Origin of the sequence: Pelotomaculum propionicicum, from assembly GCF_048984525.1 — a bacterium.
Taxonomy (GTDB): domain Bacteria; phylum Bacillota; class Desulfotomaculia; order Desulfotomaculales; family Pelotomaculaceae; genus Syntrophopropionicum; species Syntrophopropionicum propionicicum_A.
This window is the reverse complement of the sequence record NZ_JBMGJC010000013.1, coordinates 1-57,671: the sequence shown is the minus strand read 5'-3', so window position 1 is coordinate 57,671 and position 57,671 is coordinate 1. Positions and strand designations below refer to the sequence as shown.

The 57,671-nt window shown below is 50.0% G+C and carries 45 protein-coding genes (1 of these 45 running past the window's edge); 13 read left to right on the top strand and 32 right to left on the bottom strand.

Features of this window, described 5'->3' with window-relative positions; translation table 11 throughout:
* The 12 genes from ACOBQJ_RS14130 to ACOBQJ_RS14075 all read right to left on the bottom strand — a co-directional run.
* A protein-coding gene (locus ACOBQJ_RS14130; protein WP_421072414.1) for a DUF354 domain-containing protein crosses the window boundary here: on the bottom strand, positions 1-865 show its 5' portion. It extends 227 nt beyond the left edge of the window; the window shows 865 of its 1,092 coding nt (coding positions 1-865); the start codon lies at positions 863-865; its stop codon lies beyond the left edge, outside the window.
* Between the two features lie 86 nt (positions 866-951).
* The gene (locus ACOBQJ_RS14125; RefSeq protein WP_421072413.1) at positions 952-1,977 is read right to left on the bottom strand and encodes a lipid II:glycine glycyltransferase FemX; all 1,026 of its coding nucleotides are present in this window, start codon (positions 1,975-1,977) and stop codon (positions 952-954) included.
* The gene (locus tag ACOBQJ_RS14120; RefSeq protein ID WP_421072412.1) at positions 1,974-2,720 is read right to left on the bottom strand and encodes a hypothetical protein; all 747 of its coding nucleotides are present in this window, start codon (positions 2,718-2,720) and stop codon (positions 1,974-1,976) included. Before ACOBQJ_RS14120 ends, ACOBQJ_RS14125 begins: the two co-directional genes overlap by 4 nt.
* 41 nt (positions 2,721-2,761) lie before the next feature.
* Positions 2,762-3,004, bottom strand: coding sequence for a hypothetical protein (locus tag ACOBQJ_RS14115; RefSeq protein ID WP_421072411.1), 243 nt, complete (start codon positions 3,002-3,004; stop codon positions 2,762-2,764).
* Between the two features lie 132 nt (positions 3,005-3,136).
* Positions 3,137-3,940, bottom strand: a complete 804-nt coding sequence (locus tag ACOBQJ_RS14110) for a DUF1616 domain-containing protein (RefSeq protein WP_421072410.1) — start codon at positions 3,938-3,940, stop codon at positions 3,137-3,139.
* Positions 3,941-4,001: 61 nt separating this feature from the next.
* Complete coding sequence (locus ACOBQJ_RS14105; protein WP_421072409.1) at positions 4,002-4,943, bottom strand: glycosyltransferase family 2 protein; 942 nt, start codon at positions 4,941-4,943, stop codon at positions 4,002-4,004.
* Between the two features lie 14 nt (positions 4,944-4,957).
* Positions 4,958-6,064, bottom strand: a complete 1,107-nt coding sequence (locus ACOBQJ_RS14100) for a DegT/DnrJ/EryC1/StrS family aminotransferase (protein WP_421072408.1) — start codon at positions 6,062-6,064, stop codon at positions 4,958-4,960.
* A complete protein-coding gene (locus ACOBQJ_RS14095) occupies positions 6,045-6,818 on the bottom strand; it encodes an acyltransferase (RefSeq protein WP_421072407.1) in 774 nt (257 codons plus the stop codon). Before ACOBQJ_RS14095 ends, ACOBQJ_RS14100 begins: the two co-directional genes overlap by 20 nt.
* Position 6,819: 1 nt before the next feature.
* Entirely contained in the window at positions 6,820-7,839 is a 1,020-nt protein-coding gene (locus ACOBQJ_RS14090; RefSeq protein WP_421072449.1) for a Gfo/Idh/MocA family protein, read from the bottom strand.
* A gap of 49 nt (positions 7,840-7,888) precedes the next feature.
* Positions 7,889-9,229 carry a nucleotide sugar dehydrogenase gene (locus ACOBQJ_RS14085; RefSeq protein WP_421072406.1) on the bottom strand — a complete coding sequence of 447 codons (1,341 nt, stop codon included), beginning with the start codon at positions 9,227-9,229 and terminating at the stop codon, positions 7,889-7,891.
* Positions 9,230-9,233: 4 nt separating this feature from the next.
* Entirely contained in the window at positions 9,234-10,484 is a 1,251-nt protein-coding gene (locus ACOBQJ_RS14080) for an NAD(P)/FAD-dependent oxidoreductase (protein WP_421072405.1), read from the bottom strand.
* A 280-nt stretch (positions 10,485-10,764) separates the two neighbouring features.
* Positions 10,765-11,919 carry a right-handed parallel beta-helix repeat-containing protein gene (locus ACOBQJ_RS14075; protein WP_421072404.1) on the bottom strand — a complete coding sequence of 385 codons (1,155 nt, stop codon included), beginning with the start codon at positions 11,917-11,919 and terminating at the stop codon, positions 10,765-10,767.
* Positions 11,920-12,177: 258 nt separating this feature from the next.
* Between ACOBQJ_RS14075 and ACOBQJ_RS14070 the strand changes: the two genes are divergently transcribed.
* From ACOBQJ_RS14070 to ACOBQJ_RS14050, 5 genes are all read left to right on the top strand, one after another.
* Positions 12,178-13,002, top strand: a complete 825-nt coding sequence (locus ACOBQJ_RS14070; protein WP_421072403.1) for a YveK family protein — start codon at positions 12,178-12,180, stop codon at positions 13,000-13,002.
* Positions 13,003-13,075: 73 nt separating this feature from the next.
* Entirely contained in the window at positions 13,076-14,365 is a 1,290-nt protein-coding gene (locus ACOBQJ_RS14065) for an oligosaccharide flippase family protein (RefSeq protein ID WP_421072402.1), read from the top strand.
* Between the two features lie 50 nt (positions 14,366-14,415).
* On the top strand, positions 14,416-15,522 hold the full coding sequence (locus ACOBQJ_RS14060; protein WP_421072401.1) for a glycosyltransferase: 1,107 nt from the start codon (positions 14,416-14,418) through the stop codon (positions 15,520-15,522).
* Positions 15,523-15,525: 3 nt separating this feature from the next.
* Positions 15,526-16,725, top strand: coding sequence for an O-antigen ligase family protein (locus ACOBQJ_RS14055; RefSeq protein ID WP_421072400.1), 1,200 nt, complete (start codon positions 15,526-15,528; stop codon positions 16,723-16,725).
* A gap of 4 nt (positions 16,726-16,729) precedes the next feature.
* Positions 16,730-17,854: a glycosyltransferase gene (locus ACOBQJ_RS14050; RefSeq protein ID WP_421072399.1), complete on the top strand. Its 1,125-nt coding sequence runs from the start codon at positions 16,730-16,732 to the stop codon at positions 17,852-17,854.
* A 107-nt stretch (positions 17,855-17,961) separates the two neighbouring features.
* Here ACOBQJ_RS14050 and ACOBQJ_RS14045 read toward each other — a convergent pair whose 3' ends face one another.
* Positions 17,962-19,605, bottom strand: coding sequence for a hypothetical protein (locus tag ACOBQJ_RS14045; protein WP_421072398.1), 1,644 nt, complete (start codon positions 19,603-19,605; stop codon positions 17,962-17,964).
* 376 nt (positions 19,606-19,981) lie between these two features.
* Between ACOBQJ_RS14045 and ACOBQJ_RS14040 the strand changes: the two genes are divergently transcribed.
* A complete protein-coding gene (locus ACOBQJ_RS14040; protein WP_421072397.1) occupies positions 19,982-22,486 on the top strand; it encodes a right-handed parallel beta-helix repeat-containing protein in 2,505 nt (834 codons plus the stop codon).
* A gap of 149 nt (positions 22,487-22,635) precedes the next feature.
* Here the strand turns inward: ACOBQJ_RS14040 and ACOBQJ_RS14035 are convergent, their stop codons facing one another.
* From ACOBQJ_RS14035 to ACOBQJ_RS14025, 3 genes are read right to left on the bottom strand one after another with little or no spacing between them, the layout of a single operon-like run.
* Positions 22,636-23,220: an ECF transporter S component gene (locus tag ACOBQJ_RS14035; protein WP_421072396.1), complete on the bottom strand. Its 585-nt coding sequence runs from the start codon at positions 23,218-23,220 to the stop codon at positions 22,636-22,638.
* Positions 23,221-23,259: 39 nt separating this feature from the next.
* Complete coding sequence (locus tag ACOBQJ_RS14030) at positions 23,260-23,889, bottom strand: response regulator (protein WP_421072395.1); 630 nt, start codon at positions 23,887-23,889, stop codon at positions 23,260-23,262.
* A 3-nt stretch (positions 23,890-23,892) separates the two neighbouring features.
* Complete coding sequence (locus ACOBQJ_RS14025) at positions 23,893-25,161, bottom strand: sensor histidine kinase (RefSeq protein ID WP_421072394.1); 1,269 nt, start codon at positions 25,159-25,161, stop codon at positions 23,893-23,895.
* A 422-nt stretch (positions 25,162-25,583) separates the two neighbouring features.
* Between ACOBQJ_RS14025 and ACOBQJ_RS14020 the strand changes: the two genes are divergently transcribed.
* Positions 25,584-26,387 carry a flavodoxin family protein gene (locus ACOBQJ_RS14020; RefSeq protein ID WP_421072393.1) on the top strand — a complete coding sequence of 268 codons (804 nt, stop codon included), beginning with the start codon at positions 25,584-25,586 and terminating at the stop codon, positions 26,385-26,387.
* Between the two features lie 486 nt (positions 26,388-26,873).
* On the opposite strand, the gene ACOBQJ_RS14015 is transcribed toward ACOBQJ_RS14020, so the two are convergent.
* From ACOBQJ_RS14015 to ACOBQJ_RS13980, 8 genes are all read right to left on the bottom strand, one after another.
* Positions 26,874-28,034: a DUF7005 family protein gene (locus ACOBQJ_RS14015; RefSeq protein ID WP_421072392.1), complete on the bottom strand. Its 1,161-nt coding sequence runs from the start codon at positions 28,032-28,034 to the stop codon at positions 26,874-26,876.
* A 33-nt stretch (positions 28,035-28,067) separates the two neighbouring features.
* A complete protein-coding gene (locus tag ACOBQJ_RS14010; protein WP_421072391.1) occupies positions 28,068-29,423 on the bottom strand; it encodes a radical SAM protein in 1,356 nt (451 codons plus the stop codon).
* A gap of 16 nt (positions 29,424-29,439) precedes the next feature.
* The gene (gene lanM / locus ACOBQJ_RS14005; RefSeq protein ID WP_421072390.1) at positions 29,440-31,191 is read right to left on the bottom strand and encodes a type 2 lanthipeptide synthetase LanM; all 1,752 of its coding nucleotides are present in this window, start codon (positions 31,189-31,191) and stop codon (positions 29,440-29,442) included.
* A 72-nt stretch (positions 31,192-31,263) separates the two neighbouring features.
* Positions 31,264-31,530 (bottom strand): NHLP leader peptide family RiPP precursor, encoded by a 267-nt coding sequence (locus ACOBQJ_RS14000; RefSeq protein WP_421072389.1) that lies wholly within the window; start codon positions 31,528-31,530, stop codon positions 31,264-31,266.
* A 92-nt stretch (positions 31,531-31,622) separates the two neighbouring features.
* Positions 31,623-34,331, bottom strand: coding sequence for an NHLP bacteriocin export ABC transporter permease/ATPase subunit (locus ACOBQJ_RS13995; protein WP_421072388.1), 2,709 nt, complete (start codon positions 34,329-34,331; stop codon positions 31,623-31,625).
* A 112-nt stretch (positions 34,332-34,443) separates the two neighbouring features.
* Positions 34,444-36,609, bottom strand: a complete 2,166-nt coding sequence (locus ACOBQJ_RS13990) for an NHLP family bacteriocin export ABC transporter peptidase/permease/ATPase subunit (RefSeq protein ID WP_421072387.1) — start codon at positions 36,607-36,609, stop codon at positions 34,444-34,446.
* Positions 36,610-36,636: 27 nt separating this feature from the next.
* Positions 36,637-38,025 (bottom strand): NHLP bacteriocin system secretion protein, encoded by a 1,389-nt coding sequence (locus tag ACOBQJ_RS13985; RefSeq protein ID WP_421072386.1) that lies wholly within the window; start codon positions 38,023-38,025, stop codon positions 36,637-36,639.
* A gap of 94 nt (positions 38,026-38,119) precedes the next feature.
* The gene (locus ACOBQJ_RS13980; RefSeq protein ID WP_421072385.1) at positions 38,120-39,250 is read right to left on the bottom strand and encodes an ABC transporter substrate-binding protein; all 1,131 of its coding nucleotides are present in this window, start codon (positions 39,248-39,250) and stop codon (positions 38,120-38,122) included.
* Between the two features lie 386 nt (positions 39,251-39,636).
* Between ACOBQJ_RS13980 and carB the strand changes: the two genes are divergently transcribed.
* Positions 39,637-42,867, top strand: coding sequence for a carbamoyl-phosphate synthase large subunit (gene carB, locus ACOBQJ_RS13975; RefSeq protein WP_421072384.1), 3,231 nt, complete (start codon positions 39,637-39,639; stop codon positions 42,865-42,867).
* Positions 42,868-43,175: 308 nt separating this feature from the next.
* Here carB and ACOBQJ_RS13970 read toward each other — a convergent pair whose 3' ends face one another.
* From ACOBQJ_RS13970 to ACOBQJ_RS13945, 6 genes are all read right to left on the bottom strand, one after another.
* Positions 43,176-44,225, bottom strand: a complete 1,050-nt coding sequence (locus tag ACOBQJ_RS13970) for a two-component system sensor histidine kinase NtrB (protein ID WP_421072383.1) — start codon at positions 44,223-44,225, stop codon at positions 43,176-43,178.
* A gap of 51 nt (positions 44,226-44,276) precedes the next feature.
* Positions 44,277-44,561 carry a hypothetical protein gene (locus ACOBQJ_RS13965; protein ID WP_421072382.1) on the bottom strand — a complete coding sequence of 95 codons (285 nt, stop codon included), beginning with the start codon at positions 44,559-44,561 and terminating at the stop codon, positions 44,277-44,279.
* Entirely contained in the window at positions 44,545-45,561 is a 1,017-nt protein-coding gene (locus tag ACOBQJ_RS13960) for a V4R domain-containing protein (protein WP_421072381.1), read from the bottom strand. The genes ACOBQJ_RS13965 and ACOBQJ_RS13960 overlap by 17 nt, the downstream gene beginning before the upstream one ends.
* Positions 45,558-46,277 (bottom strand): RAD55 family ATPase, encoded by a 720-nt coding sequence (locus tag ACOBQJ_RS13955; RefSeq protein ID WP_421072380.1) that lies wholly within the window; start codon positions 46,275-46,277, stop codon positions 45,558-45,560. Before ACOBQJ_RS13955 ends, ACOBQJ_RS13960 begins: the two co-directional genes overlap by 4 nt.
* A gap of 4 nt (positions 46,278-46,281) precedes the next feature.
* Entirely contained in the window at positions 46,282-47,667 is a 1,386-nt protein-coding gene (locus tag ACOBQJ_RS13950; RefSeq protein WP_421072379.1) for an ATPase domain-containing protein, read from the bottom strand.
* 387 nt (positions 47,668-48,054) lie between these two features.
* On the bottom strand, positions 48,055-49,638 hold the full coding sequence (locus tag ACOBQJ_RS13945; RefSeq protein ID WP_421072378.1) for a stalk domain-containing protein: 1,584 nt from the start codon (positions 49,636-49,638) through the stop codon (positions 48,055-48,057).
* 277 nt (positions 49,639-49,915) lie between these two features.
* Between ACOBQJ_RS13945 and ACOBQJ_RS13940 the strand changes: the two genes are divergently transcribed.
* Positions 49,916-50,470 carry a LemA family protein gene (locus ACOBQJ_RS13940; RefSeq protein WP_421072377.1) on the top strand — a complete coding sequence of 185 codons (555 nt, stop codon included), beginning with the start codon at positions 49,916-49,918 and terminating at the stop codon, positions 50,468-50,470.
* The gene (locus tag ACOBQJ_RS13935; protein WP_421072376.1) at positions 50,470-52,209 is read left to right on the top strand and encodes a DUF2207 domain-containing protein; all 1,740 of its coding nucleotides are present in this window, start codon (positions 50,470-50,472) and stop codon (positions 52,207-52,209) included. The genes ACOBQJ_RS13940 and ACOBQJ_RS13935 overlap by 1 nt, the downstream gene beginning before the upstream one ends.
* A 178-nt stretch (positions 52,210-52,387) precedes the next feature.
* Here ACOBQJ_RS13935 and ACOBQJ_RS13930 read toward each other — a convergent pair whose 3' ends face one another.
* Positions 52,388-53,281 carry a prenyltransferase gene (locus ACOBQJ_RS13930; protein ID WP_421072375.1) on the bottom strand — a complete coding sequence of 298 codons (894 nt, stop codon included), beginning with the start codon at positions 53,279-53,281 and terminating at the stop codon, positions 52,388-52,390.
* 179 nt (positions 53,282-53,460) lie between these two features.
* Between ACOBQJ_RS13930 and ACOBQJ_RS13925 the strand changes: the two genes are divergently transcribed.
* The gene (locus tag ACOBQJ_RS13925; RefSeq protein WP_421072374.1) at positions 53,461-54,642 is read left to right on the top strand and encodes an MFS transporter; all 1,182 of its coding nucleotides are present in this window, start codon (positions 53,461-53,463) and stop codon (positions 54,640-54,642) included.
* Between the two features lie 216 nt (positions 54,643-54,858).
* Positions 54,859-56,154: a glutamate-5-semialdehyde dehydrogenase gene (locus ACOBQJ_RS13920; RefSeq protein WP_421072373.1), complete on the top strand. Its 1,296-nt coding sequence runs from the start codon at positions 54,859-54,861 to the stop codon at positions 56,152-56,154.
* A 41-nt stretch (positions 56,155-56,195) separates the two neighbouring features.
* Here ACOBQJ_RS13920 and ACOBQJ_RS13915 read toward each other — a convergent pair whose 3' ends face one another.
* Positions 56,196-56,510: a demethoxyubiquinone hydroxylase family protein gene (locus ACOBQJ_RS13915; protein ID WP_421072372.1), complete on the bottom strand. Its 315-nt coding sequence runs from the start codon at positions 56,508-56,510 to the stop codon at positions 56,196-56,198.
* 251 nt (positions 56,511-56,761) lie between these two features.
* Between ACOBQJ_RS13915 and ACOBQJ_RS13910 the strand changes: the two genes are divergently transcribed.
* Positions 56,762-57,472, top strand: a complete 711-nt coding sequence (locus ACOBQJ_RS13910) for a type 1 glutamine amidotransferase (protein ID WP_421072371.1) — start codon at positions 56,762-56,764, stop codon at positions 57,470-57,472.
* The last annotated feature ends 199 nt before the right edge of the window (positions 57,473-57,671 follow it).

The window sequence follows — 57,671 nt, the reverse complement described above, 5'->3', positions numbered from 1 at the left end:
TTAGCCCGCACACCTCGTCAAATCCGTACTCCCTGCCATTGCTTTTGATTTTTTCAAATTGCAGCGACGGCACCCCCAGTGTCGCAGCTTCCACAGCACTGGTGGAGCCGTCTCCAATGAACATTTTAGAGTAATGGATAAGGTCATGGTATTTGACAGGATTTAAATTGTATTGATATTTCTTTAAAGCCGGCTCCAGGTCAGCCTCAGAAGAAATGAAAACAGTACCCGCTTTTTCGAGTTTGGTTATTAACGCCATAACGCAGTCCCTGCTAAGGTTCTTGCTCCTGCTGTCGTGAGTTGCGTTAAAAGCCGCCAGCCTGAGTACAAAAATATTATCTTCCTCGCTGAGCCCGGCTTCCTTTATCACCGAGGGATCAGGCTCAAAATAGTCCGGGTGCAGGTATGCCAGTTCATGGCACCCGTTGTACCGTACTTGTTTTCTGCCGAGTTTCCCTTTAAAAGAGACCGGGGTAAAAATAACGTCGGCAAAAGGAGCGTATAAAAAAATCTGTTCCGTCGAGTGTTCCGTATCTTCAAAAATGACACAGGGTTTCCCTAATAATTTTGCCGCATGGGCGGCCCTGATGGATCCCATGCCAATAAATAGATCAGCCCTGAAACTTTTTGCGGCTTTATACATCTTTAGATCTAATAAAGGGAGAGCTGCCATTTTGCTTATTAACGAAGAGCCGTAACTGCCCAGCCGGTCGTATTTGAAGCCGTAATTATCAAGCAGCTGCAGGGCAACATCCTTTTCACTGGCGGTAATCAGCAGTTCATGACCCTTGCTTTTCATCTGCCGGATAAAATTTTTAAATAAGTGCACATGGGCAGGATGATTGATATCAACGACAACTTTCACTTTTGGCCCTCCCTATGGTTGAAGCGGCATATTTTTTCAAAAAGCCGGCATGATGGGATATTTGACTCGTCACTCATGGCCGGGTATCAGCCAAAGTGTTGAAATATAATATCGCTCAGCTTTTTATAAATACATATCGGCATGGTGTTAATGGCTCTGGCAGCCAGCCTGAGTTTAAAATCGCTGCGGTCATGGCCGATGGATTGGGGACTTCCCGGATAGCAGCTGTAATACAATTTCTTTTCTGCCGCACCCCACCTTTTTTTGAACTCGATCAGCCCCGCGTTCTCAGAATCTGCCCGCCCAAAATCAAAAATCAGGTATCCGGCACGGCAAAAATCCTCAATACATTTCCATATAAAAGAGTAATATGGATAATATTTTAAATTTTCCGGGCTGGAAGCTCCGTAAGCATAGAGAGCGGTATCCTTATAGCAGAGCATTATGCCTCCGCCGATAATCTTCCCATCGTGTTTGGTGATGTACAGACGGACATAATCTTTTAGAATATCAAATAAATTGGCAAAGAAGCTCCATGGGTGGCATGGAACACCGATACCTCTTTTATTTATGCAGTTCAATTCATAGAATCTTTTTAGATCCTCTGTTTTTTTTGTCGCCTCGGCAGACACCCCCATGTTAGCCGCTTTTTTTATGTTGCGTTTAGCGTTGCTGTTTAATTTTTTCCATATCTTTTCAGGTTCCGGCGATAATTCCAACAGGTAAGTGTGAAATTTGTTTTCTGTAGTAAAACCGCTTGCGGCTGCTGCGCTTCTGATTTCCAGGTAATCCAGACATAAGTGTTTGTAAAGAGACAGCGCCTCGTCCATGACGGTGTCAAAAGCGCTGTCGTCGCCGATAAAGCCGCATAGATGCGAAAATGGGACAGAACACAACCTGCTGCCGGTGATTTTGCTTTTTATACTGAAAAGAGGCAGCATGGCTGTTACTCTCCCTGTTTCGTTCAACGTAAATAAATAGTGAGGTTTATAGGTAAAAGTTTTTTCCAAAAACAGTTTCCATTCGGGAGTGTGGTAAATCGTGGCAGCCCCACAGTTATTAAGAAAATCATTCCATTGGTTTTCTTCAACTGCGCTTACGACCTGTATCATTTCCTCACCATCCCCAAAAATATCTTGCCGATGTTGTATACAGAGTCCCTGGCATAATTCAGCAGCCAATCGATATTATTAATGGCCCACCGCTCCGGGTGCGCATTAATGTATAATGTGGAAGGCCTGCCGCTTCTCATTAACTGAATAAGGTCGTCAGTGCCGTTGATAAAATAACCTGTGTTCCCGCTGTTCATAAAATCTCTGATGTTATTCTTTGAGTTCCAGCCGCGGCCGGTATCAGTAAAATAGTGCACATCTTTATTAAAAGATAAATAGCCTTCACCAATAATGCCGAAATCCCTGAAATCGGATGCTTTCCATATATCGCGGTTGTCATGCCGGGATAACGCGCGGCCATGCATGCAAATGGTTTTCACTTCGCATTTTTTTCTCATTTCCTCTAATTCATCAAAAAATAAAATTATCGCTTTTTCTTGATCTCCGTTAGTTTTACTCAGAGTCTCGTAATGATATCCGATTTCATGTCCCAGACTGGATATACTTTGAATTAATCCTGGCTTGAACGTATACGGGTACCTGAAATAGTAGGTCGAATTAATGCCCAAATCATTCTCTAATTCAGCTATTTTTAAAGCGCTGTTAACTTTTCTGTCAACGTCATGCCTTAAAATAACTGTTTTATTATTTATGGCCTTATTATTTGTTAAATAAGAATAAACAGATAGGGGAGTGTAGCCGCTCTCCAACATGACCAGACATAAATCTTTGTACTTAGCCAATGTAAAATCAAGCATAAGATGTCACCTTTAATGTTGAATTATCATAAGTTTGAAATAATCAACTTGACCCTGGTTAATACAATCAGGCCAAACAAAAAAAGCAGGGGTAAAATAACTTTTTTTAAAATGCGATCTACGTTATGTAACTGCTTGATCTGCTCAGGATCGCCGGCTGATTGCAGCTTTACAACGGTTAACTCCCTGCCGGCCAGCGCGGCAATCAATACCAGGGCGATAATCAGTCCGAGGACCGCCGCAATTTTACTGCCCGTTAAGGAAACCATTATTGTATTAAAATTAAGCGTCAGAATCACCTGTCACCCTTTCAAAAGGAATGGGGACACACCATAGCGGAACGGGGACACACCTCTATTCGGAGCCTGAATTATTCGCTGAGGAATGTCCCCAATACGGGGTTAAGGTTTTACGTCTACCCATAAGTGAATGGACCTGTATGGTACGCTTTCCCCGTCTTTTGTTAAGAGAAATTCAACCATCATTTTATTTTTTGGCTTCCCGGCGGATATTCCGATATTACCTTCCCATGTTTGGCCGTGTTCCAGTTCAATCGGGCCAATATCCTTCTTTTTAGAGCCGTCCAGGCGCAGCTCCACATTATATGTCACTCGGCGCTGCTCGTGGTTGACCACTCCCAGGAAAACCTGTTTGGTTTCATTTGTTTTCAGTTCCCCGGGGTAGTCTCCGATTTTGCCTGCGGCGCCAAGTACATAGAACTCTGTATATATTTCACCGGTCCTTTGATTGGCAGAGGTAAGGCCCAAAGTGCCCAGGCCAATAAATATAATGCCTGCCAGTGTCACCAGGAGGACCCTGTCATTCCTGGGCATCTCCAGCCACCCGGGTTTTGAAAAGCGCCACGAAAGTGTATAGCGCTCCCCATGAGGAAGTCTCTTTCGCCTGCTTAAGCTGATCATTGACATGACAGACGTAAAAAGGAGCACAATGATCAGTACCGGGTAGAGACTTATTCCCCAGGGGGTGTGGTTCAAGATTAGGCCCAGCAGAGGCACCACCGCGATGCTGAGCCCGAAACTCAGCACTATTCTCTCAATTCCGCCCATGTCCTTTTTGCCCGGTAAGAGCGCCGTTGTAAGCGTGTAGCCGGGAAAAAAGAGGATAAAAGGCAGTGCCAGGACGGCTCGCAGCGGGCTTGCCGCTCCAAGGCTGATTAATATAGCTAAAAAAACTGATATGCCCAATATAACCTGAAACTCGTTATTCAGCTTGAACGGCCGCCCCCGCAACAACTAACACATCCTTTTATCCGTAATTATCAAAGGACCTGGCACGTGAAGCCTTAAGCCGGATAAACGCGTCTGACACTATTGACAGGAAAACCAGCAGGACGCCTGCCAGAGATAAAATAAACCCTGTTTTTACGTATGACTGCGCCAATACACTTGCCAACAGGGTCAACATGCCGGCGGACAGAAATATGAAACCGGAAAGATAGCAAACACCCGGTAATTTTGGCCGCGGGTAAATATATTGATGCATGATCCGCCAAAGAAAATTCCTGAACAGCAAAAACGATACTTTCCTCATATAGCTCCCGTAGCGGATCTTTGATTTTTCTTCGCCATAGCGGGCGGGGATTTGCACGTCCAGAACGCGCAAACCAAGGACATTCAGCTTTGTCAGCAGGTCATTGCAGTATCCGTAACCACGGTAAATTCTCTCCAGATCAAGCCTGCTTAAAGCTTCCCCGGAAATTGCGGTATATCCGTTCTGCGGGTCCTGGACCGTCCAGCAGCCGGACGAAATTCGTGTCAGCTGCGTAAGCAGTAAATTTCCAAATTTTCTCCACCGGCTCATCCCTTCCGCAAGGCCTCTCCTTGACAGGCGGTCGCCTTTGCTGTAGTCCGCTTTCCCCTCGGCAATGGGGTCTAATAGTTTGGGTAATTCCCCGGGGTCCATCTGATCGTCCCCCGCCATGACCGCTACAATATCCAAACGGTCCTGCAAAGCGCGCCGGTATCCTGTGACAATGGCCGCGCCTACTCCAAGGTTTTTTTTGTGCCTTTGGATTACCACGCGGAAGTCTCGTCCTGAGCGGACAACGCTGATTGTTTTATCTGTCGAGCAGTCATCGACAACGTATATTTTATCAACATATGCCGGCATGTTATCAAGGACTCTGCTGATAAGGACCTCTTCATTATAAGCGGGGACCACCACACCGATTGTTTTGCCGCGGTACATAATTCCACCCTCGTTTATATCCGAATACTCATTAATGCTTCTGCCAGGCTCTTTACAACAAAGCCTAACTGGTTATCTGACATCTCCGGATATAGCGGCAGGGCAAAAGTCTCCCTGGAAACCGTCTCAACTACCGGCAATGCTTGAGTGCCGGTATGTCTGTAAGCATCCTGAAGGTGCAGGGGAACCGGGTAATATATTCCACAATCGACGCCCGCTTTTTTAAGCGCCGCGATTATTTCATTCCTTGCTTTATGGCGGACAATATAAAGGTGATAGATATGCTTCGCGCCTGCCAGTTCCACCGGCGTTTTGACATCCAGCTCCGTTAACAATTCGTTGTAATGGTGGGCTTTCTTTCTCCGCGCCTCATTCCACTGGTCCAGGTATTTGAGTTTTACCCGCAGAATTGCCGCTTGCATTTCATCCAGCCTGCTGTTGTACCCGACAATTTCATTGAAATACTTTTTTCGGCTTCCATGCGCTCTTAACACCTTGACCCGCTCGGCAAATTCCTGATCATTGGTTGTAATCATGCCGCCGTCCCCGTAACAGCTGAGGTTCTTGGTGGGGAAGAAGCTAAAACAGCCCGCGTGCCCCACAGACCCGGCTTTGCGTCCCTTGATAGACGCGCCGATGGCCTGGCAGGCATCCTCGATCACAACCAGGTTGCGGCGCTCCGAGATTTCCATGATTTCGTCCATCAAGGCAGCCTGGCCGAAAAGGTGTACAGGCAGGATCGCCCTGGTGCGGCCGGTTATTTTTTCTTTAATCCGTGCCGTGTCCATATTGTACGTGTGTTCGTCGATATCGACAAAGACCGGAATGGCGCCAAGTCTCGACACCGCCTCGGCCGTGGCGAAAAAACTGTATGAAGTGGTAATTACCTCGTCTCCCGGCCCAATGCCGTAAGCGTCAAGACTAAGGATCAGGGCGTCCGTCCCGCTGGCGACGCCGACCGCGTATTTTGTGCCGCAGTAAGCCGCTATTTCTTCCTCCAGCGCTTTTACGTTCGGACCCTGGATATATTGGCCGCTTTCCAGGACTCCCCGGATAGCAGCGTTGATTTCTTCTCTTATAGATTCATACTGAGATTTCAGGTCAACGAGAGGGATCCTCATCTTTATCCTCCTGGCAGTATTTATTTAAAAGTTCCCTTACCGGTACTGGCTTAAATTCTCTCGCGGGCATGCCTTTGTACATTCTTCCCGGCAATGTGTCTCTTGTCACCACCGAACCCGCCGCGATATAACTTTCTTGCGCGACCTTAACACCGGGCAGTAGAATAGACCCGCCCCCGACCCTGGCGCATTTCTGGACAGTGGCGCCCCTGATGTGTTGAAACCGCTCCTCGGTACGCCCCATGAAATTGTCATTAGTTGTCGTTACCATGGGGGCGATAAAGCACTGCTCGTCAATAGCTGTGTACGCGGTTATGTATGCTCCGCTCTGGATCTTCGTTTTGCCGCCGATGTTAACTGCATTCTCGACTATAACGCCAGTGCCGATGATCGCTTCATCCCCTATTGAACAGCCTTCACGCAGGACAGCCGTATCACCTACCAGGCAGCAGGAACCTATCACCGAGCCCGCGTACAGGACCGCTCCCGCTCCCACGGTGGTCCCCGCGCCAATTTTAAGGGGCGGGAGGTTTTGTGACACCTTAACCGTGCTGGTTTTTGCGGGGCGGGGAGGGCGGCCGATGACAGCATTAGATTCGATGTAAACTTTATCACCGATAATAGTGCCCTTGTAGACGGTAACGTTATTGCCGATGGTTACGTCCGTGCCGATAATTACACCGTCACCAATAACCGTGTTGGAGCCTATGCTGACGTCAATGCCGATCTCCGCGGTACGGCTGATATTGTTCATTCTACGCGCCTCCTTGCATTGTCACCTTAACAGGTCTGCGGCTGGTGACCGAATCATAAATCGCCGAGATCAGCCGCAGTGACTTGAGCGCCTCGCGGCCTGAAACCAGTGGTTCACGCTTGCACAGCACAGCGTCCGCAAAGTCATGGAGGATATCCTTGTGGCCTCCTGTATTGCCTGTTTGATTTAGTCTATTAGCCTGGTTAAACGCCTCTTCGCTGGAAAGAGAGGAAAACGACCACTCCATGACCTGCGACATCGTCCTGCCGCCAAGCACGGCTGTTCCCTCGGTACCGAAAAAGGAGAGGCTTTCTTCCAGGTTTTCAGGGTAGACAGTCACGGCTGCTTCAATAATTCCCAGCGCGCCGTTACTGAACTTTAAAACACATGAGCACACGTCTTCACATTCAATTTGGTGCATTCTTGACGCTCCGTAGGCAAACACTTCGCTGACAGGGCCCGCCAGCCAGTTCAGCAGGTCAATCAGGTGGACGGCCTGGTTATAAAGGATACCGCCGTCAAACGCGCGGGTTCCCCGCCAGGGCTCCGACCGGTAGTATTCCGGCCGGCGGTTCCACCTTAAGGTTGCGTTGGCGTGGGTAATCTTGCCGAACAAACCTTTATCAACCGCATTTCTTAAAGCCTGAACGATGGGTTTCATCCTGTTCGGATGGACTACCCCCAGCCTGACGCCTTTTTGGCGGCAGGCCTCGGCCAGCCTGACACCGTCTGCCAACCTGAGTACAAAGGGCTTTTCTATTAATACATGCTTTCCCGCGGCTGCCGCTTTTTCACCCATGGAGGCGTGCAGGCCGCTGGGGGAGCAGACGATTACAGCGTCAATATTTTTATCTTGCAGCATCTCAGCATAGTCACTGTAGGCTGCAGCGCCGAACTGCCCTGCCAGAGATTCGGCGCGTTCCCGCCTGATATCGCAAACGGCGGCCAGCCTGGCGATATCCATTCCCTTTAGAGCTGCCGCATGTTTTTTTGATATATGCCCGCAGCCCGCGATAGCCATCTTTATCACGCTAACATCCCCATCACAGCAAAAATCCTGATTGGCATTTTTAAATGAGAACAACTTTTTTCTGGCCTGTTTTGATTTTTTTGGTGGCGTTCTTCGTGTCAATCACCAGGTTTGCGCAGGACACTACTTTTTCATAGTCAACGTTGGTATGGTCCGCCAGGATTAACACACAGTCGCAGGATGACAGTTCACCCGTGTCCAGTTCCACTCTTTCGTAAGGGTAGCCGTACAGGGCTTCTACGTAGGGGTCAAAGAAGACAACATTGGCTCCATAATCCTGCAGCTCCCTCATGATAGTGAGCGCGGGAGACTCCCTGTAGTCACTCACGTCTTTCTTGTAAGCGACTCCCAAGACTAAAATCCTGGCGTTTTTCATTGACTTTTCCTTACTGTTTAAAGCTCTAATGACCTTATTAACGACGTAGTAAGAGGCCTGTATATTTATCTCTCCCGCAAGCTCAATAAACCGTGTCGGGAAGTCGTACTGCCGGGCTTTCCATCCCAGGTAGAAAGGGTCTACCGGTATGCAGTGCCCGCCGACGCCAGGCCCGGGGTAAAAGGTTTGTATGCCGAAAGGTTTTGTTCCAGCCGCGTCAACGACTTCCCAAACATTAATGTCCATTTTATCGCACAGCATCATCAGCTCGTTGACCAGCGCGATATTGACAGCCCGGTATGTATTTTCAAATACCTTGGTCATTTCAGCCACAGCCGGTGAAGATACCGGGACAACATTTACAATGGTCTGGGAGTAGAAATACTTGGCAACGTCCAGGCAGGCGGGCGTTACCCCGCCGACTACTTTTGATGTGTTGCTGGTTGTATAACGCTTGTTGCCGGGGTCTACACGCTCAGGTGAATAAACCAGAAAAAAGTCCTTTCCCGCTTTTAAACCGGTGGATTCCATCAGGGGCAGGACCACTTCCTCGGTAGTCCCGGGGTAGGTTGTGCTTTCCAATATTATGACCTTGCCGGGTTCCAGCCGCTTCATGATTTCCGTGGCGGCATCTTCTATACTGGAAATGTCAGGCTCCCTGTGTTTGTTTAACGGGGTTGGCACGCAAATTATAATGATGTCCTGATCCTTAATCTGATTGTAGTCGCAGGTGGCCTTGAGACTACCGCTCCTGACCAGCTGCAGCAAATCCCCGTCACTGACATCATGGTTGTAATTTAAACCTTCATTTATCTGTTTTACCTTGACGGCGTCCTGATCTATGCCGAGAACAGGGAAACCGACCTTTCCTTTTTCAACGGCCAGCGGCAGGCCGACATAACCCAGACCGATTACACAAACTCTGGCAGCCCTGGTCTTAATAGCTTTTTTCAGGTTATCAACCCAGAAATTATCCGCGCTATCACGGTTAACATAAACAGTCATTTTTTTATACCTCTTGTTCCAGATCCGCGCAATTCAGATTCATGCTGCTTTTTAAGGCGCTGCCCCAGTTCAATACGCCCAGCATCCCCTTTAAAAATTTCGTTTTCCAGGGGCCGGCGCCGGAGAGACTGCGGGACAGCCAGGATGGAAAGTCTATGTCCCCCTGTTCCAGAATTGTCTTTTGCCAGAATGGTTTATTTAAAAAGCGCAAGATAGTATCTATTTCATGATCATCCAGGTTTGAATAATTCAGGCGGTGGCTGATGCCGCTGCGGATTTCGCCGCCAAATTCCCTGTGCCAAAGTTCCTGGTACCGGGCAAGTCTGGCCTGTGACAAATCGTCCTCATCAAGCGCCTGGACCGCCACGGCCGCACACATTTGCGCTCCCCGCAAGCCCAGGTAAATGCCTCCGCCTGAAATGGGCTTGGTCTGACATGCCGCGTCTCCCACCAGCATAGCGTGATCAGAATAAATTTTCGGCATCAACCCCATTGGGACGGTGCCGCCTGTATACCTGACAATTCTTATTCCTCTAAAATGGTCCGGGAACCGGTTAATTAATTCATTCAAACAATACCGGGGAGAACATGCCTCCCTGATAAAAGCGTACCCCGCGCCAATCCGGCACCTCTTATGGTCCAGCGGGATGATCCAGCCAAACCAGCCAGGCGAGAACTCACGCCCCAGGAAAATGTCCGCCAAACCAGTGCATGTGCGGTTTAATTCTGAATCCGCGGCGCAGATGACTGCTTTATAGGCTCCCGGCTGCAGGTTAAGCCACCTGGCCGCCCGTGATTTAGCCCCGTCGGCGCCTACAACTAAACGCGTCGAGAAGGAGATGTCTTTTTGCTTTTTGCAGCCGCATGAAACCAGGTAACCTCCGGGAGTTTGTTCTAACTCCCTTACCCTGGTCCCGGTCAGCAAAAAAGCTCCTTCAGCCTGTGCCTGCTCCGCCAGTTCCCGGTCGAACATAGATCTATCCACGGCTGCCGCCCATGTACGGCCGCCGGCTAATTCCAGGCATGCCCCCAGGGGTGAGTAAACGCGGGCTCCTTTTAGTTCATTAATTAATATTTTTGAGGATACGCCGGACAATTCAATGGCGCGCCTGGAAAGCAGCCCCGCGCACTGTACGGGTTCCCCCACCAAATCATGTTCTTCTAAAATTAAAACCCTGAAGCCGTGAGCGGCGATATGCTTTGCCGCAAAACAGCCGGCCGGGCCGCCGCCAATTACTATTACATCAAAGTCCATGCAAAATTCCCTTTAAATATTTAATTATTTTCCTCGGGAAGGAAATGTTGTAATAACGTTCTTTTGCAGTATATGAATGGTAATTATATATGGTTACCGGCGCCAATCTTGTCTATCGCTGCGAGGCCGGCCGAGTGCCTGTTAATATTTTTAAATTGAATGGTATGAAATACTTGTACTTGTATCATGGCTGTAATAAAAAACAGACCCCCGAACTAACGGGGTCTGTTAGAAAACATCATGCTCTTTTAATGATTTTCACTTTTGATTATAGATCAAGCTACAGGCGGTTGTGTGAAACGCTGTTTCCCTGGATGATGTTGCCGGAGGATGATTCCGCCTCTGAGATTCCCTGCAGGTTATTCTTGACAGCAGTGTTGCCGGTGACGATATTTTCCCGGGCGTTAAACAGGTAAATCCCGGCCAGCCCGTTACCTTCGCAGCGGTTATTGGCGAAGATGTTGCCCCGCACCTGCAGAGTAGAGTCTCCTAAACCTTGGAGGAAGATGCCGTTTTTCTTGTTTGATACGCACTGGTTTCCAGTGACATGGATCCTCTCAGCTCCATATCTGATTCCCGCAGACAGGTGAACGCCGTTCTCAGAATTTGCTCTTAATATGTTTCCCTGCAGGATAAGGTTAGACACTTCCAGCAACCTGATGCCGCTGAGACCATTTTCATAGGCGGTGCACCCGACAATGCTGTTGTAGTCGTTCGCTCCGCTGTCGCCGGTGCCGCCGGACACCTGGAAGCCAGATCCCGAGTTGCCGTAAGCGGTACAGCGGATAACGAGCACATCCCTGACCATGTGCCCCTGATTTGCCTCAAGGTCAAGGCCGCACTGGGGATCGGTGCCCGCGGTGCCGCTGAAAACACAGTCCATGATCAGGGCGCCCCGGCAGGCTACCACGGACAGGCCCTGCCTCCGGTTGCCTTCACAAATACAATTGATTATTTGGATGTCCTGAGAGTAAGGGTTTATATCTGAAGAACTTATGTAAATGCCGTCTCCCCAGCAATCTCTGATGGTCATACCCTTGATTGTAATATTCCTGCACCCGGAGATGCTGACGCCCATACCCCACTCGCCGCTGGATCCGGTGTGGCTGTGGCGGTCACCCAGGATAGTGCCCCCTTCGATAAAAATACCCTCTTTGTCCTGCAGCCTGAAAACCTGGTAGCTTTCGGCCTCGCTGCTGATTACTTTTAAAAAGGCGTTAGGAGACAAATGGATTTCTTGACCGCTGCACGGGCTTAAACCGAATTGCGCGTTAATGAGATAAGTGCCGTCAGGTACCCATATGTTTCCCCCTGTATCCAGTGCCGCCTGAATAGCCGCGGTGTCATCGCCCTGCCCGTCGCCCGACGCATTGTACGGAGATTCCTTTACGGAAACCCAGCTCTCGCCCGGGGGGGGATCGCCCTTGTTAAGCAATATTAATTCCGCCTCACGTTTGTCCCAGAGGTACCAGCCGCCCAGGATTCCCGATAGGAAAAAGATAACCGCTGCGGCTAAAATGGTCCTTCTTTTTTTCAGAACAAATACACATCCCTTCTCATAAACTGGTTGTATTGAAGAAGCAAAATATGGGTGGACAAAAAAATATTTCCATATTGTTAGAATATTAAACAGGCATTACTAATATATGTTTTTATACAAAAATATTTCCATTTTTAAGGAGGCGATCGATAAGTGCAGAGGGATTATGAAGAGGCTGACCTGAAAGTGTTTGGGAAGTTATTAAAAAAACGGCTGTGGCTGATTGTCCTGGTGACGCTGCTTTGTGTGGGGGCTGCCGGTGTTGTCAGCTATATACTTTTGCCGCCTGTTTACGAGGCCGGGACGGTCGTGCTGCTAACCCAGGTAACCGATAAAACACCGGTAGTCACCCAGAAAGATGACCTTAATACCATCACCAACACCATACCGCGCATACCCGTCCTGACCATGAGCTCTTATTTATTGCAGATAAAAAGCGATGCCCTGATGAGCCGGGTTATAGCAAAGCTTAACCTGGAGGAAGAGGGCTACACCCCCCGCGGGCTGGCCGGGCAGGTAAGGGCCCGGGCAGATGAGGGCGCCAACTTGATTGAAATCACCGTCAGTAGCAGGGACCCGGTCCGGGCGGCGGAAATCGCCAATACCTTATGCCTGGAGTTTGTCCTTTATATGAATGAAAAGAACCGGGAGTTGATGGACCAGTCCATCGCATACCTGCGGAACCAGAGGGCGTATGTCGCAAAGGACCTGGCCGGGGCCTCGATGGAATCCGAAAAAGTCAGGCTTAATGATACCCTGGTCTACCTGGACAGCAGAATTGCCAAAACCCAGGTTGCCAGGTCCATCGACCTGGGCAGCACCAACCTGGTGGTAATATCCGCGGCCAGTATACCGGAAGTCCCGGTTAGGCCGCGCAGGGAGATGAACATGGCGGTAGCCCTGGTCCTGGGACTGTTTGTGTCAATAATACTGGCTGTAAATATTCCCGCCAGGAGAACTGCTGAACATTACGCTTAATATAATATAGGAATATCTGGAAACGAAATATTACTTTTTCCTGAAAACAAAAGAAGGACCAGGTGGGCAAAAAATGTTGGCAAAAATACCGCTGAAGTTCAGCCAGCTTCGAAATATCGGGAGCGTTCTGGCGGCAAACGTTTTTAACAACCTGACGTCTTTTTTAATCACTGTCTTTGCGGCCCGGGTGCTCGGCCCGCAGGAATTTGGCATCCTGGCAGTCGCCATCACGATAACCCTGCTCTTTTCCCTGTTTACTGATTTTGGCCTTAATACGGCGCTGGTAAGGCTGTATAATGCAAAGGCCGAATCAGAAGAATGCGAGCTGCTGCCCACTATTGTCGGGTGGAAGCTGCTTCTTGTCATTGTTGTTATTCCCGCGGCTTTTATGCTGAAGCATGCCGCTGTGTTCTTCTTCCCCAATTTTGCGGGGTACGGTAACCTGCTGTACTTTTCCTTTGTTTCAGGCGCCCTGCTCAGCCTCTGGAGCACTATCCGCGCCGTGGAGCAGGCGCGGCGGGAGTTCACTGTTTTTACACGCTACACGTTAGCTTACGGTTTATTAAGGATTATGTCCGCCGGGTTTTTAATGGCGACCGGGAAATTTTCAGCTTTAGGCGTGCTGTTTGCACTTTATGCCGCCCCCCTGACGGCTTTAATGTTTTACGGCTGGCATTCACGCTGTAAAACGTTGTGGCCGTCAATAATCAAAACGCCTCCGGGAATTAAGCTGTTTATTTTGAAAAGGGCTTTTTCATACAGCTTCTGGGTGGCGATCTCGGGTATCAACTTTACATTGCTGGCCAGGGTGCCCCAATTCACTTTGGGAAGAAGCGGATACCTCGAACAGGTTGGCCTGTACAGCGCCGGCCTTACCTTTATCGCTGTATTTTCCCTTTTGAACGAAGCAGTCCGGACAGTACTGCTGCCGGACGTGGCTACCCTCAACAAGGAGGAGGGGAGGCAGGCCTTCAGAAAGAAACTGGCCGCGGGAACGCCGCTGTTTTTTATGGGTGGCTTAATCGCGCTGGCCGCGATGTCGCTGCTGCAGCTGTACGCGCTGGGTGAGGCCTACAGCGCCAGCGTCTACGTCTTCATCGTCCTTGGCGCCGCCACCATGGTAACAATGTACACCGGTTTTTATAACCTCCTGGTGCACTCATACGGCATACCCTCCCTGGAAGCGGGGGTCAACATCGCCAGGGTGGGGACCCTGGTAGTTTTAAGCTGGATGCTGCCCTCCACGGCTATAAGCGCTGCTTTCGCCTATGCCTCCGTCCTGGTAGCGGGAGAGCTGCTGCTCTATGTCCTGGTTAAGCAGAGAGGCAGCCGGCAGGCGGGCGCCTTGAGCCAGCCTGATTAATGGGACAAAAGAAGATTAGCACGGTTTAAAAAAGGAAAGGGGACATCCCGGTGTTGCAAAATAAGCCTCGCATTTCATTTTATTTGCCGTCCCTGCGTGGCGGCGGCGCGGAACGAATTACGGTCAAGCTGGTAAAAAGCTTTCTGAGCAGGGGATATCCGGTTGACCTGGTCCTTGCCAGCGCACAAGGCCCTTACCTGGGTGATGTGCCGGAAGACTGCCGCATCATTGACCTGAAGGCCTCCAGAGTGATAAAATCCCTGCCCTGCCTGGTGCGCTACCTGCGGCGCGAACGCCCGCAGGCGCTGGTATCGGGCCTTAACCATACTAACGTAATCGCTTTAGCTTCTTCTATTCTGGCCATGGTACCGGTCAGGGTGATCGCGGTCGAGCATAATACCTTCAGCGTTGATATGGCTAACCCCCGCTATTGCAGGGCCAGGCTGCTGCCGCTGTTAATGCGGCTGCTATACCCCAAGGCCGACTCTATAGTCGCTGTCTCCCGGGGTGTGGCCGACGACCTGGTCAGTGTTTTTCCCTCGGTGAAAGACAAAGTAAAAGTGATTTACAATCCAGTTATAGGACCTGAGCTGTTTGAGCTGGCAGAAGCCCCGGTTGAACACAGCTGGTTCGCCGAAGGTTCCCCCCCGGTAATCCTTTCCGTAGGACGGCTGACGGAACAAAAAGATTACCCCACCCTGCTCCGGGCCTTCGCGCTGGTCCGCAGCGTTACAGACTGCCGCCTGGTTATCCTGGGGGAAGGGGAGGAAAGGGGGATGCTGGAGGGCCTGGCTGAGGAACTCGGGATAGCCGCGGACGTATGGCTGCCCGGCTTTGTGGAAAACCCGTACCGGTTCATGAAGCGTGCCGCTGTCTATGTCCTGTCGTCCAGGTGGGAAGGACTGCCCACGGTCTTAATTGAAGCGATGGCCTGCGGGACCCCGTTGGTATCCACGGACTGTCCCAGCGGCCCCCGGGAAATCCTCCGGGACGGCGGCAGCGGGAAGCTTGTGCCGGTGGGTGACGTGCCGGAACTGGCCGGGGCGATCCGGGAAACACTTGCCTCAGGCGGGCGGGCGTTTTCCGGCCAGGATTGGAAGCGCTTTGATATAGATAATGCGGCACAGTCTTATGAAAAACTGGTAACAGGGGGGTAAGAGATGCGAAATCTGTCATTCTGGCTGCTGCTTATACTCGTTTTTGTTATTCCATGGGAAAACGCTGTGACTTTTGAAGGCCTGGGAACAATCAGCCGTTTCCTCGGACTGTTTTTATTTGTTGCCTGGTTTACATGTACATTATTTTCGTGCAGGGTGCGGCGGCCTCATTTATTTCACGTGTTTGTCGGAGCCTTTGTCCTTTGGAACGCGGCGGGGCTTTTCTGGAGCGTTGACCCCGACGCCACCATAAAAAGGGCGATGACATTTATTCAGCTGGGAATGCTCACTTTTATCATCTGGGACCTCAACAGGACCGCGCCGGCCATTCGCTCAGTCCTCCAGGCTTACATCTTTGGCGCCTGCGTATCGGTGGGCAGCATTATCTATAACTTTTTGCTTAATCAGGAAGTCGGGTTCGGCCGGTTTGCGGCCGCCGGATTTGATCCGAACGATATCGGTGTCATTATCGCTATCGGCATCCCCCTGGCGTGGTACCTGGCTTTCGTTCAGCCAGGCCGGCACAGGGCTCTTGCCTGGCTGAATTATGCCTACATACCTCTGGCTGTTTTTGGAGTCCTGCTTACTGCTTCAAGGGACGCTTCCCTGGCCCTGATCCCGAGTATTTTTTTCATGCTATGGTCATTGAGGAAACTGGACCTCTCCCGGCGGGTGGCGGTAATCACCGCGCTGCTGTGCTCAGCCTGGCTTATATATTCGATTGTACCGGCTTATTCTTTGGAGCGGCTGGCGTCGACAACTAATGAGGTAACGCAGGGAAACCTTAATTCAAGGACACTGATCTGGGAGGCGGGGCTGCGGGTTTACCATGACTCACCCCTGTGGGGCGCCGGGGGAGGCGCTTATCCCTACGTGGTACAGCCTGTGCTGGGCAGGGAAGTGGTGGCGCACAACTCCTTCCTGTCTGTGCTTGTAGAGTGCGGGATAATCGGACTGTGCCTTTTCCTGGGGGTACTTTTGTCCGCCCTGCGGTCCGCCAACCGGCACGACCTTATGCAGCGGGCCATGTGGCTGGCTGTAATAGCGGTCATAGTACTGGGCGCTTCCGCGCTGACCTGGGAATACCGCAAACCGTTGTGGCTTTTTATGACCCTTGTAGTGGCAAGTTCCAGCATACTACTCTCTGAAAACAGGGAGGAGAGCGGGATGGAACAGCACATGCTTGAAGGAGGAGTTTCTTAATATAATGGCTGGTAAAAAAATTGACTTTCTTATTACCGATTTAGCATTTGGAGGAGCTGAACTGCTGGTGGTGCGGCTGGCTTCCGGTCTGCAGGCCCGTGGTTGGCAGGTGAGGGTAATTTCCATGATGCCGCCCCAGGCATTTGAAGAAGAGCTGCGGAGCGAGGGCATTATGGTTGAGTCCCTGGATATGAAAAGGGGTATCCCTAATCCGGCAGCACTGTTCAAATTGCTCCGCCTGCTGCGCTCCAGGCGCCCCGACGTGGTGCACTGCCACATGTTTCACGCCAACCTGCTGGGCAGGATCTCGCGTAAGCCGGCAGGCATTGCTGTACTTATTTCAACGATTCATAATATGTATGAGGGAGCACGCTGGCGGGAGTTGGCCAACCGGTACACAGCCACCCTGTCTGATGTTACCACCATCATCAGCCGGAAATCAGGGGAGCGCATGGTCCGGGTGGGAGCCATTTCCAGGGACAGGCTCAAGGTCATACCAAACGGTGTCGATACAGTGCGTTATTCCTGCAGCGAGACGGCCAGGATGGAACTTCGCGATCAGTTAAACGCGGGGGACTCTTTTATCTGGCTGGCAGTGGGCCGGTTCGCTGAGGCCAAGGACCATGCCAATATGATCAGAGCGTACCAGCGGACCAGGCAGGCCCGTGGCGACACGCTCCTGCTGCTGGTTGGAGAGGGCGGCTTGAGGAGGCAGGCGGAAGATCTGGCTGAGGAACTTGGGTTATCAGGCCAGGTGCGGTTTCTGGGCGTGCGGAGCGATATCCCGGCCTTGATGAGCGCGGCGGACGCTTACCTGATGTCGTCCTCATGGGAAGGCATGCCGCTGGTCCTGCTGGAGGCCGCCTCCTGCCGCCTGCCGGTTGTAGCGACCGATGTGGGCGGGAATTCCGAGGTAGTCGTTGATGGTACGACAGGGATCCTGGCCCCGCCAAAAGACCCTGAAAAATTGGCGGCGGCCATGATCAGGCTAATGGAGCTTACAGATGAGGGCCGTCAGGAGATGGGGCTGGCCGGGAGGGAATATGTGGAGGAACATTACAGCCTGGACCGGATGACGGACAGGTGGGAAGAATTGTATTATGAGCTTATAAAAAGAAAAGTCATGTAATATCCTGTTGAGTAACAAAACAACGCCCCCTATGCAGCCAGTCTGCTTCAGGGGGCGCTTCATATTTTGTAATACTTTTTATAATGTGCTTAACAGGTCCGGTTGGCTCACCCTCTGTCCCAGAGACCGCTGTATTCAACGACACTCCAGTCATTGGACTCCAGCTTCTGTAAAGTTATAAGTGAACCCCTCCAGCTGGACTGAACCGTATCGGAATCGAAGGGAAGGAATTTTCCACTGCCGGATGCCTTGATAATCAGGGTCTGGTCGCTCTCCACGGCTGCTTTGACAATTGAACCGGGCCTGTACTTGGAATCGTCCAGGGTCAGGAGCACCTCGCCAATACTGCGTACAATCCTGGTCCCCTGCATGGTATCCCACGGTCCGAGTATGCTGTCCCGTTTTTTATCATTGTATGAAACCACGTCTGTATCCACCTTTGCAAAGAAATTGCCGAAATTGGCAATCCGGCCCGTACCGTTGTTGCGAATTTTAAAAAACATGTTCTTGCTCATGTTGTAAAGGTGTTTAGATGATGTATAACTGTAGATGGTATAACCGCTGCCTTCTACTGTCAGGTCTACATATGCCTCGGGGCTGCCCTTGATCAGCTGTTCGTCGGTTGTGTCGTGCCCAACGGCAATTGCCGGTTTGTTGTCAGACCTGATCCTGCCGCTGATGTTAAATGATGTACCGCCCCCGATCTCCCTCAAAATTATCCCGGAAGAACGGTGCCCGCTGCCCTCAAGGCCACGGATATCAATTTTCATCGGTTTGGTCCTGTCCCTGCAACCGCCGATGAACAGCACATGCTGGTCGCCGTCGCTTTTTATTCCCGATACACTGATCCGGCTTTCAATATCAACAGCCCCGAAGCGGGGATAAATCTGAAGCGCCGCGCCCTGGTTATCTATACTTTCCAGGTTCAGGATATCCACCGAGTAGATATAGTGGCCTTCATTTGGTTCTATGTCGATGGCGGCTCCCGGTTTTGTACCGCTGGTATTGCTGACCCTGACATTGTAAATTTTTATGTCTGTACCGGATATTACCGAGATGCCCTGGCGCCTGTTGTTTTCCAGCCACACCTCTTTGATCAGGATACTGCGCGGGTATCCCTCTGCTCCCGGATAGGCAAGGTAGATGCCGTCCCCGCCGGAACCGTATATTTTCCCGCCTTTGACGCTGCACCCTTCGCAGCGGTTTAAGCTCAGGACATGCCTGTGCTCGCCGCTGGTGTACAGTTCCTTATTGCGGCGTATTTCCGCGTTGTAGGCGATGATATGGCAGTTTGTTGAACCGTCCGTAATGCGGATAAAGGGCTGGTAGAGTTCCTCCGGCTGGCTGTCGATCATCTGAAGGACGGCGCCCGGCTCGAGCAGCAGCGTTACGTTGTGACAGTTAAAAAGACCAAATCTTCTGCTCATGTATTTGGCGGCGGGGAATCGGACAACCCCGCCGCCCCTGCTGTTGACATAATCTATGGCGGCCATGATGGCTTTTGCATTGTCGGTAATCCCGTCTCCTTTCACGCCGAATTCCATGACACTGACCTCCAGGGATTTCAGGATCTCGCCATTTGGGGCCGGATTAACGGGAGAACTAATTTTTTGGTCTGGTGTTACAGCCCAGCTCAACAGCCCGGGCCTGTGGACTGTACCGCAGGCGGCAATGCCTACAAATAAGGCAGGGATCAGCACAACGCTGAAAACAGCCATTTTTGCCGACTGCCATGTCTTTAGCAGTTTCATATTACTCTCCCCTTTTAGCGAAAGGTAATTATTTTAAGATCCATATCAATAATATGATAATTTTTGGTAATTTATTAAAGATTAAACCCAAAAAGAATTGAAATTTATGACAAATATTGCTTTTTACCCGAATACTGTTGCAAAGATTTATTGCGGTATCCGCCCCGCGCTGTAAAGCGCCGGGCTTTTTTTATCCGGTTGTAAGCTGCGACTCATTCCAAATCAGGATGTTACTGTCAGATATTAACTACAGGAGACAATACCTAAATTGTCGAAATGAGTCGAAATCGGTAAGACATGTTACAGATTCGTATTGGTTCCGGTTACCAGGTTCCCCGTGACAGAAAAAGCACTCAACAAGGAGGATGATTACCGGATGTATAAGCGGATTACCAGTATGATCCTTTTGGTGGCCATGGTGGCAGCGATGCTGACCGGCCTGACCCTGGTTGATGCCGCAGACATTTACGCGGCAGATCAATATGTTTCCGTCACATCAACGCCTTATAAAGCTACGGGCAACGGTAGAACAGATGATACCGCGGCTATTCAAAAAGCGCTGAGCTCCGGCAAAAACATTTATTTTCCGGACGGCACCTACCTGGTGGACGCGGTAAAGGGGTTGAAGCCGGTCAGCAACCAGAAGATTTATCTTTCTTCTAAAGCCGTGATCAAGGCCAAGCCCAACAGTTCCAGCAACTACAGCATCTTTAACATTTATGACAGGGAGAATGTCAGGATTGAAGGCGGCACCATCCAGGGAGAGCGCTACAGCCACACCGGCACCTCGGGCGAATGGGGCTATGGGATAGGGATTAGAGGCGGCAGCAACATCGTTATTAAGTACGTAACTGTCAAGGACTGCTGGGGAGACGGCATTTACGTGGGTAAGAGCAGCAAAAGCAGCCAGAATGTTCAGGTCCTGAACTCCGTCTCCAACGGCAACCGCAGCAACGGAATTAAAGTGGACATGTCCCCTTATACTCTGGTGGAAGGAAATACGCTTAAGGCGAATGGGACTTACGGAGTCTGGGTCAACAACACGGATAATGTTACCGTGAGGGGAAACCAGATAATTGAAAACAAGTGGCACGGGATTAGAGTGCTGCAGTCCCGCAACTGCACCATAGCTAAAAACACCCTGACCGCAAACGGCCAGGCCCGGAATAATGCTTACGACAACATCAGCCTGGAATACAACTCCGACAGCAACATAGTACAGGAAAACACCTGCCGGATGGGGACGCTGGCAAATAAGTCCCGCTACGGCGTGAATATTGCTGTAAACACCAATGATAATAACCAGTTAAAATACAACGACCTGGTAGGCTCAGGTGTGTCAGGCGACCTGAGGAATGCAGGCACCGGTACGGTACTGACAGGAAACAAGCTCACTGCTGTTCCTGACCCCGGCACAGATCCGGGCACCGATCCAGGCACTGATCCTGGAACAGATCCTGGAACAGATCCAGGCACTGATCCTGGAACAGATCCAGGCACTGATCCTGGAACAGATCCTGGAACAGATCCTGGAACAGATCCAGGCACTGATCCTGGAACAGATCCAGGAACCGATCCTGGTACTGATCCTGGAACAGACCCCGGTACCGATCCAGGAACCGATCCTGGTACTGACCCCGGCACAGATCCGGGCACCGATCCAGGAACAGACCCCGGTACTGACCCGGGTACAGAGCCCGGCACTACGCCAACTGATGGATCTGTATCTGTCAAGTCCGCTCCTTATTACGCCCAGGGCAACGGCACAGCGGACGATACCGCGGCCATTCAAAAAGCGCTGAGCTCCGGCAGCAACGTCTATATACCGGACGGCACCTACCTGGTGGACGCGGTAGTGGGGTTGAAGCCGGTTAATAACCAGAAAATTACCCTTTCGGCTAACGCCGTGCTCAAGGCCAAGCCCAACAGCGCAGGTTCCTACAACGTGTTCAATATTTACGACAAATCAAATGTCACCGTTGAAGGCGGCACTATCCTGGGAGAGCGCTACAGCCACAGCGGCACCTCGGGCGAGTGGGGCAACGGCATTGGCATTAGAGGCGGAAAGAACATCGTTGTTAAGAACGTCACTGTCAAGGACTGCTGGGGAGACGGCATTTATGTAGGGAAAGGCAGCTATACCAGTGAAAACATCCAGATCCTGAACAGCATCTGCGACGGCAACCGCAGGCAGGGCATTTCCATAGTCTCCTGCAAGGGAGCCCTGGTGCAGGGCTGCACCCTGCGCAACACCAAAGGAACCGAGCCCCAGTCGGGTATAGACATAGAGGTTAATACGGGTGAAACCGTCAGCGACATTAAAGTGGACAACTGTACCGCTTACAATAACGCCGGAGACGGTATCCTGGCTTACGGCGGTTTTGCCACGCAAAACAACATTACCATCACCAACTGCACCTCCTACAACAACGGCAGGACAGGCATCAAGGTTGACGTATCCCCTTATACTCTGGTGGAAGGAAATACGCTGAAGGGGAACGGGACTTATGGTCTCTGGGTCAACAACACGAATAACGTTACCGTGAGAGGAAACCAGATAGTTGAGAACAAGTGGCACGGGATCAGGGTGCTGCAGTCCCGCAACTGCACCATCTCTAAAAATACCCTGACCGCCAACGGCCAGGCCGGTAACAACGCTTACGACAACATCTGCCTGGAGTACAACTCCGACAGCAACATAGTGCAGGAAAACGTCTGCCGGATGGGCACTCTGGCCAATAAGTCCCGCTACGGCGTGAATATTGCCGTCAGCACCGATGACAACAACCAGATACTCTATAACGACCTTGTCGGCGCGGGTGTGTCAGGCGGCATCAGGAATGCCGGCACCGGCACGGTCCTGACCGGAAACAAGCTGTAAAAAAGTATATTGAAGAAGTTGAGGAAGCCCCGCGCGATAAAGCGCGGGGCTTCTGACTTTCGGGACAGCGACAGGGGGGGACGGTTCTTGCTGTCGCATTGTAGACCGTGTCACGGGGACGGTTCTTCACTGTCGCACTGGTGTAAATTTTATTGCATTTTATTATCGTATTCACGATCCAATATATCACCATCATCCCTGCCGGCGTACCAGGAGTCTTTTCCGCTTTGGTAAAGCTCGATCCCCCGGGCAATGGCGATGGTCAACACAATGGCGATAACCATCTCCGCGATGGCCTGGGGAATGATGGTGACTACAACGTCCGGTGTAATATATCCCCTGAAGATGGCCAGAGACAAAACAAGTATGGTGTTGGTCAGGGTGCCGAAAAGGCCCGCGGCGATCCAGGCCAGGTACAGGCTGACCCGTTTAAAGCAGGCAAAAGCGAGGTAGGCCGCCAGGCCGATGAACAGCCTGGGGACAATTGATACAAGCGGATCTGCAAATATAGGGTTGCCGGCATTCAGGAGACTAAATAAACCGAAAAACGCGCCAACCAGGATACCCACCACCGGGCCTTGCAAAACACCTCCGAGGATTGCCGGCACGTGCATTATAGTCGCGTCTCCGGCAACATTGGGAACCGGAATAAAACCCAGCCTGGTTATTCCCAAAAATATAGAGATAGCTGCCAGAATTACAGTCGCTATTGCTTTCCTGGCTGAAGGGCTCAATTAATGTCACTCCTTTTTTGCGTCTTCCTGTCAGCCTGCTTATACAATACCTTCGTCCCTGGCTTTTTTAACTGCCTGCAGGCGGTCCCGGACTTCCAGCTTGCTGTAAATACTGGAGATGTAGTTTTTTACAGTCCCCTCGGATAAAAACAGCTTCTCCGCGGTTTCCCGGTTGCTCAATCCCTGCGAAAGGCACTCCAGTACCTGCTGTTCACGCTCACTTAACCCGTGCTTCAAAATTTTTGGCTCGGTTTGTTTTAACTGACTGGCCAGCATCCTGGCCATCTCCTGGGAAATCAGGGTGCCTCCCCGGTTGACCAGCCGGATGCCCGCGGCCAGGTCTTTGGGGTGAATGGCTTTCAGCAGGTATCCTTCAGCCCCGATATCCAGCGCTTCCACTACATAGTCCAGCTCCTGGAAGGTGGTCAGAATTATCACGCGCACCTGCGGCCAGCTGTTTTTAATCTTTCGCGTGGCAAGGATCCCGTCCATTACCGGCATGTGGATATCCATTAAAACCACATCAGGCTGCAGCTTCTCGCACAGCTCTACCGCGATTTGCCCGTTCGGAGCCATGCCGGCCACTTCGATGTCTTCTTCCATACCTAATACAATGGACAGGCTCTCTCTAATCAGTTCCTGGTCATCTACAATCAATATCCTGTTCACGGCTTACCTCCTAACAGGTATTACACAGGTGATCCTGGCGCCCTTTCCTTTCTCCGACCAGATCTCCAGGGCGCCATGCAGGGCTTCCAGGCGCTCCCGCATGGAATTGAGGCCAAAGCCCGGCGTCAGTTGGTCGGTCCCCAGGCCGTCGTCTTCTATTGATAAAATTATATCTTCCGGGTTATAGCACAGCCTTATGGTGATCCTCTTTGCCTGGCCGTGCCGCAGGGCATTGGTCAGCGATTCCTGGATGCAGCGGACAATGGCCATTTTTACCGTAAGGACTGTATCATGGACTTCCCCTTCGGTAAAGATGCTTACGTTTGTTCCCGTATGTATTGAAAACTCATTGGTAATCCTGGCTATATGCTGGGAGAGAGGGAGTTCCTGACCTTCGGGAGCGATCTCGTGGATGTTCCGCCGGACCTCGGCCAGTCCATTCCTGGCCACATTGAGGAGCACTTCAAGTTTATCCTTGGCCTTTTCCGGGGCTGGTTCAATTAGGTAGTTCACCGCGTCCATGCCCATGATGATCGAGGTGTAGGTATGGCCAACGGTATCGTGCAGTTCCCTGGCCATGCGGTTCCTCTCCTCCAGCAGCGTAATCTGTTCCACCTGGTTGGCGTAATCAACCAGCATCTGGTTCTGTTCCTGTATCAGTTGATACTGGCGTTTGTTTTCTCTCAGCAGCTGTGTCATTTTATTGTGAGCGTCCATCATGCGCCTGAATATGTAGCCCAGGGCCAGCATCAGCAGGTTTTGCATTGCCGCGAGCAGGATGCCTGCCTTTGATCCGCCGGGAACAACCAGGCCGGTCAGGGGGACCAGCAGGACAAAACTGGATAAAATCCACCATCTGTTCTTTTTGTTAATGAAATACCCCGCGGTTATCAACGGCACTGCCAGGACTGACAGGCTCCGGTGCTGGACAATGGTGATATAAACCTGCAGGCCGCCGGTGCAAGCCAGCTCTGCCAGCGGGTAAAGCAAAGTTTGAATGTTTCCCGGCTGCCAGAACAACTGCGGTACGATAAAGGCCACCAGCAGCCAGATCAGCAGGACATAATAGGACATGCCGGTGTTGTAAGGATCTGTAATAAAAAGGATTACCAGTATGAAAAACCATCCTGCCCGTACCATGGTGAGCAGGAAATCCAGCCACTGCCAGGTCCTGGGTTCTCCGCTCATGAAGTTTCCCGCGCTTTCCTGAAGTCTTATCTTAGTAATTATAACATTCCTGATGACCTCCTGCAGGAAAGTATTGTTTTTCATGTTATATTTCGGCTGTGCCTTTCTATAAGTTTTTCTGGTTTATACACGCCTCTGCCTGTTAACAATTCCTCGCCGATGGCAATTAACTGCCCTGGCCTGAAGGAGTGGGTGTACAGATTTATTCTATTGCGCTGTTTATCTCTCATGTAGTGTAATAAGTCATATTTTAGCTTGTGAACTGTCATATGACCCGTGAAAAGAGTATATTCCCATGTGCGCGGAGCCTTTTAGCATAGACGCCGGCTCCGTGTCCATATGACTCGTGGCTGCCATAAACATGACCCGAAACATGACCTATTGCACTACTTAATATAAAACCGGTGTAATAAAATTAAGGTGATGAAAAATTCGAAAAACCAAAACCGGCAAAAAATAGATGTAAGCGGCTCCGGTACGAAAATCTTTTTACGGAGGGAATATAAATGTCCAGGAAGGTAATAGCCATCATCGGCAGTCCCCGCAAGGGACGGACTTTTGAAGCGGTAGGCATGTTTGAGAAGCGGCTTAAAGAACTTGGCAATATTGATTTTGAGTATGTTTTTTTGAAAGACGTTAGTTTAAAGGAATGCAGGGGCTGCGGGTTGTGTTTGGAAAAAGGCGAAGAATTTTGTCCATTAGAAGATAATCGAGCGGATATTTTCGCCAGGATGATGAAAGCTGACGGGGTTATCTTCGCCACGCCGGTATATTCTCTGCAAGTAACCGCCCTGTTAAAGAACTTGCTGGACCGTTTGGCCTATGTCTTTCACCGTCCCTGTTTTTTTCATAAATCCTTTATGGCGGTTGTAACTCAGGGTATATACGGTGTAGAAGGTGTCTTAAAGTATTTGGATGAGGTGGCACATTTCTGGGGTTTCAAAGTTTGCCCCGGGCTCGGCCTGACAGTGTTTTGGGAAAAACCGTCGGCGGCAGACCTGAAGAAAATCGATGATGAGGCGGAAAAAGCGGCAAAGAGGTTTTATGATTCTCTGACCAGGAATTCTGACCCGGTCCCAAGCCTGAAAGAAGTTATCATGTTTCGTTCTGTGAGGGCATTTCACTCGATAGCCGCGGGGTTCCCGAGGGATCACCAGTATTACAGGGAACAAGGCTGGCTTGATTCTGATTATTATTATGAAACCAGGCTTGGCTGGCACAAAAAACTGGCCGGGAGGTGGGTGGAAAGACAGGCTCTGAAACAAGCAATGAGAGACAAAATGAAACTTGTTGAATCAAGGCTTTCTTAATTAAAGGCGAACCTGTTATTACTAAATAAAGGTGGTGTTTAAATTATGTTATGGTGGATAGCCGCAGTTGTTGTTTGGCTGATGTCCGCTGCCTGAATTCTGTTTGTTATGGCGGACGTGTTCCGCGGCAAGTACCCGGCATTAAGTAAAAACGCGGTCCCGGGCTATGCGTTTCACGGTGTTACAGCTATTTTGGCAATTTATCTGGTGCTTAAAGCCGTTAATTCCTAAATTAAAAGAGCATACCCTTATATGAAAGGTGGTTAGTCTGTTGAAAATAGCAGGTTATGTTTTTATAATTTTAGGCCTTGTATGAATTATCTCCATTGTGGGAGGGGTCTTCTCCCATACCTATACATCTGTAAATGAACTTTGGGGAGGCATTGCTTTCCATACCGTCTGCATGGTCCTCGGCATGTTTTTCCTGGGCAGGGCCAAAGGCCGGACCGGTGCCGCGTAAGGCCGGTCCAGCAAATATAAATAATATCACGGTTCTCTTGTCTCACTTGATGGGAGACAGGCAAGCTCGATAAGACTCAGGCCGGCCAGGGTCAGCAGCAGTTTAGACTTTCCTTCAGGCGTGCTCAGCGGCTTTTTTGCTTCAAGACAGATATTCGCCAAATTTTTAGACGCTTTCCATACCAGGGTCTGGAGTATTTTAAAAGCTCCCTCCGAGAGGGGAGGGCTGCCGGGGTAATTTTCCAGCCTGCCGCCCTTGCGGTAGAAGGGATAGTTTTCCAACCCCATGAACCGGAGAAACCAGTCCGGGCGGTAAGTCCCGGCTGCTGCCACTATCCCCGCGCAGTCGGCCATAAGCTCGTCATAGGCGTGGTTCCGGGCGGACCCGAACACCCTCATGGTAAAATAGTGGGCCGCCTCGTGATCGCGGCGGATTATAAGGGACAGGTTCCGCCACTCCTCCGGGGAAAGCGCCATTTCGTTTGCAGGGATCCCGCTGTACATTTCCTTGCCCAGTATGATAAAGGTATCCTGGTACAACTCCCTGCGCGGGATAATATTATTAAACTCGTCCCGCCAGTCGTCCCCGGAACACCTGCCGGAATTGGCTTTTTCCCACTTTCTGCGGTAGGACCTGATCCTGTCCCAGTTGTTGAAACCCCTGATCAGGCAGGCCCCCATGGAGTGGGGTATTCTTTCCGGCTCATTGCGCCGTGAAAGGGCCTGGACCAGGGAAACGAAGTCTGGCCTGTGCCCGGCAACCAGCACCGGGATCCTGCCGGCCGGGGTAGGGTAGAGGTACAGATCCAGTTCATCGGGGCGCTCGAGCTCAAGTCCGCCGGCCTCGGGCATACCTGCCGCCGGAAGCCCTCTCAGCGTAGCCGCACGGTAGTTGGCATTCTGGCTCATGCCTTCCCGTACCGGAAAAGAGAACTGTACAAGCTTTTCCCGCAAGGTGTTGTAAGCCCCTTTTAGCCGGGCCTCCAGGGCATAGCCCTCCCAGGCGGCAACAAAGGGTTCGTCGGGCAGAGGTAATGATAGATCACGGATGTCATCCACAGGGTGAAAAACACTTTTATTGTAATTGGTTAGCTCAGATATTTCCTGTTCGGAAGCTCCCAGCGAGGCAAGAAACTCCTGGTAATACAATGGCCGCAGCTCCTTCGTCTTGGACTGCCAATTTCTCATTTTTTGCTGCAATTATAACCGGGTAACTTATAACTAGGTGCCCGCTGCCATTTTGCAGTATTCTTTGATTTTTATACACCTGTAATGGTTTTTGACAATAGTTTCAAGGTTAAACCTGATTTCCGAGCATTCCGGCCTGCCGCCGTTCACTTTCATGCCTGCGTTGGGGCAGCCTCCCATGCACAGGGGCAGAACTTTGCATTTCCTGCACTGGTTAAAATCAAAAGGGTCCCAGGTAAGCCACGCGATATGGCCAGTTTTTAGTTTTTTGCCCAGGCTCAGATCTATGATGTTTCCCACATTATTTTCCTTGATACCGTAATCACTCCAGCATTTGTAGATAAATCCGTCCGGGTCGATGGAAAAAGAATTGATCTGATCGGCGCAGCAGTAATTTGACCTACGTTTGGGATAAATGCTGCTGTAATCGGTTTTAAAGCCCTTTCTTAGCAGCATTTCATAAAATTTGGCGCCTGTCCTCGCGAATTCCTTTTGGTTAAGACAAGAGTTCTCGATAGATTTGCAGGCATCCGTATACGGCATAACCCGGGCGGGATATATATTTACATTTTTCAGCCCTTTACTCTCCAGGATATCCAATAGATCTTCAATACTTCCGATGTTTTCATCGTCTATATTCACCCTGATATGAACATTCATTTCGTTTCTAATCAGATCTTTGATGTTGGACAAAATTATTTCGAAGCAGTCCTGCCCGTCGCCATTTTGCCCCATAACCCTCCTATTGTTATGTATACCCGGGGGGCCGTCCAGGGTAATCTGAAAATTACGGATACCAAAATCCTTCAGCCGCAGGATTGAATTCTTATCGAAAAGAGTGCCGTTGGTTACCATAAAAGCTTTATGGGAGCAACCGGACTTGCCCGCCAGATCGTTTATCGCTCCGGATAACCGGTAAATGATATCTTTTGCCAGCAGCGGCTCTCCGCCAAACCAGGTTATCAGCAGCCTGTCGACCCTTCTCACGGATTGGGCGACATATGCCAGGATGGCCTCCTGGACTTCCTCCGGCATGAAGCCGGCCTGCTTGCGGCCCTGGTAACAGTAAGGGCATTGAAGATTGCAGCCGAGCGTGGGAGCGATGGTTAGCGATAAAACGTCCTTGTTGTATTTTTGGCTGGCGCTGGTATACTTTATGACTTTCAACTCGTCTGTTGATTCATCTATTAGAAAGCCGTCCTTAATGAATTCCCCGGCCAGACTTTTTTCTGCGGCGCTCAGCCCGCCCAGGTCAACCTGTTGCGAGCTTAGCAGGTGCATAAAACCGCCCTGTATTTCCGCAAGCCTGGTCGTCAGGCTGTTGAAGACAAGCACATTTTTGCTTTCTTCCAGTGGCCAGATAAAATTATAATTTGAAGGCTTATACAATTCTACCCATCCTTTATTATTCATAATAATTCCTGTAGGCGGTAAAAACGTTCTCTATAATCCGGCACTGTTTTTGATAATCTTGCCGGCCCAGGCTTTTTACTTTTTTCTCTATGCTTGCAAAGGGTATACATCTGGCAAGGTCGGCGACCGATAAGTCTTCAATACTTTCAAAACGGCCGTCAGCCATGCTTATGTAAAACCTCGGGATGGTGAGCCAGCATAAAGATTCATATTCGTATTCTGTTACACGCCGGGGAACCGATTGTTCGAATTTCGCGGCCAGGCTTCCGGCCAGTTTTTCTATAAGAGGGTTTTTCCCGTTTGCGGATTTTAAATAACCGGGCTGTAAAAAATTATTTATGGGGTAATGATTTCTAAAGAAAAACCGCACCTTGTCCTTTTGGAATAATTGCCGGACTTTAGCCAGAAATTCGCTGCCATTGTTCATTATGAAAGAATAGATAGTGGAAAAACCATCCAATACCTGATCGCTGTAATTGTATGAAAACACTTTCTTCCCATTTAGTTTTACCAGGCTTTTGGGGCTTTCCGGGAGGTGCCCGTACTCCAGGCGCATGGAGTCTGTATTGATATTCGACCAGATTTTATTTTTTTCATATGTTTCGGTAACCGTTTCCGCCGCCAGGGCATTATAGGAGACCTGCAGGCCGTTCCTGTTAATGAAGGAGGCGGGCAGGAAAAAATTATCCGGCACATCCCAGTCGTCTTTTGTCCCCGCCAACCCTTCCAGGTCGATTAGAACCGGGTATTCACCGCTGGTGATGAGGTTCCGGTAATGCATGTCAATACTTCCGAAAACGTAGAGAATACCCAGCAGCATGCCGCTTCTTTTATAAAAGTTGCGCACTTGCTCTTCAGTTTCACACTGAAAATAGCCAGCATACTCAGCCCATCCATAGTTATCACGGCTAAAAACTTTCACCGCCTTTAGCCGGGCGCCGCCGGTCCTTCTGTTCAACCATTGGATTAGCTGGTAGAAGGACTCATCTATATGCATGTTTCTTGGCTTATATATCACTTTATTGTTTTCAAATTCAATTACCGCGTTAAAACACTGGAAGATGTTTGCTCCATCGAAGGAAACCGTAATAGAAGAGGCGCTTATCTCTTCATTATTAAAAAAATACATGGCTATCTCATGCCTGTCCCTTTCCAATGCGGCAAAGAATTCGCTGACAAAATCCACCCACTGTAAGGTTGCGGTGGCCATAAATCTGGCCAGAACCGGGTATTTGACAAAAAAATCAATATAACCGCCGCTCAACATGCTTTGAATGTAACTATTATACTTGTCCCTGGAAATGTTAGTGTTTTTCTCTTTTAAATTGTCCTCAATTAACAGATCAAAGGTGCTTTTGTATTTATATAACGGGTCTATTCCCGAGAATTCGTGAAAGAATACATTCTGGGAGATCATAGAAAGCGTTTCCAGGAGAAGCTTTTTAGCTCCTTCAAGAGCCGTGCCGCACAAGCGGCAGGATTTCATTTTTTTAGTGAGGGCTTCTTCACCCGCACTGACAAAAGGATAGAGCAATTTGGCAAACAGGACAGGCTTTTCAGCGGCATAGGACCCGGTCCGGATTTCGCTGCCGCCGGCGCCGGTTTTGGCAATGTTTTTACTAAAAGATTTTAATATGCCTTCCCACCCGTGGCTGCCGGCTGAACAATCCTGGCAGGGGCTGGTTGATCCTGATATTTTTATAATCTCCCTGATGACCTCTCCAAGATCCTGTATAGCTGCCATCTCCTTAAAAAAATGCCAGTAACAAAATATCTGGCATCTGTTACTGGCATTAAAGACTGATTTTTACCAATCTTAAAAGAGGCTAAAGCTGCCGCACACCCAGAATCCTCCGGCCACATTATCCAGTTCGTCATCCGAAAGCTCTTCAGGATTCTTGGGAATCCTTATATAAACCGTTTTCGATGTCTCTTCGACAGCCTTGATCTCAATGTTTTCCGGCAAAGACTTACCAGTTTCCTTCTCGATTACAGCTTTAGGGTCGCTGAGAAGCTGCTTTTTGAACTCGCCGTCTTCCCATGCCTTCTTAATTAATTTTTGTTCAAGCTCCTGCCTTTTCAAAAATATTGCCTCCTTATATGAAATATGCTTATACTTTGTTATCGGCTAATCTTTTGCATAACTTTACAGGGGATAATGCTTAGAGACTCTTTTCAGGCCAACTGTCTTTTGGCCAGCTCGGAGAACACACCGTTGATTTTCATCAGTTCCTCATAAGTTCCTTCCTCGATGATTCTACCCTTTTCCATAACGATAATCCGGTCGCAATTGATGACTGTGCTAAGACGGTGGGCTATGACCACACGAGTGGCCTTCAGCCCGTCCAGGCTCTGGCTGACCACGGCCTGGGTCCGGTTGTCCAGGGCGCTGGTGGCCTCATCAAAGTATATTATTTTAGGCCTATTGACAATGGCCCTGGCTATCAGCAGCCGCTGCCTCTGGCCGCCGGACAGGGTTGCGGCCCCTTCGCTCACTACAGTGTGCATGCCCATGGGCATTTCTTTTATTTCCTTATCAAGCCCGGCCATTTTAGCCGCTTCCCAGGCGTCAGCAATGGTCAGGTTTGGATTGGACCCTACGATATTGGTAAATATATCCCCGGCCAAGAGCTTTCCGTTTTGCAGGACAACACCCAGCTGCCGGCGCAGCGCGCGGATATCCACTTTTTCAATGTCATGGCCGCTGTAGTAAATCCGGCCTGCTTCAGGTTTTTCAAAACCCAGCATAACCCTGAAAAGGGTGGACTTGCCGCTGCCTGAAGGACCAACCAGGCCGATGTACTCGCCCTCTTTTATTTGCAGGGACACGTTGTTGAGGATCAGCGGTCCGTCTTCTTTGTAGCGGAAATTAAGGTGGCTGACCTCAATGGAACCGGATAAATCTCCCGGATCTATCTTGGCATCGTCGTACTCCGGCAGGGTCTCCAATATAGGCCTGGCGCGCTCTAAAAGGGGGACCACCGTGTTTATTCCAATCAGTGTCTGTGATAGTATAATCATGGCCATGGCAAAGCTGGTAAAGGCCGTATAAAAAGCGATGAACTGGCCCGGCGCCAGAGTTTCGCCTTTGGAAGAGGCCACGGCATAGAAAATTACCATGGAAGCGGCGACCGGAAATACTGAGTTGAATGTTTCCAGCCAGCCAGCCAGGATCTGTTTATTAAAGGTGATTTTTTTCTGGAGGCTGAATTCCCTGGACCATTGGTAAAAAGCCCTGCTTTCGGCGCCGGCTACTCGAAATTTTGCCACTCCTCCAAAAAACTGCAGGACTATGCCGGAGATTTTATTGGAAATATCAACCACCTGCCGCTCATACCTGGTGATCAGGCGCCCTAAGAAGTACGCGGCAGCAGCGGCTATGGCCAGTAAAGCGGTGGCTGTCGCGGCCAGCTTTACGTCATAGTAAAAAAGAAGCAATAAGTTGAAGCTGGAAAATATGCTGGTGAGTATGGTTGTTACAATCGTTTCCGACACCAGCACCCGCACCTGGGCGATGGCCATGGCCCGCATGGCCAGCTCCCCGGCGGTGTAATCTTTGAAAAATGGTACCGGCAGGCTCAGAAGCCGGTCCCATACCGCGGCCTGAATTGAGCCGTCCATTTTACCCAATATGCGCTGCATGGCAAAGGACCTGGTCAGCTGAAAAATCATTGATGCGACGGCACTGGCTACGAGGAAAAAGGCTACATGCGCCAGCTGGATCTTTTCTCCCCCGGGGATAACGGTGTCAAAGACTATACCCGTGGCAACAGGCACTACCAAACCCAGCAGACCGCCCAAAATCCCCATTAAAGACACCATCACAAAGTCCTGCCGCCAGCAGTTTTCACGTCCAAAAACCAGAATGTCGGCCAGGCTCATGGCTTTATACGGGAAAGGGCGATAGAAGGTGAAGGCAAAGGGCTTGACCTGCCGGGCTGTTTCAAAATTGACCGGGGCCTTTGTTTGACGGGCCGGATCATGGATTTCGTACTGCCCGGGGGAAAAGGGAAGCAACGCCACCGGCCGGCTGTCGTCCTCCGTGTAGGCCAGCATGGGGCCATTGTCCTGCTTCCACCACTCCTCTTTCAAAAGCACCTTGCGCACCCGTATGCGGGACGCCTCGGCTATATCCCCCAGCGGGTCCTTGGCAGAAGCCTTTCTCTCTTTCGAAGGTGGAACAATCTTTACTTTCATAGAGCGGCCTACCAGACGGCAGGCGTTAAGCAGGGGATCGTCTAAAGAATCATCTTCGTCTGAATCCGTTATCTCAGGTTGTAACGCGGTCAGCAGCCGGCCCAGGGCATTTTCCATCAAACGCCGGTTATTTTTTGATTTCTCCTGAAAGCGCCGGTTATCCGCTTCTTCTTTTTCCAGGCGGAGGTTCAGGGCCGCTTTGACCGCTCGGCTGTGAAACTCGGCCAGGTCCTGCAGAGGGCTTGCCGCATCGTCCTGCCGGGTCCAAAACGTTCCGCCGGACACAACAATGTGAGGCGGCTCTAATGAGGCGCTTTTTGCAAGGGCTTCGGCCCAATGGCTGACGGCATTTATAAAAACATCTCTCTGGTCTGGAACAGCAGCCGTCTCTAAAAATTCAGGCCAGCTTAGCTGCAGCAGGCTGGCGCCTGCAAGGCCTGTCGCCATAAGGCCTAATTCCTGGTCGTCTCCTTCAGGCTTGATGCCCAAAAGGATGTCTCCCGGTCCCGCTTCAAAAAGAAATTCTCTCGGGCCAACTACTTCACCATCAGAGATAAAGACGCTAAAAACTGTTACCTTGCCCCGGTTTACCAGCCACACCTGCCCTGGGTCAGTCAATAGAAGGGGCTTGTTTCCCCCGGCTGCGATTATCTTTCCTTCTTTTTGAAACCATTCAGGAACTGTCACATTATCACTTCCCAGTTAAATTGAACATCTGGCAGGCTGTCGACAGCGCAGCCTACTGCGCCGGCGCAGGTCGTCACTAACCGGCAAAGCCTGCGTCTTCTCACCGGCCTTCTCAGGCTGTACTTATCAGTTCGGCGTAATAGCCGCCCGTTTTCATCAGCTCTTCGTGACTGCCGCGCTGCACAATTTTACCTCTGTCCAGGACGATAATTTCGTCACAATCCCGGATGGTGCTCAAGCGGTGGGCTACAATTACGCAGGTGCAGCCCCTGCGCCTGATGCTCTCATCCACCAGTTTCTCTGTCAGGGGGTCAAGAGCGCTGGTAGCCTCATCCATTACTATTATGGAAGGGTTGGCGGCCAGGGCACGGGCGATTTCCAGCCTCTGTCTCTGACCGCCGCTATAGTTTCTCCCGCCTTCTTCCAGTATACTGTCATAGCCGCCTGGCCTGGTAGTAATGTCGTCGTGAATGCAGGCGTCCTTTGCGGCCCGGATAATGTCAGTCTCAGAGCAGGTTTCATCCCAAAGTGTAATATTGTCCCTGATGGTTCCTCCAAACATGGAAATGTCCTGGTCCACCATGGCCAATGAGCTGTTAATGACCAGGCGGGAAATGTTTTCCCTGGGCCGGCCGTCGAATAATATCTCCCCGGTCCACGGTTTATACAGGCCTGTCATTATTTTGGCCACGGTGGACTTGCCGCTTCCCGAACCTCCCACCAAAGCCACCCTTTGCCCGGGCTTCAAAGTCAGATTAAAACCCTCTAAAAGGGGCGGGTCCAGAGGGCTGTAGCCAAAGCTTACATTGCGCAGATCAACATACCCGGCTAGTTTCTTGTGCGCTGCCGCCTCGCAGTCTTCATCCTGATCTAATTGGGACTGTTCATCAACGGGGTATTTTAGCACATCATCCAGGCGGTTCATATCAGCCTCTATCTCCTGCAGCTGCCCTCCCAGACCCACCAGTCCGGTAACAGGCGCCATAAAGCTGGTCATCAGGCTCTGGAAGGCTACCAGTCCGCCTATGGTCATGCCTCCGTTTAGAATTATAAAGCCGCCCATGACCAGTACCACCGCGTTGGTCATGGTGGACAGGAAGACAGGAATGGCTGAAAGGTACTGGTTGGTGACGCCTATCTGCTGTTCCGCGTTTAACGCCTTGGCCTGGTAGCCCGACCATTTAGCAAAAAAATCTGATTCCGACCCGGTTGCCTTCAGGGTTTCAATAACCTGCAGCCCGGACATGGCTGTACCAATAATTTTTCCGCGGTCTTGCTGGAGGATCCGGTTCAGGTCGATCCTCTTTTCAGAAACATATTTCAGATAGAACATGTTTACGGCTGCCACAACCGCTCCCACCAGTGACAGCGACAGGCTGTACTGGACCATGAGGATGAAGTAAAACACAATCATAACCAGGTTAAGGGCATTGGCGGCCAATTGGCCGGACAGCAGCATGGCTACCTTATCGTTGCTCTGCATGCGGGAGCTGATGTCACCTGCAAAACGCTGGTTAAAAAACTCAACCGGCAGGCGGAGCACATGCCACATGAACTGTCCTGAGGTAGTCAGGGCAATTTTAGTCTGAAGCCTTAAAAGGTAATATTTCTGGATCCAGGTCAGGACCCCCCGCAGAAAGCCTGTCAGTCCCATGCCCAAAAGGAGGGGGACAAGCCAGTTTTGGCGATTGGCCAACAGTATGTCATCAACGAATATTTTTGAAAACACGGGAATAAGCAAGCCTGGGAAAACCAGGGCCAATCCCACCAGGATAACGTAAGTTAAGGCGGTTTCCGATCCCTTCAGCCTTCTTTTTAAGGAGGATACTATACTGGGCTTTTCTCCGCCTTCTAGGAAATCCGGGCCGGGCTTGAAGGCCATGGCCACTCCGGTAAAGGACTGGTCGAATTCCTCTTCGGATACTGTTCTTGGCCCCATACCGGGATCGTTAATAAATATTTTCCCGTTTTGAAACCCCTCCAGCACCACGAAGTGATTAAAATTCCAGTGAATGATCATGGGAAACTGCATTTCTTTTACTGAGTCTGGCTCTTTCCGGTAACCCTTTGCTTCCAGCCCGTATTTTCTGGCCGCCTTCATCACATTGCTGGCCTTGCTGCCATCACGGGAAACCCCGCAGGCCAGGCGAAGCTCTTCCAGAGGCACATATCTCCCCCAGTATGCCAGGATCATGGCCAGGGAAGCAGCGCCGCACTCCACCGCCTCCATCTGCAGTACGGTGGGGACCTTGATCCGTTGTTCCGTTTTTTCCTTCATCACCGATAACCCCTATCCACCATGCAATTAATTAACTGAGAGGGCTTTTTTAACCATTGGAATAACCATTCTTATCGGCCGCATCTCTCTTACTGTCACCGTACCGGCACAAAGTGTGCCGCTGTTTATTGTCAGGGGCGGCCCCTTGGATGAAGACCACTTATAGCCGCTCACGGTGCTTTCGTCTGTAATCACGTCAATGCGCACCTCCAGGGGCGCGCCCTCACCTGAAAGCTTCGACACCAGTTCCTTGCTTCCCAGGGAAATCATCATGCCCTGGGCGGTGGCGGGATACTCGGAAACCGAGACTACTCTGCCGAGCATGAATCCATACTCTTCTTTTTTGACCGTGCTCGGGCTGATCTGGGCTTCCATGCCAGGGGTAATATTTTTGCCGTCCTCTGCCTTTACATAAAGAATAACTTCCAGTTTAACCGTATTTCCCATACGCTCCAGGCTGACCAGATTTGCCCCCGGTGATGTCATGTCGCCTTTCCTGGCCTGCACCTCCAGTACACGGCCGTCTACCCGCGAAACAACTGCCGATTTCAGATTGAGTTCATCCTGCAGTTTTTTAATTTTCTTTTCTGTTTCGGATATCTTCATGGCCTTAGTAGTGTTGAACTGCTCCTCCAGGAGCTGAACGTTCAGCTGCGCCTGCCGCAGCTTGGCCCTGTAAGTGATGACGGTTTCCTCCCAGTCACCCGCCGACAGCTTGGTAAGCTCCACTTCTGCCGCGCGGGTCGCCAGGCGGGCCAGCTCCAGGTCTTTGGCGGCATTGGCCATTTCGTTTTCAGAAATAACGCTGTTTTCATACAGTATGGTAAGCTTGTCCACGTAATCCTGCTTGTTTTCTTCGTTGATCATGGCCTGCTCCAGGCTGATTTCAGCCATCCCGATCTCATGCTCTCTTCCCGAGACTGCGCTCGTATAATTAGCCTCATCGTACGGTATAGACGACCTGGCCTCTTTAATTCTCCTGTTCAGGTCGTACAGCCCGGCCAGCTCAGACCCCAGGATTTCTTCGCCAGGGTTGGTGTTCAACTCGAGCTTTTTCAGATGCTCATACTCGGTCTTCAGGTCGTTAATCTGCTCAACCAGATCAGGCTGATCGATCCTTGCTACCACGTCGCCCCTTTTCACAACATCGCCCACCGCAACTCTTACATCGGAAATTTGCCCGCCCTCGGTATGAGTTATATTGTAGACCCCATAACTTTTAATAATAATGCCCTGCCCGTTGACCCTGGTAGGCACACTGCCAAGAATGCTCCATAAAAGGGTGGTAGCCAGGATACAGCCAATGGCTATCAGGGCAAACCATGCCCTCGGAGTTGTTACCGAAACCAGCTGGTCAAGCTGTTCCGGGGAAGAGAGTCTCTCCAGCGATACCTTGCGGAAAATTCCACTGCTCAACCGCGCACCCCCTCTTTAAAAACGCTGGGATTAATTTTACATAAGATCCGCAATTTCTCTTTGCTCCTGTCCTTCCCGCGCAACTTATTAGCAACTATAACTTTCCGTCCCGCAGGACCTTGATTACCACCAGTTCCCCAATGTCATCCCCGTTTTGGTCGAAGGAGTGACAGCCGGTCACCCCCGGCCAGTTTTTCAGTCCTCGCAGATGATCAGCCAAGGCTGCGGAATCTGAATCGCCGGCCTGTTCAATGGCCGCGGCCAAAAGCTTAACTGCGTCGTAACCCTGGGCGGCATATGCGCCAGGCTGCTCATTATACTCCCTGGTAAAACTTTCAATAAATCTTGTAACTTCCTCCCTGGTGTCGGCCGGGTTAAAAATAGTGCCTACCACGGTCCCCTCCGCGGCTTGGCCGCCTATCTCGGGCAGCAGGGGAGAGTCTAAGGCATTACCCGCGTAATACCGGACGGAAATACCCGCCCGGCCGCAGTCGGCTATGAATTCGGCGCCTGCAGGCATGCCGCTGGCAATAAAGATACCGTCGAAGTCCAGGGCCTTCCACTTATTGTGCAGTCTTTCCAGGTCCTTCAGGTCGCCGTAGTATGAAATACGGTCAACCACTTTTATACCAGCTTTTTTGGCGTGGTCTTCGAATGAATTGGCCAGGCCTACTCCATAAGAATCCTCGGAATAATAAACCACCATCCGTTTCTGGCCCTGCTGGGAGCAAAAACGGGTAATTTCCCTGGCAATTTCATCATCGCCGGGCAAATTGCGGAAAACATACTTATAGCCCTTTCTTGTCAGCTCCGGCGCGGTTGATGCCGGTGAGAGCATAACCAGCCCTGCTTCTTCGTAGATTCTGGAGGCGGGAATCGAAACAAAGGAATTCCTGTGCCCGATAATTGCCGCCACCTGCCGATCTTTGGCAAACGATTGGGCTATGCCCATTCCTACCGCCACCGAGGACTGGTCGTCCTTCATCACCAGTCGAATTTTCCGGCCCTTGATACCGCCGTCCTGGTTAATTTCCTTGACGGCCAGCTCAACTCCCTCTCTAAACATGCTGTTGTTGGACTCAAAAGGCCAGGCCACGCCTATGGCGATGTCACCCTTGTTGTTGCTATCCAGGCAGCCTGCGGTAAGGGTCAGCAGAGCCAGGACCAGTGTTAGTAATATAAAACAAGTTTTTTTCCGGATTATCGGAAAGTTCATACAGGACATTGTTGTACCTCCCCTTTATTAATATCGAGTGGAGGCGTGGTTTGCATTAGACCTCTTTAATAATTTTTGTATGTTTTCAGGACTTTTTAACACTCCTCTTCTAAGTACGGAATAGGGGTGTTTTTGTATTGAGATGGAACAGAGCAGTTGTGGGAAAAATAGGTAGTCCGGGAGCTCAGTTTGTATGTGGCGCAATAATTTATACAGCTTACCGGTAAATCAGGTATGACAAAGAAGGTTAGCGTTCTCAATATTTAGTATTAATAAATTGCATTACACTGCTTACAAATTGATTATTTTTTGATATAATTTTTCTTTGAGTAAACTTAATACGGCGAGAGATATTATTTGAGACGACTTTTTGTATATGAAGTGGGAGGATGGATATGCCAAAAAGAACCGACATCAACAAGATCCTGATCATTGGGTCAGGGCCGATTGTTATCGGGCAGGCTTGTGAATTTGACTATTCCGGCACCCAGGCCTGCAAAGCCCTGCGAAAACTTGGGTACCAGATAGTCCTGGTCAATTCCAACCCGGCCACGATTATGACTGACCCAGGTATTGCTGATGTAACCTACATTGAACCGCTCAATTTAAAAAGCCTGACAGATATCATTGCTAAAGAAAGGCCTGACGCGCTGCTACCGAATTTAGGCGGCCAGTCAGGTCTTAATTTGAGTTCCGAGCTTTACAAGGCCGGCGTCCTGGATAAATACGGGGTCAAGGTTATCGGGGTGCAGATAGACGCCATCGAACGCGGGGAAGACCGCATCGCCTTCAAAGAGACCATGAACAAGCTGGGCATTGATATGCCCCGCAGCGAACCGGCCTACAGCGTGGAAGAAGCTGAGAATATTGCCCTTGAGCTCGGTTATCCGGTCGTTATCCGTCCCGCTTACACCATGGGAGGGACCGGCGGCGGACTGGTCTACAACGTTGAAGAGCTGAGGACTGTTGCCAGCCGCGGTATTGCCGCCAGCCTGGTGGGACAGATCCTGATTGAGGAATCGGTACTGGGCTGGGAAGAGCTGGAGCTGGAAGTGGTCCGGGACGCAAAAAACCAGAAGATTACCGTTTGCTTTATTGAAAACATCGATGCCATGGGTGTGCACACCGGAGATTCCTACTGCTCGGCGCCGATGCTGACAATCGATCCCGGGCTGCAGCAGCGGCTGCAAAAATATTCCTACGATGTTGTGGAAGCTATCGAAGTCATTGGCGGGACAAATGTCCAGTTTGCCCACGATCCAAAAACAGGCCGGGTGGTAATCATAGAAATTAACCCCCGCACCTCCCGTTCGTCGGCCCTGGCTTCCAAGGCCACCGGATTTCCCATCGCTCTGATCTCTTCCATGCTGGCAGCCGGCCTGACCCTGGACGAAATCCCTTACTGGAGGGACGGGACCCTGGACAAATATACCCCCTCCGGTGAATACGTCGTCATAAAGTTCGCCCGCTGGGCGTTTGAAAAGTTCCCCGGCTCCCTGGACAAGCTGGGGACGCAGATGCGCGCCGTCGGCGAAGTGATGAGCATCGGCAAAAACTATAAAGAAGCTTTTCAGAAAGCCATCCGCTCCCTGGAGACTGGCCGTTACGGTTTGGGTTTCGCCAAAGACTTCAACCGCCGCTCCTTGGATGAACTGCTGGCTATGCTGGCAGAGCCGTCAAGTGAGCGCCAGTTTATCATGTATGAGGCCTTGCGCAAAGGAGCTGATATTGAGCACCTTTACCGCCTGACCCACATCAAGCCGTGGTTTATCCGGCAGATGAAGGAGCTTGTCCTGCTGGAAGAAGAAATCATGAGTTATAAGAATAAGCGCCTGCCGGATGAACTGCTAATCCAGGCGAAAAAAGACGGTTTTGCCGACCGCTATTTGGCGATGCTTTTAAATCTGCCGGAAGCAGAAATTCGTCGGCTTAGAATTGCTTTGGGAATGGTTGAAGGTTGGGAAGCCGTACCGGTCAGCGGCGTCGAAAACGCGGCCTACTATTTCTCCACTTACAACGCGCCGGACCAGACTGTGTCCAGCGATAAGCAAAAGGTAATGATCCTGGGCGGTGGCCCGAACCGGATCGGCCAGGGCATTGAGTTTGACTACTGCTGCGTGCATACGGCTTTCGCCCTGCGCGACCTGGGCTATGAGACCATTATCGTCAACTGCAACCCGGAAACGGTTTCCACCGACTATGACACCTCTGACAAGCTGTACTTTGAACCGCTGACAGTGGAAGACGTGCTGAGCATCTACGAAAAAGAAAAGCCGCTGGGGGTAATTGTCCAGTTCGGAGGGCAGACCCCCCTGAATATCGCCGCTGAACTGGAAAAAGCCGGTGTGAAAATCCTAGGTACCACACCTGAAACAATCGACCTGGCTGAAGACCGCGACCGATTCCGCCAGATCATGGACCAGCTTGGTATCCCCATGCCGGAATCCGGCATGGCGGTGAATATTGAAGAAGCCCTGGCTATCGCCAACCGTATTGGCTATCCTTTGATGGTCCGACCCTCATATGTCCTGGGCGGCCGCGGCATGGAAGTAGTTTACGACGAGGAGATGCTGCGCCGGTACGTGGCTGCCGCAGTCGGGGTCACGCCGGAAAGGCCGATCCTGATCGACAGGTTCCTGACAGACGCGATAGAAGCGGAGGCTGACGCCATCGCCGACGGGTCTGACGCTTTTGTGCCGGCGGTTATGGAGCATATCGAACTGGCGGGCATCCACTCCGGGGACTCGGCCTGCGTGATCCCGCCGATCAGCATTCCTGACCGGCATATAGAAACCATTGTGGAATATACCAAAAAGATAGCCAGGGAACTTAACGTGGTGGGGCTGATGAATATGCAGTACGCCATCGCCGATGACCGGGTATACGTGCTGGAAGCCAACCCGCGGGCCTCAAGGACCGTACCCCTGGTTTCTAAAGTCTGCAGCGTTTCGATGGCCAGGATTGCCACGGAAATAATGCTGGCGGCCGAAACCGGTAAAAATATCTCCGTCAAAAGCCTGGTCGCCAAAAAAATCCCGCATTACGGGGTAAAAGAGGCTGTCTTCCCGTTTAATATGTTCCAGGAAGTCGACCCGGTGCTGGGACCTGAGATGCGTTCCACCGGTGAAGTGCTGGGTATTGCCGACTGCTTTGGCCTGGCCTACTTCAAGGCTCAGGAAGCCACCCAGACTTCCCTGCCCACATCCGGCACAGTCCTGCTCAGCGTACCCGACCAGGATAAGCCGGCCGTGCTGGAAACGGCCGGGGAGTTCGCCAAGCTCGGTTTTAAGATCAAGGCGACAGCAGGGACGCACAGGTTTTTGAAAGAAAACGGGATTGAATCTGAAGAGATAAAAAAATTATTTGAGGGCCGTCCCAACATAGTTGACGGCATTACCAATAATGAGATAAACCTGGTGATCAACACCCCTTCGGGGAAACGAAGCCAGCATGATGACTCATATATCCGCAAGACCGCCATTAGAAACAAAGTCCCGTATATCACCACCCTGGCGGCGGCCCGGGCCAGCGCCAGGGGTATCGCGGCATATAAGGAAAACGGCTCTAAAAAAGGCAGCATAAAATCACTGCAGGAATATCACGCGGATATTACTGTGGAGGACTAAGTTGTATAATGCTTTCAGAAAAAAGGCGAACAACTTTAGACAAGGCTGCTCGCCTTTTTTATATTTTAGACTATCTCTTCGGTTTTTAATTGACCTTGTCAGGTGCGGCCCGCAGACTTATATCTATGCGGGGAGTTTTGAGCCACCCTGAGCCAGTCCAATCCATACATGACGTTATGTTAAAGTGGGGAAGAATACAAATTTAAAAAATCAATAGGGTAAAAAAACTTCTTAGAGCCAGGTTAACCAAAGAATTTTTAATCGCATACTAAGAGGCACGTTTATAGTTAACGTGCTTTTTGCAGCAACTAGGCGACCGGCAGCGTTACTGTAACTGTAGTGCCGCTTGGCGGTTCACTCTGAATTTCGATATGGCCGCCATGATTATCGATTATTTTTTTACTGATAAACATGCCCAGACCTGTACCACTTTCTTTGGTTGTAAAAAACGGGTTGAACATATTGGCCAAAGTCTGTTTATCAATACCGGTACCTGTGTCTCTGAACACTATCCGCACGACTCCCTGCTGCCGGTCGCTTGAGGCCTGAATGAAAAGTTCCCCTCCGACAGGCAGGGCTTCGAAAGCATTTCTGGTGATGTTTAGAAATACCTGTTTTAACTGCCCCCTGTCCGCATTGACAATTGGCAAATTTTTCTCAATTCCCAGGTTAATGATCAGATTGCGAATAGATGCTTCGCATTCCACAAGCGCGACTACTTCCTTTATAAGCTGGTTAATGGAACACTGTGTAGGTTTACAATAACCCGGTCTGGCCATCAGCAGGAAATCTGTAATAAAACTGTTAAGATGTTTCAGTTCAGCCAATATGATGGTTACGTATTCTTCCTTGGGGGTTCCCTTTAAATGCTGTTGTAATAATTGCATAAGACCGCTAATAGCCGTAAGCGGGTTCCTTATTTCGTGGATCATTTCTGTGGCCAGCTGACCTAGTATGGCCAGCTTTTCCACTTTAATGATCGTTTTCTCCAATTCTTGCAGCCTTCGCTCAGGTGTGAATACAGCTACGGCGCCCACCGTTGTACCGCTCTTGTTTTTCACGGCATATATGTTTGAGACCAAATTGGTTACGGCGTTAACAGGAATTACGGACTCAGGTTTCAGGCTTTGATATTCCCTGCCAGTGGCAAGTGTTTGCAGCAACTTGTTTGAGCCCGAACTCTGGCCGTCAAATAATTTGAGAAATGGCTCGCCTAAAACGTTTTCAGCTTCCAGGCCGGTCAATTTGGCCAGTAAACGGTTTAATATTTGTATACGGCCCTCCCGGTCAATAGCGATGATCCCTACAGGCAAATGGTCTACCGCCAGCCGGAACCAGTCTTCCATATACTCTATCATACAAACACCTTCCTAAAAGCACATAATACAGTCATCGTATATGTAAGGTGGTTAAGTTTTATCTTCTCCGCAATGTTCCTTGAAAAATTTGCTGATCAAGTCGGCGCTGCGCAGCCGGTAAATTGTAACCTTGTTGGTACCGCCCATTTCCAGGATCCCTAGAGCACTGAGAGCTTGTAGAGCCGGTTCCAACTGATGACAGGGACGGTGCAGGCGGAGAGAAAAACCAGCTGCCGTGTCCCGTGTATACGGGTTTGCTTGAAGAAAGGCAAGCAGCTCAATCCGGATGACCGATTGCTGGATGGAGTCCAGCAATTCACTAAATTTTTCCTCCACTAGGCTCCTCCTTCCAAATGTTTTTAGGAAGGGGCATTGTCAGAAACTCACAGTAATTACCCTTTACTGACTGACAGCTCATTTCTTCACAAATAACCTCTCTATCAAGTAAAACACTGAAGTAAGCCGCAAATATTCCTCTTAGCAGGTCACAAGTGACCTGGGGAGAGCGGTATAGGCTGCCGTATTCATTTGCGACAGATACCTGAAAAGAATCGTAGCATATGATCCTGGCCCTGCCCTCGCTTTGGTTAAAGGAGATAAGCTCCACATTACCCAGTCCGTCATTTTTGATCACTTCTAAAAGCAGTTGCAAGCACTCTTCAATGTTGGGGTTAACAATCCTGGTTTTGCGGGCGAGGTTCAAAGCCGACCGAAAGCCGGCATCATAAAGTACGTGTTTTAAAGCATGAGGAGCGTGTTCCTTTATCGACATAAACAGGGAGGCGTATGTTTCCTGCGGGAGCAGGATAGCCCTCCGTCCGGCAACCTTTAATATATGTCCTTCCCGGGTGACTATTTCCTCTTTGGGCTGTGTGGCGGGAAACAGCATGCCGCAGCAAGTTCCATGTTCATCTGTCTCCATGGAGGCGGAAAAATCTTTGCCAAGAACGTGCTTTAAGACTGCCTGGAATGAACTTAGACGGGCACAGTAGAGGGGTAACCCTAGTATTGGAGCTCTCATGCAGTAGTCCCGGTAGACACAATTAGCGCGATCAACTTTTACCAGCAGACTGTCCCCGGAATCTTCCAGGCTGTAGTCACCGGTCTTTAAAAAACCCTCCAGGTCCATAAAGTTCAGAAAAGTACGGCAAGCCTCAGACGGTTTCTTCGAATCAAAATGCAGCTCATCCAGCCTTTCATCCAGGACATACTGAGCCGTGCTCATCATGAACTGCTCCAACCAGTGGCTGCCACTGAAAGGGAGCTGTTTCATAGTCTTGCACATGCTCAGCTGCATATAGTTTATTAATTTTCTGGAGAATTCGTTTACATTCATTCATTCACCCCCATTTCAGCAGAGACCAGAATGCCATAAACGGGACTAATGGTAAAAGCGTGCCGGGAGGATACGAACTGCTGGCTTTTCACCTTGCCGATTTGCATCATGCGCATAGGGTTGTACCTGGAACCGCTGAAATTCATTTTAAGTATAAAATTATAGAGGTGGCCGCTAATAGTCATCAATTTGGCGTCTAAAACGCCGCTAACGAATATATCCATGGCCAGGATCCCGCTTTTCCTGAGCCGCTTGATCCGGGTGCGGTGAAAATCCAGAATATCAGCGGTGTCTATCGATGTGAAAAGTGTACTCAAACTGTCGACCACCAGCCTTATCCTTTCGCCGGAACAACCGCGCAGGATCTCAGTTTCCAGAGCAAAATACTTGTCCAGGTTTCTCAGGTCGGAAAGGGCGTATACTTCTTTAGTCTCACTTTCTTCATAGGCGTCGACAAAAATCAGCCTGCTCGACTCTTCATAGGCAACGGTTCCAACTTTAAAGCTTAAAAGGTGCTCGCGCATCGCCGCGGGAGGTTCATCGCAGGCTACATAGATGCAGGTGTCGCCGCAGCGCAAGCCTTCTTTAATAAACTCTCCCGCCAGCACAGTTTTACCTATGCCGGATTCCCCTTCCACCATGACCTGGGAACCGTACATCAAGCCTTTTTCCAGGTTCCGATCCAAACCTTCGACTCCAAAATAGGCTCTATGCATGTGTCTACCCTCCTAACCTGGGGAATACCTGTACACCGGAATTGTTGATTTCGAGTAAATGATTGCCCATGGCATGGTTGATTCCCCGCATCTTGTAGATTTCAAGCTGCCGTACCCTGCGGTTTTTCAGCAGTACTGACTTGAGCAATATGGTCCCCTGGACTACAGAGTGAATTACTTCCACTTTTCCGCTGTCGGCTAGTTCCCATGCGGGGCTGATCAATAGAGTGGTGCAATTGAGGCTATTGAGATAGGTGACCAGACAATAGAATTTTTCGTGAAGGACGGCGGCGTTGTCTATACGGGAGAAAAACCCGTAAATTGAATCAATAACCAGGCGGCGGGCTCCAAATGCTTTTGTCTTTTCTCCAAGCCATATAATAGTCTCATCAATTTCCATTGTAGATAGAGGTTTATACAAGACTTTAATCAGGCTTTGTTCCTGAAGATAGGACAGATCCCAGTTGAAACGCAGGGAATTGGCCATTAATTGTGAAGGAGTTTCCTCCATTGAAAGAAAAACACCCTTTTCCCCGTAATCCATGGCGCCTTTGGCCAGAAACTGCAGGCCCAATACTGTTTTACCCGTTCCGGATCCACCGGCCACTGCCACACTGATACCACGGGGCATTCCGCCCTGTAATAAATCATCCAGTCCGGACACGCCGGAACAGAGCTGGTCATTTCCTTGTTGTGCTTTAATGTTAATATCGAAGCCGGCTGTCAGGGATAGTACCTTGATGCCATTATTGGTTATGCGAAAAGTGTGTTTGCCCGGGATATGCTCCTGTCCTCTTGTTTTACATATTTCCAGTACGCGATGGCGGCGCAGTCCCGGTCTATCCTTGTTTTCAAGGCGTATTATAGCGTCAACAACGTATTCCTCAAAGGCGTATTCCCGGTTGCTCTCGTTTTCCCGCTCTTTTACTAAAAAGGAGGTCAATTTTAATCTGCGCAGGCCGTTGCAAAAACTATATATTACCCTGCGCATTGAAAGATGGTCGTTGAGAATACTTCGAAAGTGGCTGATGCTGTCTACCAAGATCCGCCTGGCGCCGACCTCACGAGCGGCTTCTTCGATAAGGTCCACCTCCGAATCTGCCAGCACTTCAGGGGAAGTACAAAGTATACGCAGTTTATTAGCCTCTTCCAGCGCCCGGAGATCCCAGCCAAAGTTGAGGGCGTCGCGGTATATTGACTCGGGCAGTTCTTCGCAGGTAACTATCAAACCGGGCTCACCGAACTCGGTAATGCCCCGGTAGATAAACTCAATGCCAAAAGTGGTTTTACCCGCGCCGGGAATACCTTCTATCAGGACCGAGTTCCCACGGACAATACCACCCAGCAGCAAATCATCAAAACCATTAATACCTGTAGGTGCTTTTTCCAAACAACCCCCTCCTTTGTGGTAAATTATGATGTAATTGGTATTACTTCTACATAATGCTTAATAATACCTTCAAAAGACTGGATAAAATTTTAATTATTTCAAATATAAACAATAGTAGAAATAATTCGACAAAAGGAAATCGGATGACGTCAAAATCCACTTTTGCAGGGAAAATGCGGCCCATGGTACCGGCCGTTCTTTTAATAAAAGGTTGGGAAGTGAAAAGGATATTTCGCCAAAACAGGCTTTCATTAACTATATGCAAAATTAAAAACGGCAACCTTTATTATGGATTGCCGTCTTTATAGAATAGTTTTATTGCCATGAATCCCCAGCAGTTATTTGGGTACGACGTTCAATTAAAGCAGTATCTAGCGGTGTAAAGATTTACGGCGCGGGATAAGTTACGGTTACCTCTCTTTTACTGGAGTTCCAGTCCACTTTTGCGCCCAGGTTCTCAGACACGAACCTCAGCGGCAGCATGGTCCTGCCCGGCTCAATTATAATTGGGGTCACCGCGGTGTTTGTAGAATCGATGAACTTGTATTCACCGTTTACCCTGGCATAATTCTTTCCTATCCAGAGTTCCATGGTTGTTCCCTTAAGAGTGATGGTTACCTTGCGCTCTGTGTTATTCCATGCCACTTTCGCCCCGATTGCTTCGGCCACATACCTGATCGGGAGTAGGGTCCTGCTGTCTTTGATAATGGGCGCTGTATCCATGGTTTGTGACTGGTTATCGACATAATAAGAAGTCTTTCCCACTGCCAGCTTGATAATTGTCTCCGCTCTGGTTGTTGTCGCGGCAGCCTCGTTGGTATACGATGAATTGCTGTTGTCTGTATAAGCCCTCACCCTGTAATAATATCGCGTGGCGCTGGAAAGACCGCTGTCGGTATAGGTGGTAGTGTTGTCGTCAACTTTTGCGATCTGCGAGTATGCGCCTCCTGACTTCCTCCGCTCAATTTTAAATCCCGATTCGTTTTTGGAGTTGTCGTCCCATGTTAATTTAATTTTTGCGGAGGAAACAGCTTCGGCCTTCAGGCCGGTTGGAGCTTTTATAGAAACTCCTGTCTCAGCAGCAACCGCATCAGTAAAATCTGAGTTACCGATTTTGTTATACGCCCTTACCCGGTAGTAGTATTTAGTGTCGCTTTTCAGCCCCCAATTAGTAATGGTCGTAATATCCTCACCTACAACTCCGATTTGGATGTAATCGCCGCCTGAAGTCTTTCTTTCGATCTTAAAACCAATCTCATCGTCCGAGTTGTCCTCCCAGGTTAACTTAATACTGCTGGAGGTAACACCTTCCTCCTCCAGGTCGGAAGGGGCGTCAGGAACATTCCCGGTCGTTGAGCTGACTGTATTTGAATATGGCGAGTCTCCCGCGTAGTTGTATGCCCTTACCCGGTAGTAGTATTCCGTGTTGTCCGGCAGCCCGCTGTTTGTATAGGACGTAACGCCTTCATCTACTTCTGCGATCTGGCTATAGCTGCCGCCTGACTTCTTTCTTTCAATCTTAAAACCAACCTCATTGTCCGAATTGTCCTCCCAGGTTAATTTAATTTTCGATGTGGAAAGAGTGCCGGCTACAAGCCGGGAAGGCGCGTCGGGGGGGACGTCCAGCGTGGTGGCGCCGGCTTCGTTGGAATAGTCTGAATCTCCTGTGTCGTTATAAGCCCTTAACCTGAAATAATATTTCGTGTCTACTGAAAGCCCGCTGCAGGTATAGGTTGTACTATCTTCGCCCACTTCTGCAACCCGGGTATAGGCGCTGCCTGATTTCTTTCTTTCAATTATAAAACCTGTTTCATTGTCTGAGTTGTCTTCCCAGGTCAATTCGATCTCTGAAGATGAAACGGCGCTGGCCGCAAGTCCGGAAGGGGCTGACGGTTCAGTCTCTGCCCATGCTGGCGCTGCCGCAAGGCAGGACAACAAAATAAACATAATAAGGAAAGATATCTTTTTCACTCCAAGCACCTCCATGTAATTCATTTAATGCCCTTATATATATAGACGCGATAAGGACTGAAATAGTTCTCCACCTGTAAAAAACTGATTTATGAGCAAAGCTTTTTATAATTTGCCCTGTTGCTTTTATCAGGTATGGGGTAAACCTTACATATTGTGAGCTTTTTCACAAAGCAAAGCACGAGCCGTAAAAGAGGAAGATTGCCTCATTAATCGAATGTTTGTATTAAGTAATGGTTTATATATAACGATATAATTCTAAAAGGAGGAATGGATAATGACGCTGTATATCACAATCGCAGCCGTTGTAGTACTCATATTTGTCTTGATTGCAATATACAACAAGCTCATCCGTCTCAGGAATACCGTTAAGTCCTCGTGGTCCGACATCGATGTCCAGCTCAAAAAGAGGTATGACCTGGTGCCCAACCTGGTAGAGACTGTTAAAGGTTACGCTGTTCATGAAAAATCCGTGTTTGAGAAGGTGACCCAGGCGAGGTCGACGGCCATGCAGTCGTCTTCTCCCGCTGATAAGGCCAGGGCTGAAAATATTCTTGGCGAGACCTTGAAAAGCCTTTTTGCGGTGGCCGAGGCTTACCCGGAACTGAAGGCCAGCGCCAATTTTACACAGCTCCAGAACCAGCTGCAGGAGCTGGAAAACAATATCGAGTATGCCAGAAGGTATTATAACGCGGTTGTGCGCGACTATAACATAACTATTGAGTCAGTACCTTCAAATATCGTCGCGTCAATGTTTAATTTCAAGCAGGCGGAGTTCTTTGAGCTCGGGGAGCCTGAAGCCGAGAGAAAGCCTGTGAAGGTGAGCTTTTAATGAAAAAAATTTCTTATATATTGGGTTTTGTACTGCTGCTGGTTATGCTGCCATCAATGGCCTACGCCCAGGACTATACTATCACCAATTTCAGCTCTGAAATAACAGTCAGCGAAGATTCATCGATCATGGTCAGGGAAACGATTGATGTATATTTCCCGGTGTCCAAACACGGCATTTACAGGGAAATACCTTACAAGTTTAAAGACGACCTTGGCGGCGCCGTCATAACACCGCTAAAGGTGGTATCAGTCAGAAACCAGACCGGCGCCGCGTGGAAGTACCAGGTAAATAAGAACGGCAACATCATAAATATAAAAATAGGTGATGCAAAAAAATACGTGAGCGGAGCCCAGACATACGTAATCACCTACAAGGTGGAAAATGCCTTATTATTCCTGGAGGACCATGACCAGCTTTACTGGAACGTTACAGGCAATTATTGGAACGCGCCTATTAAAAAAGCTTCGGCTGTCGTTGCTCTGGCGGTAAAGGGCCAGAGCAAGGTACTTAAAGCGGTAAGCTATAACGGCCTTTTCGGTTCCGATGAGCAGGGCGGGTATGAAGCCGTCAATAACAGCGGGAAATTTTACAGCACAAGAAGCTTGAATACGGGTGAGGGCCTGACCATAGTATTCGGGTGGGATAAGGGCCTGGTATCGCCTCCCTCGGCGCTGCAAATTTTTCTATGGAAAATTAACTTCAGAGAAAATTGGGTTTTCATCTTCCCCATTATTGCGGTGTTGTTAATGACAGGCCTGTGGTACAGGACAGGCAGGGACCCCAAAGTAAGGGATTCCGTCGCTGTGATGTACGAGCCCCCGAAGGCCAACGGCTTACCGCTCTCACCAGCTGAGGTCGGTACTATCATAGACGAAAGGATTGACCAGAAGGACATAACATCTTCAATTGTAGGGCTGGCGGTAAAAGGATATATTAAAATAGAAGAAATTAATAAAGACGTCCTGGTTTTTAAATCGAGGGACTATAACCTGGTCAAGGTCAAGGAGCCCGGCACGGACCTCAGCGTCTTTGAAAGCCTGCTGATGGACCGCGTTTTTTCAGGGAAGCCCAGCATACTTGTGTCCGATATGAAAAACAGTTTTTACAAGCACCTGCCAGGTTTAAGAGATGCTCTGAACAAAGAGCTCGTTAGCAAAAAGTATTTTGGCAGAAACCCCGAGACTGTTAAAAGTTACTATTATGTTGTGGGAGTATTGTCTTTCCTCCTGGTCCTGCTGGTTGGAATGTACCTGCAGAAAGTAATTAATTCGTATTACCCCGCCGGACCGGTTTTATTGGCAGCTGCCCTGACAGGTGTGGGCATATGCGCCTTTGCCGGGGCGATGCCCGCGAAAACGAGGGCCGGCGCCGCTGCGCATATGGAAGTCCTGGGATTCCGTGAATTTTTAAACCGGGCGGAAAAAGACAGGCTGGAAAGAATGGGGGACAGCACCCTCTTTTCAAGGTTCCTGCCATATGCCATGGCGCTCGGAGTAGCGGACAACTGGTCAAAGGCATTTGAAGGTATTTACCAGGAACAGCCGGAATGGTACGTTTCGCCTTTCGGGGTCGGAATGTTCAACGCCCATGTTTTCAGCAGCTCGGTAGGTTCGATGGCGTCAAGTGTCGGGTCCGCGATGTTCTCGGCGCCCAGGGGCAGCGGCAGCGGAGGTTTCGGTGGCGGCGGCGGGTTTTCCGGCGGCGGCTTTGGCGGTGGCGGCGGAGGCAGCTGGTAAAGAAAGTAAAGCAAAGCGTGTCAGAAGAACTGAACTGCTCCCTGTCAAGTAGACAGATGGAATAAATAAAACCGTTTTGCTGGGCTCCTTCAATGAAGGGGTCCAGCTGTTTTATAATTGATTTCGTGTCAAGGGGACGGTTCTCTTGACACGCTTTTTTTGATTTTTCCCTGGCAGGCTATGAAACGAACAGGCCCAGCGCCACCAGAAACAGCGTGGAAAGGATGACAATAACGTTTCTGCCAAGGTATGGTATTAAAGAGGGGATGTTTTCGCAGTTTTTAATCACGCCTACGATGGTTGTTACCGCCAGCGGCAGGCTGACGAGACCGATCAGGGTTAAAAGCGGCAGTAATTTAAAATAGACACTGGCGATCAGCACCAAAAAGGCCCCGGTGATCAATACGGCATAAATGTAAGTGTTATTCCTCGGCGCTGCCAGGGTCAGCAGGTGCCTGCGCCCTACCTTGCGGTCAGCTTCAATATCCGGAAATTGATTGAGCAGAAGCAGGTTGCTGACAAAAAAGAACGGAATAAGAGATACGGCCAGGGCGGTAATGTCATAATAACCCTGCAGCACAAAGTATGTGCCCAGGACGATACAGGGCCCGAACGCCAGCCCGGGAGCAAGCAGGCAGAGCATGGGTGAACGGGTGATGTAATCTGTGTATAAGACTATCATCAATACTCCCGGGATGCCGACCAGCAGCAGCTCCCATCCCCGCGCGTATACTAAAAACAAACCGATGACCACGGTAACGCTCAAAGTGGCCAGCCCGTAGTATAGAGCTGCCCTGGGCGACATCAGTTTTTTAGGCAGAATGCCGCTGCCGCCGCTGAAAGGAGTTTTAGGAGTCATATCGTCAAGCCCGCTTTTATAGTCACTGTAATCGTTCAAAATGTTGACTGAAGCGTGAGCTGACATAGCCCCCACCAGGGCCAGCGCCAGGTAAATAAGGTTGATGCTCCCCGCCTTCCAGTATGCGGAGCCTGCGCCAACCAGCACACACGCAACGGACAGGATGATGAACTGGGGGCGGCTTTCAAATACATAGATTAAAGCCTTGTTCATTGTTACCTCTCTTAACCATGGATAATTATACTAAAGAATAACCTGTATTTAATTTTACATGGTATAGTCAATTTAAACAATAAGGGGCCGGAGGTGTTTTCTCTATCCGGTATATTAATTGCAAATATAGGAGTTTAAGTTTATTATAAGAGGGTTGACTAACATGATGGGCATGAATAATGAGTAAACAGGGTATATATACAAAAAACTTCATCATATGTTTTATCAGCACATTCATATTTAGTTTTTCTTTTTATTACCTAATCCCGGTAATGCCTGTCTATTTTGAGGGGATAGGCAAAAGTAAAGCAGAAATAGGCATCATCATAGGGGCGTTCTTTGCCGCTTCCATTATCCTGCGCCCGGTGGTCGGGGTAATGCTGAAAACCTATTCCGGGAAAAGCCTGATGATACTGGGTTCGGTCATTTTTGCCATAGCGCCCGCCCTTTATCTCACTACCACCTCAACTGTCCTGCTGACCGCGATCCGGATATTTCACGGCATGGGAGTGGCGACCTTCATGACTTCCGCTGTAATCATGGTGGCGGACACTGTACCCAGGGAAAGGCTGGCGCATGCCACAGGCGTTTATTTTACCTCCGCCAACGCCGCCCTTGGCATTGCTCCGCTGGTAGGAACAACAGCGGGTAGGTATTTCAGTTTTTCGGCGCAGATGATATTTCTGGCCGCGTCAGCTCTGGCTGTAATTATTTTGTTAATAAACATTGATGGGCAATCCCGGGAAAAAGTGCTTCTCCAACCGAAGCCTTTTCTGGGAGTTTTAAAAGAACGGAATGTGCTGGTGCCTACAGTTGTATTCGCGTCGTGCACTTTTGTCAGCGGCACCATTAACGCTTTTCTGCCGCTGCAGACCCTGACCTGGGGATACCATAACTCGGGCTTGTATTTTTTTGTATCTGCTTCGACAGTAGTAGCGGTAAGGTTCGTTGGCGGCGGTCTGTCCGATTCATTCGGCAGGAAGTCCGTGATTTTGCCCTGCCTGGTTATAACCTCTCTGGGGACGATGTTCCTGCCTCTGGTCCATACGCCGTTGGGCCTGGCTTTATGCGCCTTTTTTTACGGGGCGGGCTTTGGGCTGCTCTATCCTACCTTAAACGCCACAGTGGTGGAGCGGGTTTTGCCTGAGAACAGGTCTACCGCCCTCGGCATATTTTCAACTTCGGTTGACGGCGGCCAGTTCCTCGGGCCGGCAGTCATGGGCTATGTCGGGCAATATTTTGGCTTCGGGCCGCTGTTTGTTACAGCCTCCCTGGCGCCTCTGGGCGGGCTCCTTGTTTACCTGCTGGGGCTGCCTTCATCAAAAAAGAGTCCTGCGCTAACGGCACGCCGGCGAAACTAGGATCTGAGCTGCTCCCGCCCCGGAGATGAGCGGGTATACCATTCTGAATTAAACCAAAGCCCCTGTTTTAAAGGCCAGTCGTAACCTGCAGTTGAAATTTAACCAGCGTGGGCTTAGAATAATATAAACATAAACAAATAATGTACTAAATCCCGGCGGCAGGCTGTGACGGCCATAATTTGTATTTTGATATTCATGGAAGGGCGGAGGTGTCATATGGGTATAAACGAATTTGCCCGCCAGGTTAAGGACGCGTCTATTGAGCTGGCGGCCATGAGCGCGGAACAGAAAAACAGGGCATTAAATCAGATAGCCGTATCTTTGGTTGAACGCCAGGCTGAAATAATCAAGGCCAACCAGGAGGACCTGGCCAGGAGCGAAAGAGAAAAACTGGCCGAGCCCCTGTTGAAAAGGCTGAAGTTCGATGAAACCAAGATAGCGGATGTGGTTGAGGGAATACAGAGCCTGATTGGCCTGGAAGATCCAGTAGGCAGGACGCTCCTTTCAACGAAGCTGGACGATAGTCTGGAATTGTTCAGGGTCACCTGTCCGATCGGGGTAATCGGCGTGATATTTGAATCCAGGCCCGACGCCCTGGTGCAGATTTCCACCCTCTGCCTGAAAAGCGGCAACGGCGTGCTGCTGAAAGGCGGCTCCGAAGCTATGGAAACAAACCGCATCCTGGCCGACGTCATTATCAGGGCCACGGAAAAAGCGGGAGTGCCTGCCAACTGGCTCAAACTTATGGAGACCAGGGCGCAGGTCAGTGAGATGCTGAAACTGGACGAATTCATCGACCTGATCATACCAAGGGGTTCTAATGAGTTTGTAAGGTACATCATGGACAATTCAAGGATCCCGGTTATGGGGCACGCGGACGGTATATGCCACTGTTATGTCGATGAAGAATTCGAACCCGACATGGCGGTAAAAATAGTAGTGGACTCCAAAACCCAGTATGTAGCCGTGTGCAACGCTGCCGAAACCCTGCTGGTCCATGAAAAGGCGGCCGCCCGCTACCTGCCGGTTCTGAAGGAAGCACTTGACAAAAAACATGTGGTAATAGCAGGCTGTCCCAGGACCCGCGAGATTATCCCCGCGTCTCCAGCCACTGAAGAGGACTGGAAGACGGAATACCTGGACTACAAGCTGTCGGTCAAGGTGGTCAGTGATGTCGATGAGGCGATCAGCCACATCAACCATTTCGGCTCGGGCCACACGGACAGCATCATTACCACCAGCCGGGATAAAGCGGCGCGGTTTATCTCCCTGGTTGACTCGGGCAACGTGTTCTGGAACTGTTCCACCCGGTTCAGCGACGGATTCCGCTACGGTCTGGGGGCGGAAGTGGGGATAAGCACAAGCAAGATCCACGCGCGCGGGCCGGTCGGCCTGGACGGCCTGGTCATTTACAAATATATTTTGATCGGGAACGGTCAGACCGTGGCGGAATACGCCAGCAGGGTAAAGACCTTCAAGCACAGGAAAATGGAAAAGCCTTTTAGCTTGTAACAGAATCAAGCGGGCCGGAGATTTATCACCGGCCCGCTTTCTCACTGCATGGGAGCCTGGAAACTCTGCGACTGTTGCTGGACCACCTCCTGTTTACCCTTTTCCACCTGCTTCTGTTCGTTCGGGTTTAACATATATATAAGCTGTTGCAGCTCGCCCACATGCTGCCTTTCCTCGTCCGCGATGTGGTAGAGAACTTTTTTCACCCTTTCGTCTGTCGTCGCCATCGCGTGCGCCTCGTAGCCGATTATAGCTTCCAGTTCACCCGCCAGGTCAACCCGGAGTGCCTGCACCAGTTCCTCAGCTAACAGTTGCCGGGGGACATTTGCCACAAATGGGTTTCCCAGTAACGCCATATGATACACCTCTTTTTGTTTTTTTTGTATTATTAGCCAGGACATTAAGAAATATGTAGCGCCGGTGTTACCGGTTCCAGCAAGTTGCGGTTTAAAAAGAATACGCCTTTTTATTTACTGGTTTCATTTTAAAAAATTGATATGTTCTTGCAAAGTTAACATAGAAGGATTAAATATGTGTTAATATTAAAATTATAATTGATGTTTGGCCGGTAATCTTATGATTGATTTAACTTGAAGGTGGGTTGTTGTTGAAAGCTTTAGTGGTGCAGCCCGTGGATATTTGCGGGCCCGGGCTCATAAAGGACGAGCTGGAAACGGCGGGTTGGCGCCTTGATATACGGATAATGGATCAGCAGGGTTCTATTTTGCCCGGCGGTTTAACCGGCTTCAACGCCCTGATTATACTGGGCGGCCCGATGAATGTTTATGAAGAAGAAAAATATCCTTATTTAAAACAGGTTGACCGGCTTATCAAAGAAGCTGTCGATAAAGATCTGCCTGTTCTGGGCGCCTGCTTGGGCGGGCAGTTGGTAGCCAAGGCTCTTGGCGCACCCGTCACTCGCAACCCGGTGCCGGAAATCGGCTGGTATGGTATGCGCCTGACAGCGGCAGGCATCCAGTCGCCCTTTTTTATGGATTTGCCAGGTGAGTTTCCGGTATTCCACTGGCATAGCGACACCTTCGCCCTGCCCGGCGGCGCCTCCCTCCTGGCGTCCACGGTTGACTGCGCCAACCAGGCCTTTTCTTACGGTCCACGCGTCCTTGCCCTGCAGTTTCACCTGGAAATCACACCGGTAATAATTCAAGACTGGAACAGGGAGTGGGCCTGCGACATTGAAGAGTTTCACGGGCTCGGTACCGTTAAAGAAATGGAAGTTGAGACTGGTATTATTTGGGGCGGATACAGGCTTCTAGCAGCGCAGATCCTGAAAAACTGGTCGAAACAGGCATTGAGCTGATTATTCAAAACTTTGTTTTGAAGGCAAAGTTTATACAGTTTATTGTCAGTAAGGGGCGGGTGAACGCTCCTTATTTATTATACTTCAGTAAGTTCTCCTGGCATGGTTTTAGCCAGGAGAACAAAAAACCGCCCGCTATGCGGGTGGGATTCAATGCTTAAGCAAAGCAACACCCTTCTGCTTTCTGTTAAAATGATGA

Bases quoted from the DNA above. Each gene is read 5' to 3' on its own strand.
- ACOBQJ_RS14125 (WP_421072413.1), bottom strand. From the start codon at position 1,977: ATGATACAGGTCGTAAGCGCAGTTGAAGAAAACCAATGGAATGATTTT.
- ACOBQJ_RS14115 (WP_421072411.1), bottom strand. From the start codon at position 3,004: ATGGTTTCCTTAACGGGCAGTAAAATTGCGGCGGTCCTCGGACTGATT.
- ACOBQJ_RS14105 (WP_421072409.1), bottom strand. From the start codon at position 4,943: ATGTACCGCGGCAAAACAATCGGTGTGGTGGTCCCCGCTTATAATGAA.
- ACOBQJ_RS14100 (WP_421072408.1), bottom strand. From the start codon at position 6,064: ATGAGGATCCCTCTCGTTGACCTGAAATCTCAGTATGAATCTATAAGA.
- ACOBQJ_RS14095 (WP_421072407.1), bottom strand. From the start codon at position 6,818: ATGAACAATATCAGCCGTACCGCGGAGATCGGCATTGACGTCAGCATA.
- ACOBQJ_RS14090 (WP_421072449.1), bottom strand. From the start codon at position 7,839: ATGGCTATCGCGGGCTGCGGGCATATATCAAAAAAACATGCGGCAGCT.
- ACOBQJ_RS14085 (WP_421072406.1), bottom strand. From the start codon at position 9,229: ATGACTGTTTATGTTAACCGTGATAGCGCGGATAATTTCTGGGTTGAT.
- ACOBQJ_RS14080 (WP_421072405.1), bottom strand. From the start codon at position 10,484: ATGGACTTTGATGTAATAGTAATTGGCGGCGGCCCGGCCGGCTGTTTT.
- ACOBQJ_RS14065 (WP_421072402.1), top strand. From the start codon at position 13,076: ATGTTGGCAAAAATACCGCTGAAGTTCAGCCAGCTTCGAAATATCGGG.
- ACOBQJ_RS14055 (WP_421072400.1), top strand. From the start codon at position 15,526: ATGCGAAATCTGTCATTCTGGCTGCTGCTTATACTCGTTTTTGTTATT.
- ACOBQJ_RS14050 (WP_421072399.1), top strand. From the start codon at position 16,730: ATGGCTGGTAAAAAAATTGACTTTCTTATTACCGATTTAGCATTTGGA.
- ACOBQJ_RS14045 (WP_421072398.1), bottom strand. From the start codon at position 19,605: ATGAAACTGCTAAAGACATGGCAGTCGGCAAAAATGGCTGTTTTCAGC.
- ACOBQJ_RS14040 (WP_421072397.1), top strand. From the start codon at position 19,982: ATGTATAAGCGGATTACCAGTATGATCCTTTTGGTGGCCATGGTGGCA.
- ACOBQJ_RS14025 (WP_421072394.1), bottom strand. From the start codon at position 25,161: ATGAAAAACAATACTTTCCTGCAGGAGGTCATCAGGAATGTTATAATT.
- ACOBQJ_RS14020 (WP_421072393.1), top strand. From the start codon at position 25,584: ATGTCCAGGAAGGTAATAGCCATCATCGGCAGTCCCCGCAAGGGACGG.
- ACOBQJ_RS14015 (WP_421072392.1), bottom strand. From the start codon at position 28,034: ATGAGAAATTGGCAGTCCAAGACGAAGGAGCTGCGGCCATTGTATTAC.
- lanM (WP_421072390.1), bottom strand. From the start codon at position 31,191: ATGGCAGCTATACAGGATCTTGGAGAGGTCATCAGGGAGATTATAAAA.
- ACOBQJ_RS13990 (WP_421072387.1), bottom strand. From the start codon at position 36,609: ATGAAGGAAAAAACGGAACAACGGATCAAGGTCCCCACCGTACTGCAG.
- ACOBQJ_RS13980 (WP_421072385.1), bottom strand. From the start codon at position 39,250: ATGTCCTGTATGAACTTTCCGATAATCCGGAAAAAAACTTGTTTTATA.
- carB (WP_421072384.1), top strand. From the start codon at position 39,637: ATGCCAAAAAGAACCGACATCAACAAGATCCTGATCATTGGGTCAGGG.
- ACOBQJ_RS13970 (WP_421072383.1), bottom strand. From the start codon at position 44,225: ATGATAGAGTATATGGAAGACTGGTTCCGGCTGGCGGTAGACCATTTG.
- ACOBQJ_RS13960 (WP_421072381.1), bottom strand. From the start codon at position 45,561: ATGAATGTAAACGAATTCTCCAGAAAATTAATAAACTATATGCAGCTG.
- ACOBQJ_RS13955 (WP_421072380.1), bottom strand. From the start codon at position 46,277: ATGCATAGAGCCTATTTTGGAGTCGAAGGTTTGGATCGGAACCTGGAA.
- ACOBQJ_RS13940 (WP_421072377.1), top strand. From the start codon at position 49,916: ATGACGCTGTATATCACAATCGCAGCCGTTGTAGTACTCATATTTGTC.
- ACOBQJ_RS13935 (WP_421072376.1), top strand. From the start codon at position 50,470: ATGAAAAAAATTTCTTATATATTGGGTTTTGTACTGCTGCTGGTTATG.
- ACOBQJ_RS13930 (WP_421072375.1), bottom strand. From the start codon at position 53,281: ATGAACAAGGCTTTAATCTATGTATTTGAAAGCCGCCCCCAGTTCATC.
- ACOBQJ_RS13925 (WP_421072374.1), top strand. From the start codon at position 53,461: ATGAGTAAACAGGGTATATATACAAAAAACTTCATCATATGTTTTATC.
- ACOBQJ_RS13920 (WP_421072373.1), top strand. From the start codon at position 54,859: ATGGGTATAAACGAATTTGCCCGCCAGGTTAAGGACGCGTCTATTGAG.
- ACOBQJ_RS13915 (WP_421072372.1), bottom strand. From the start codon at position 56,510: ATGGCGTTACTGGGAAACCCATTTGTGGCAAATGTCCCCCGGCAACTG.